Raw genomic sequence first — 50,644 nt, 5'->3', positions numbered from 1 at the left:
GATAAATTATCCTTATGTTATATGCGTATAAAATAAAAGCCGCAAAAGTGCGGTTAAAAATCGAAGAGAATTTTACAATAATTTAGGCAAAAGATCTTCTGTTGCTCATCAAAAAAAGACAAAAAGGTTGCTTGAGATTTTGCCCAAAATCCGTATAATCCCCACGATTTTAGAAGAAACAGAAGATTATTTCGGAATTTTCTCTTTTCTTATTTGACGAAAGCCCAATTTATGATTAAAATTGCGGTCTATTTTTTATAACCCTTGTTGTGTTTTGAATATCAAAACAGTAAACCATTTTGATTTAGGTAGATTACAATGAAACGTACATTTCAACCTTCTGTATTAAAACGTAGCCGTACTCACGGTTTCCGTGCTCGTATGGCAACTAAAAACGGCCGTCAAGTTTTAGCTCGTCGTCGTGCTAAAGGTCGTAAGAGTTTATCTGCATAATCACCGTTTTTAGTGATTAAGCTAAACTTCTCTCGGGAGTTACGATTGTTAACTCCCACTCAATTTAAAAATGTCTTCGAACAACCGTTTCGAGCAAGCACCCCTGAAATTACCATTCTCGCACGCAAAAATAATCTTGAGCACCCACGCTTAGGTTTAACTGTGGCTAAAAAACATCTTAAACGAGCGCATGATCGTAATCGTATCAAACGTTTAGTTCGTGAAAGTTTTCGTTTATCCCAACATAATTTGCCTTCTTGTGACTTTGTCTTTGTAGCGAAACGTGGCATTGGTCAGCTTGATAATAAAACGTTTTTACAAACTTTGGATAAATTATGGGCACGTCACATTCGTTTGGCACAAAAATCCTCATCGCTTTAATTAAGTTTTATCAAGTAGCGATTAGTCCTTTAATTGGGCCGCGTTGTCGTTTTGTACCAACCTGTTCTTGCTATGGTATTGAGGCGTTAAAAACACATGGATTGTTAAAAGGTAGTTGGCTTACGCTAAAACGTGTATTAAAATGTCACCCCTTAAGCGACGGTGGATTCGATCCTGTTCCGCCGAAAAAGATTAATAATAACGATGAGAAAAAATAATGGACTCAAGACGTAGCCTATTAGTGCTTGCACTACTCTTTATTTCTTTCCTTGTTTATCAGCAATGGCAACTTGATAAAAATCCACCGGTTCAACAACAGACCACGGAACAAACAACAACCGCCTCTTCTGATGTACCGGCAAGTTCTTCTTCATCTGCCGAAGTAGTGGCAGACTCACAAACCAAAGGTCACATTATTACATTAGAAAATGATGTATTCCGTTTGAAAGTGGATACATTAGGTGGTGATGTAATCAGTTCTGAATTATTAAAATATGATGCAGAATTAAATTCAAAAGAACCTTTCGTTTTATTAAAAGATACAAACGAGCATGTTTACATTGCACAAAGCGGCTTAATCGGTAAAAACGGGATCGATACAAAAGCAGGTCGCGCGCAATATCAAGTTACGGGTGATAATTTCAAATTAGCAGAAGGTCAAAATGAACTTTCTGTACCACTAACATTTGAAAAAGATGGTGTCACTTATCGTAAAATCTTTGTATTAAAACGCGATAGCTATGATGTAGGTGTTAACTTTGAAATTGTGAACCAAAGTGGTAGCGCAATTGAAGTTGAACCTTATGGCCAATTAAAACATACATTAGTTGAAAGCAGCGGTAACGTGGCAATGCCTACTTATACTGGTGGTGCATATTCTTCTTCTGAAACAAATTACAAAAAATACAGCTTCAGCGATATGAAAGACAAAAATCTTTCTATCGATACCAAAGGAGGTTGGGTTGCTGTTTTACAACACTATTTCGTATCAGCTTGGATCCCAAATCAAGATGTAAATAACCAACTTTATAGTATTACAGATAGCAAAAATAACGTCGCATCTATTGGTTATCGTGGTCCTGTGGTTTCTATTCCAGCGGGTGCAACAGAAACAATTACCAGCTCATTATGGACAGGTCCCAAATTACAAAACAAAATGGCTGAAGTGGCTAACCACTTAGACTTGACTGTAGATTACGGTTGGGCATGGTTTATCGCGAAACCATTATTCTGGTTATTAACTTTTATTCAAAGTATTGTATCTAACTGGGGTGTGGCAATTATTTGTGTCACCTTAGTGGTTAAAGCGATTTTATATCCGCTTACAAAAGCACAATACACTTCTATGGCGAAAATGCGTATGTTGCAACCGAAAATGCAAGAAATGCGCGAACGTTTTGGTGATGATCGCCAACGTATGAGCCAAGAAATGATGAAACTTTACAAAGAAGAAAAAGTAAATCCACTTGGCGGTTGCTTACCATTAATCCTTCAAATGCCAATTTTCATCGCATTATATTGGACGTTTATGGAGGCGGTTGAACTTCGCCATGCACCATTCTTTGGTTGGATTCAAGATTTATCGGCACAAGACCCTTACTACATTCTCCCAATCTTAATGGGCGGATCAATGTTCTTGTTACAAAAAATGTCACCGACACCAGTTGCAGATCCAATGCAACAAAAAGTGATGAATTTCATGCCGTTGATCTTCATGTTCTTCTTCCTCTGGTTCCCGGCAGGTCTCGTACTTTACTGGTTAGTATCTAACTTAATCACTATCGTACAACAACAAATGATCTACCGTGGTTTAGAGAAAAAAGGGTTACATACCCGTAAAAAATAATCACTAACCGCACCTTTGGGTGCGGTTTTTACATATATTTATGATGTTCAATACAAGACTAAAAGTCATTTCGTTATTTATTTTAATTGGGTTAATTATATATCCTACGTTTTCGGATAAGACCCTACTTCCTGGTGCACGTCTTGATGTTTATGTTTCCCTTGTATTAAGCATTCTTCTTTTTTTTGTCGTGATTTATTGGGAAGTGGAAAATGTCCTTTTACAAAGAAAGGCAAAGCCTAAAAGAGCTTCCAATAAAAAGAAACCCAAAGAAAATATTTTTTATCACATACTCATGAAAGTATTGGGGTATATTATTATGTGTAGTGGTTTTTTTTGTTGCTTTTTCTTACTTTCAAACACTTTATTAACGTTCTATGTTTCCATTTGGGGACAAGAAGAAAACTATATAGCCGAGGTTACTTATAAGCGTAAAAACAAATCGATATATAGTATTAATATTTCATCTAATCAATATGGAAATGAAAGATTCACTTCTAAAAAGGTTTATAATTCGGTAGAGAATGGGCAAATACTCCAAATTTATAAAAAAAGAACGAGCTCGCTCTCCTATATTGATGCATCTGAAGTAATGAAACTTAATGCTCTTTCCAATTAATTTTTCCTCAAGATAACCGCAATATTAGAGCGGTCAATTTTTAGTGAGTTTTTATGAAAGAAACAATCGTCGCCCAAGCGACAGCGCCAGGACGTGGCGGTATTGGTATTTTGCGTGTATCCGGCCCAAAAGCGGTTGAAGTAGCACAAGCGGTACTAGGTAAATGTCCTAAACCAAGAATGGCAGATTATTTACCTTTTAAAGATGCTGATGGCACAGTATTAGATCAAGGCATTGCGCTTTATTTTAAATCGCCGAATTCCTTTACCGGTGAAGATGTATTGGAATTGCAAGGTCATGGCGGACAAGTGGTATTAGATTTGTTGCTAAAACGAATCTTACAACTTGATGGTGTTCGTCTTGCGCGTCCAGGTGAATTTTCTGAACAGGCTTTTTTAAACGATAAATTAGATTTAGCCCAAGCTGAAGCCATTGCCGATTTGATTGATGCGACTTCGGAGCAAGCTGCTCGTTCAGCATTAAAATCATTACAAGGTGAATTTTCTAATAAAGTGAATCAGTTAGTGGATTCCGTGATTTATCTTCGTACTTATGTAGAAGCGTCGATTGATTTCCCCTATGAAGAAATTGACTTTTTGGCAGACGGTAAAATCGAAGCAAAATTACGAGAAATTATTGATCAACTTGATTTAGTTCGTAGTGAAGCGAAACAAGGCTCGATTTTGCGTGAAGGGATGAGAGTGGTGATTGCCGGTCGTCCAAATGCAGGTAAATCAAGTTTACTGAATGCTTTAGCGGGCAGAGAGGCCGCCATTGTGACAGATATTGCAGGAACCACTCGTGATGTGTTGCGTGAGCATATTCATATTGATGGCATGCCTTTACATATTATTGATACTGCAGGACTTCGTGAAGCGACAGATGAAGTTGAACGTATCGGAATCTCGCGTGCGTGGACTGAAATTGAGCAAGCCGATCGTATTATCTTAATGTTAGACAGCAGCGATCCTGACAGCCAAAATATTGAAAAAGTACGGTCAGAATTTTTGTCAAAATTACCGAATAATATGCCGGTGACCATTGTTCGTAATAAAGTAGATTTAAGCGGCGAGGCAGTTGGGATAAAAGAAGAAAATGGCACAACGACCGTTTGTTTATCCGCCCAAACACATCAAGGCGTAGATTTATTGCGTGAGCATTTAAAACAGGCAATGGGATTCCAAACAGGGATGGAAGGTGGTTTCTTAGCGCGCCGTCGTCATCTTGATGCCTTAGAAAAAGCGGCCGAACATTTACAAATTGGATTAGTCCAATTAACCGAGTTTCATGCAGGTGAATTATTGGCGGAAGAACTTCGTTTAGTTCAAGCTAACCTGAGTGAAATTACGGGGCAATTTACCTCGGATGATTTGCTCGGTAATATTTTCAGTTCTTTCTGTATTGGAAAATAAACGTTAGTTTATGACTTTTCATATGTTGTGGGTCATTGCTCTTGGTCTCTCGATGGATCCCTTTGCAGTTTCCATCTCTAAAGGCTTAGCAATGCGCGCTTTTCGATGGAAACAAGCATTAGCTATCGCATGCTGTTTTGGGTTATTCCAAGGCATCATGCCTGCAATCGGCTATGTTGTCGGACTGCAATTTAGTCAGATGATTCAAAATTGGGATCATTGGATTGCCTTTGTTTTGCTTGCTCTCATCGGTGTGAATATGATTCGAGAAGGACTTAGCTCGGATGATGAACCCGCTCCCTCATTGATTAGTTTAAAACACTTGCTAACACTTGGTGTGGCAACGAGTATTGATGCGTTAGCCATTGGTGTCTCTTTTGCTTTTCTTTCCGTGGATATTTTATTGGCTGTTTTCATCATAGGTTTAACAACCTTTGTCATCTCTTTTATTGGTGTAAAGAGCGGTCATTTTTTAGGGAAAAAATTCAAAAGCAAAGCAGAGATTTTTGGCGGTTTAGTGTTATTAGTCATGGCTGTGAAAATCCTACACGAACATGGTGTTTTTTAAGTGCGAATTTTCGCCTTTTAGATTATAATCTTACGAACTTTGTCTTTTTTAAAAGGGTAATAATTGAATGTTAATTGAAAAAATGCATGGCGTCGCCCATAGCTTTATCGGGAAAGCGATCTTTGCTTTACTTCCAGTTTCATTTTTAATTGGTGGGATGTCTGGCTATTTGTATGGTGGCAACGAGAGTTTTGCTGCAAAAGTAAATGGTGAAACTATCTCTCAACAAGATTTTTTAAATCGTTACAACCAAGAGTTTGAAGCGCGTGCACAACAAGAAGGCGAGAGTTTCTTAGCGAAAACTGACTCGGTGGAATTTGTGACCGCACTTCGTCAAAATTTAATTCAACGTTTAGTTGATCAAGAATTAATCCGTCAATATGCCAAAGAATTAAAATTAGGTGTAAGTGACGACATGATCAAACGTGCGATTGTAAGCGATCCTAACTTACAATCTAACGGTAAATTTGATAACGCTCGTTATCAACAATTATTGACTCAAAATGGTTTAACGTCAGATACTTATGCGGCTATTTTACGTAATGCATTAACACTTGAACAAATGCAAAACGGTTTGGCTGACAGTGAATTTGTTGTGCCGGCTCAAGTAAAAGATAGTGCACAAACCTTTTTCCAAAAACGTATCGCTCGTCTTGCAACCCTTCCATTAGCTGATGAAGTGGCAAAACAAAAAGTGACAGAAGAAGAAATTAAAGCGTATTACGATGCGAATGCGAAATCACTAGTTCAACCTGAACAGGCGAAAGTGCAATATATTCGCGTTTCAGCGAATGAATTAGGTAAATTACAACCTGTAACTGAAACACAAATTGCGCAATATTATCAAGAAAATAAAGCGCAATTCATTAGCCAAAAATTAGCGCATATCCAATTAGCAACTGAGAAAGAAGCGGATGCGGTTTATCAAGAACTGCAAAAAGGCGCTGATTTTGCTGAGTTAGCAAAAGCGAAATCTGTGGATAAACTTTCTGGTGCACAAGGCGGTGAATTAGGTTGGGTAAAAGACAACGAATTACCGAAAAACTTTGAAGATGCAGCATTATTATTAAATGTTGGTCAATATAGCACACCAGTTAATGTGGATGGGGCTTACCATATTATTTTAGTGCAAGATCGTAAAGAACGTACTTTAGACGAAGTAAAAGAGCAAATCGCGGATATCGTACGTAAAAACTTAGCAGGAAGTCGTTTCCAAGCGGTAGAAAAAGCGGTTCGTGCAAAAGCAGCAGAAAGCAGTGATTCTTTAGCTGCGGTAGCAGAAGCAGCAGGCGTGAAAGTGGAAGAAACAGATTATTTCGGTAAAAATAATGTCCCTGCGGCATTAAATTTCCCAAATGTGACTTCTGCCATTTTTGAATCAGATATTGCAAACGGTGGCGCAAATTCTGAGCCATTAACGGTTGGTGAAAATGAATTTGTTGTGGTGCGTGTCGTGGATCATAAAGCTGAGGGTTTACAAAGCCTTGATGAAGCGAAAGCAACGATTGAGCAATTCTTAAAACGTGAAAAAGCCGATAAAGTATTGGCTGAAAAAGCAGAGCAAGCGGTTAAAGCGCTATCTGCCGATCTAACCAAATTACCTGCAGGTATTAGTTTTGGTGAGCCACAAACCTTTACGTTAGTGGATAATAAAGATCCAGTGCTTTATGAAGGTGTATTTGCCATTGCAAAACCACAAGATGGTAAAGTGGCTTATCAAGTTGCTCGTAACAGCAAAGGTGATGTGGTTGTGGTTGCCCTTGAACGTGTAGAAGAACCTACTTTAAATGAGCAAGAGTTAGCGAAATTTAGCACTCAACTTGTTCGTGTGCGTCAAGGCGAATTGCAAGGACAGTTAATGCAAGCATTACGTGAAAAAGCACAAATCGAGATTAATACCAGCTTTATTAATCAAGATGATTCAGAAGAAGGTGCGGCTCACTAAGCTGATTGAAATGTCATTCATCATCAATTTCTGATGGAAAATAAAAGCAAAGTGCGGTAAATTTTGACCGCACTTTTTTATATAAAACAAGGAGAAGACTATGGCTCAAGAAACTATTTTCAGCAAAATTATTCGCAAAGAAATCCCCGCCAATATTGTTTATCAAGATGAATTAGTGACCGCATTCCGAGATATTTCACCTCAAGCGAAAACCCATATTTTGATTATCCCAAATAAAGTCATTCCAACGGTTAATGATGTGACGGAACAAGATGAAGTTACTTTGGGTCGCTTATTTACTGTCGCGGCTAAAATTGCTAAAGAAGAAGGCATTGCCGAAGACGGTTACCGTTTAATTGTGAACTGTAATAAACATGGTGGACAAGAAGTATTCCATATTCATATGCATCTTGTTGGTGGTGAACCTTTAGGTAGAATGTTGGCGAAATAATGAAAAAGATCCTAATTACAGCAACGGTATTATTTTTAACGGCTTGTTCATCTGCACCAAATATTGTAGGAACCAATAAGCCAATTTTAAATATGGCGGCAAATTTAGCACCGGCTTTAGATGTTGATTTGTCTGATAATACCGCAGCCTTAAAAAATAAAACTACGCAACAACTCAATGTGCTTTACCATCTTTATTGGTATAACACACAAGGTGTAACGCAAGTTTGGCCTAATCAGCAAGAAAGCCAATCAGGCAATATTTTATTGCAACCACAAGAAAAGAAAGTGTTTGAGATACTAAAACCAAGCACAGAAAGTAGCAATTATCGTCTTTACTTACAATAGTTTATGTCCACATTATTAATTGACCTTGAAGGTCATGAGCTCAAACAAGAAGAAGTTGAATTACTGGAACATCCTTTAGTTGCTGGTTTGATTTTATTTACCCGCAATTTTTATGATCGTCAGCAAGTTCAAGCGCTAATTAAATCCATTCGTCAACGAGTGAAAAAGCCTTTATTGGTCACAGTCGATCAAGAAGGTGGTCGCGTGCAACGTTTCCGTGAAGGTTTCACTCAGCTCCCTGCGATGCAGGCTTTTGCGGCATTAGTTGAGGACTCAGCTCAGCAACAGCAAATAGCAAAAGAAGCGGGTTGGCAAATGGCGGCTGAAATGGTGGCGCTAGATATTGATTTGAGTTTTGCTCCGGTGTTGGATTTAGGTCACGAATGTCGTGCGATTGGTGATCGTAGTTTTGGTTGCGATGTAAAAAGTGCGGTCAATTTAGCAGCAGCTTTTATTGATGGTATGCACCAAGCAGGCATGGCAACAACAGGAAAACATTTCCCAGGACACGGCCATGTTTTAGCTGATTCTCATCTTGAAACCCCTTATGATGAGCGAGCAAAAGAAGTGATTTTTAATCATGATATTTTGCCATTTCAGCAATTAATTCAACAGAGTAAGCTTGATGCGATTATGCCGGCTCACGTCATTTATACACAATGTGATAGCCAGCCAGCAAGCGGTTCGAGTTATTGGTTAAAAGAGATTTTGCGTAAACAGTTGGGCTTCCAAGGAGCGATTTTCTCTGATGATTTAGGCATGAAAGGCGCAGGCTTTATGGGCGATTTTGTGGCTCGCAGTGAAAAAGCCTTGAAGGCTGGTTGTGACTTATTATTGCTTTGTAATGAGCGAGAAGGTGTCATTCAAGTGCTTGATAATCTGAAGTTACAGGAAACAACGGGGCATTTCACAGCACGCCAAGCTCGCTTGAAATCTCTCTTTAAACAAAAATCCTTTGATTGGTCAGAACTCACAAAAACTTCGCGTTGGATTGAAAATCATCAAAAACTGACCGCACTTCAACAAGAGTGGCTTGCTTCTAAATGATTGATTGCCATCATTATCAAAAAGGCGATTGCCGTTCTTGTCAATGGCTTGAAATGCCTTATGAACAGCAACTCGCCAAGAAAGAAAAGCATCTAAAACAACAACTTGTCAAATTAGATTGTGATAATTTAATTTGGCATCCGCCTTTTTATTTCTCCGAGTCAGCTTTTCGTAATAAAGCGAAAATGGTTGTAAGTGGCGCGGTGGAACGTCCCATTTTAGGTATTTTACAAGACCCGACTGATCCACAAAGTGCGGTGGATTTATGTGATTGTCCGCTTTATCCGCAACGCTTTGCTGAACTCTTTCCGATTCTAAAAGATTTTATTGGGCGCGCGGGTTTAGTCCCTTATAACGTGGCTAAGCAAAAAGGTGAGCTCAAATATATTCTGCTCACAGAAAGCCAACATACAAAAAAATTGATGTTGCGTTTTGTATTGCGTTCAGAAACTAAATTGCCGTTAATTCAACGTGAATTTGCAGGGTTATTGGAAAAATTACCACAACTTGAAGTGGTGAGTGTGAATATCCAACCTCAACATGCGGCGATCTTAGAAGGTGAGAAAGAAATCTTTTTAACTGAACAGCACACCTTATCAGAAAGCTTTAACGGTATTCCGTTGTTTATTCGCCCTCAAGGTTTCTTCCAAACGAATCCACTTGTAGCACAAGGGCTATATGCAACGGCACAAGATTGGGTACAAGATTTGCCGATTACTAAACTTTGGGACCTCTTTTGTGGTGTAGGTGGTTTTGGACTTCATTGCGCTAAAGCTTTGCAGGATAAACATCAACAAGAAGTGGAATTAACGGGAATTGAAATTTCGCCATCTGCTATTCAAGCGGCGACTCTATCCGCTCAGGTGTTAGGGTTAAACAACGTTAAATTCCAATCATTGGATGCGGCTAATTTTGCTTTAACACAAGATGAAAACATCCCTGATTTGGTGATCGTCAATCCGCCTCGTAGAGGTATCGGAAAGGAACTCGCTGAGTTTCTCAATGAAATGCAACCGCACTTTATTCTTTATTCCAGCTGTAACGCGATTTCCATGGGAAAAGATTTGCAACACCTAACCAATTATAAACTTACTCAAATTCAATTATTTGATATGTTCCCGCATACAGCGCATTATGAAGCACTGATATTATTAAAACGCAATGGTTAACAAAAAAGCTAACAGAAATGTTAGCTTTTTTATTTAGAAATTTAACCGCACTTTTATTTTGCTATAAATCAGGGCAATTAAGAAAAATACGGCCTGTAGCAAAATAATACACGCGCCAGTGGATGCATCAAAATGATAGCTAAGTAGCACGCCTAATAGACTTGCAGTTACAGCGCTGATGATTGCGATAACGAGCATTTTATCGAAGCGATTGGTCAGTGTTAGCGCGGTGATGCCAGGCGCAATTAGCATCGCTACAACCAAAATAACCCCAACGACTTGCATCGTACTCACAATAGTGAGCGCGAGTAATGTGAGCAAGCCATAATGCAATAATTTAGGCGAGAGACCAGCAACACGAGCATGGCTCGGATCAAAGCAATAAAGCAGAAAATCACGACGCTTTAATCCAAGTAAAATAAAAATGATCAAGGCGATGATTGCCGTTTGAATCAGCTCTTGTTGGCTTACACCCAGTACGTTTCCGAATAAGATGTGTGTAAGATGTTGTGAGGTTTGGATTTTAGTGAACAGAACCAAACCAATGGCAAACATTCCCGAAAATACAATTCCCATCGCGGTATCTTCTTTGATTCGACTGTTCTCTTTTAAATAACCTACCCCTAAGGCACAGGCAATACCTGAGATAAAGGCACCAATCACTAATGGAATACCCGCTAGAAAAGCTAAGACAATGCCAGGTAGGACAGCATGAGAAATGGCATCCCCCATCAATGACCATCCTTTCAACACCAAATAGCAAGAGAGTAGTGCACAGATGACGGCAACCACTAATGCCGTGAGTAGCGCATTTTGCATAAAGGAAAATTGAAATGGCTCAACGAAAATGGCGAACATCTCAGTCATAATCCACCACCTTACGTCGTTTTTGACTGATTAATCCGTATTTGGGCGAGAATAGAAAAGCCAATAAAAATAACAAGGTTTGTAATGTTACGATGACACCACCTGTTGCGCCATCCAGATAATAGCTTAAATAGACACCGACGAAACCAGTGATTGCGCCTAATGCTACGGCAATTTTGATAAGAGTTTTGAACTTGTCAGTAAGTAAATAGGCGGTTGCGCCTGGTGTGATTACCATCGCAATCACTAAAATTGCCCCGACAGTTTGTAATGCCGCAACGACACAAGCACTCAAGAGTGTAAAAAAGAGAACTTTGTAAAACAGTGGTGAAAGTCCAACTGTAATTGCTTGCGTTTCATCAAAGAAAATCAGTAACAGATCCTTCCAAAAAATAAGTAATAAGACCAAGCAAATCAACATAATGATGGCTACTTGATAAATATCTTCATCAGCAATCCCGAGGATATTACCGAGAATGATGTTTTGCACATTTATTGAAGTTGGATTCAGAGAAATAATCAACAATCCCAAGGCAAAGAATGTGCTGAAAATAAAGCCGATAACGGCATCTTCTTTGAGTTTAGAAATGGATTTGATCCATAAAATGGAAAGTGCAGCCAAAATTCCGGCAAAAAAAGCACCTAAAGCATAGGGGAGTGAAAAGGCATAAGCTATCGCCACACCCGGAACCACGGAATGAGAGAGCGCGTCGCCAATTAATGACCAACCTTTCAACATTAAATAGGCAGAAAGAAAGGCACAAATGCCACCAACTGCGGCACTTATCCACATGGCTTTTTGCATATATTCATAGGAGAAAGGTTCCAGTAAATATTCAAGCATGGCTTATTCCTTGTCAGACGGAGGCAGACGACAGGATTTTACAGCCGTTGCAGGCGGATCATTTTTGGTTTCACCATAGAAGACAACGGGACGTTCATCATCCGTAAGCACGGTGACAGCACGTTTATCTTCATCATTATGCAGATCTTCACCTAATAATTTGATGTGTCGTAATACACCACCAAAGACTTTTTCCAAATTATGCTGATTAAATGTATTTTCTGTTTTACCGGCAGCTATCACAGTACGGTTAATCATCACCACTTGATCACAGAAATCTGGTACAGAGCCTAAATTATGGGTGGAAACTAAAATCAAATGCCCTTCAGCACGTAACTGACGAAGGAGTTCCACAATGGCATTTTCAGTTTTAACATCCACACCTGTAAAAGGTTCATCAAGCAAGATAATTTTACTTTGTTGTGCTAATGCACGAGCCAAAAATACGCGTTTTTTTTGCCCACCAGAAAGCTCGCCGATTTGCCGTTCAGCTAAATGCTCGATGTTTACTCGTTGCATCGCTTCGAGCACTTTTTGTTTGTCTTCAGCTTTTGGAATGCGTAGGAAATTCATGTAGCCGTAGCGTCCCATCATGACAACATCATAAACGGAGACTGGAAATTGCCAATCGACTTCTTCCGCTTGCGGCACATAGGCAACCAAATTTTGTTTCAATGCTCGATTAATTGGCAAACCACAAAGCGCAATATTGCCTTGCTGTGGCTTGATTAAGCCCATGATGCTTTTGAATAGCGTTGATTTTCCGCTCCCATTTACGCCGACAAGAGCACAGATGGTTCCCCCTTGTAATGCAAAGGCAACATCATAAATTGCAGTGTGCCCGTTGTTGTAACGCACAGTTACATCATTAACGGAAATCGAAGCGGAAAGTGAAAGTGCGGTCATTATTTTTCAAATCCTTTGACTATGGTGGATACAGTGACATTCAGTAAGTCAATATAAGTTGGTACAGGACCGTCAGCGGCAGAAAGAGAATCGACATAAAGCACGCCGCCGTACTTAGCACCGCTTTCTTTCGCTACCTGTTGAGCAGGTTTGGCTGACACGGTACTTTCACTAAATACCACTGGAATGTGATTTTTTTTCACTAAATCGATAAGTTTACGCACTTGTTGAGGCGTACCTTGTTGTTCAGCGTTAATTGGCCATAAATAGCCTTCTTTGAGATCATAATCTTTTGCTAAATAACTAAAGGCGCCTTCACTGGTCACTAACCAACGTTGGTCGGCAGGAATTTTTGAGAGTTTTTCACGTAAAGGTTTATCGAGCTGTTTGATTTTTTCTGCATACGCTGCTGCATTTTTTTGATAAGTATCAGCATTTTGCGGATCGTATTTAACTAATGCATTTTTAATATTTTCGACATAAATCAACGCATTAGATGGCGACATCCAAGCGTGTGGGTTAGGTGCATCTTTATAAGGGCCTTCATAAATAGAAAGTGGCGTGATGCCTTCGGTTACCACAACAGCTGGTTTGTCTTTGATATTTTGGAAGAAACGCTCAAACCAACGCTCTAAATTTAATCCGTTCCATAAAATTAAATCAGCAGATTGAGCTTTTACAATATCTTTAGGGGTCGGTTCATACTCGTGAATTTCTGCACCAGGTTTGGTGATAGATTCCACCGTCGCGGCATCGCCCGCAACATTTTGTGCGATATCCTGAATAACCGTAAATGTGGTCACCACTTTAAATTTCGCTTCGGCTTGTAAAGTAGCTAAACCTAGAGCGATAACAGATAGGCTTTTAAATAAATGCTTCATGAGATCTCCTTAAAAATAATGATTAATTAGCATTCTGCAGAATAATATCATTTTTTATAAGACTTTTAAATGAAAATAATTATCAAATCGATAGGTAATTAAAATTAAAAAGCGGAAAATTTTGTGCAAAATGACCGCTCTTTTTTGAAATGATTAACCACCAACTTGTTGGATTAGGCGATCCATACCCGCTTCATCATAGCCTTCTTCATATTGGGCTTCATCAACGGTAAAGTTGTGCATACTACGTCCTGCGATACAACCGTATTGTTCTAATTTTCCTTTAGTAAAGTTAGTACGAAACGCAGATGAATGGTTATTTAAACTGATCACCCCAATGGTCGCGCGATTACATGGATTTTTATTCACAAAGACTAAATTATAGCCAGATTCGCGAATGTAACCGGTTTTATTAATTGCTGCATCAAACACTTCTTCACGCACTAATTTATTGGTGTTTTTAACAAAAACGCTACGTCCGCCAGCTTGAATGAAAGCACTTGGCATATTAGAGAGGTTTTTGATTTGTGCTTTGTTAAGAGAGTATTTAGCCAGTTTTACGAGATCCATCACACTTGAAATGTTGCTGTCAGATAAACCTGAGCTATCTGAAAAGCGGGTAGAGCGCATACCTAATTCTCTCGCTTTCTCATTCATTTTTTGGATAAATTGCAAACGGCTCATGCCTGCAGAGCGAGAAAGGGCGTGAGCAGCATAGTTATCAGAGTGAACGAGCATCGCTTTTAATAATTCATTACAAGAAATTGGCGTGTATTTTGGTAATTTTGTATGTGTGCCTTTAATGTAATCGTAATCGTCGTCAGTAATCGATGCAGTACAATTTGCGTTTCGATTATTTTCAAGAAACACATTTGCAGTCATTAACTTGGTGACGGAAGCGATAGGTTGAACATGATTCGGTGAGCTACTTTCTAGCACGCGATCATGGGTGAAATCATACACGACATAAGATTGTGCCGTTGCCATTGCTGGCACTAAACACAATACAGAAAGCACTTTTTTTAACATATCTTTTAATATAGCCAACTTAGAGAATAAAACAAAGCTTGTATTCTATCAGTTTTTGTAAGGGTTTGGGATGTGTGAAAGAGAAAAAATTTAAAGTTTTTTAACCGCACTTTTTTCTTTTGTTTTTTTGATTTTTGCGATAGCGATCGCAAAGAAGTGCGGTCAAAATTTTCTTTGTTTTTCAAATCTGCTAGCTTATCCGTCGGTAAATCTGTAAAATCTCGGCTCATTTTTAATATGCGAATTTTTTGTTGCTCAATTCTGAGTAACATCATCGCCGTAATGTGTAATAACGAGGCTTTATGTTAGAACAACCCCTTTCATCCGAAACGAATACCAAAAAGATTAACTTAATGGATTTAACGCGTCAGCAGATGCGTGAGTTTTTTGCTGAATTAGGCGAGAAACCATTTCGTGCGGATCAATTAGTGAAATGGATTTATCATTTTGGCGAAGATAACTTCGACAATATGACCAATATTAATAAAAAATTACGAGAAAAATTAAAAGCGGTCGCTGAAATTAAAGCGCCAGAAGTGGCGGTTGAGCAACGCTCTGCGGATGGCACCATTAAATGGGCGATGCAGGTAGGTGAACAGCAAGTTGAAACGGTCTATATTCCTGAGGCAGATCGCGCAACACTTTGTGTTTCTTCTCAAGTAGGCTGTGCCTTAGCTTGTACCTTTTGTTCGACAGCACAGCAAGGCTTTAACCGTAATTTAACGGTGTCTGAAATTATTGGGCAGGTTTGGCGTGCATCAAAAATTATCGGTAATTTTGGTGTAACGGGTGTTCGTCCGATTACCAATGTGGTGATGATGGGCATGGGTGAACCTTTGTTAAATGTGGCCAATGTTGTACCCGCGATGGAAATTATGCTCGATGATTTCGCATATGGATTGTCTAAACGACGCGTGACGTTATCTACTTCAGGAGTCGTGCCTGCACTCGATATGTTACGTGATAAGATTGATGTAGCATTAGCGATCTCGCTTCACGCACCGAACGATGAATTGCGTGATGAAATTATGCCGATCAATAAAAAATATAACATCAAAATGTTGATGGATTCGGTGCACAGATACTTAGAGGTATCGAATGCTAACCATGGTAAAGTGACTATTGAATATGTGTTATTAGATCATGTGAATGATGGCACAGAGCATGCGCATCAATTAGCTCAAGTGTTAAAAAATACCCCGTGTAAAATTAACTTGATCCCATGGAATCCGTTCCCAGAAGCGCCTTATGGTAAAAGCTCAAATAGCCGTGTCGATCGTTTCCAAAAAACATTAATGGAATACGGTTTTACGGTAATTGTGCGCAAAACTCGTGGTGATGATATTGATGCCGCTTGTGGTCAGTTGGCGGGGGATGTGATCGACCGAACCAAACGTACAGCAATGAAACGTAAGTTTGGTGAAGGTATTGACGTAAAAGCTGTTAACTAAGCTAAATATAGCAATACTTGTAAAGGGAAAATGGCCTAGAGAAGAGTGATAAGATAGAGGAGTGATAAGATGAAATTAATCCCAATTAACATTCTAAGTGCGGTCATTTTTTCTTTTGTTTTTTCTGCTTGTGTTTCTCAGTCTTCTGTTGATTTTAATAAACAACAAGCAGCAAAAGCCCGAGTTGAATTGGCATTAGGCTATCTGCAACAAGAGGATTTTGTTCAAGCAAAACTGAATTTAGATAAAGCCTTTGAACATGATGAACGCTATTATCTTGTGCACTCGGCACTTGCGCATTTTTATCAATTACAAGGCGATACGGAAAAAGCGAAGCAAGCTTATTTACAGTCGATTAAGTTAGACGATAAGCAAGGTGATGTGTATAACAACTTTGGTGCATTTTTATGTGGGCAAGGTGAGTTTGAACAAGCTTATTCACAATTTAATGCGGCACTTGCAGCACCGAATTATTATCATCAAGCTGATACTTACGAAAACATAGCACTTTGTGCTTTTGCTGGAAAACAAACCGACGTTTATCAACAAGCGTTGGATAAATTACGCCAAGTTGATCCTTCTAGAGCAGAAAAGCTCCGCACGCTCAAATAATCATTGCCAAAAGCCCCTTTCGACTTTAAAATTTGGTATTTAGTTTTTTATTTCTATTTCTCTATTTTTATACCTATGAATACAATCGTCGAACAAACTGAAACAACTAAAATCTCCTTTGGGGATAAACTTCGCCAAACACGCGAAGCATTAAATCTTTCTTTAGAAGATGTGGCAAAAGCCATTTCTTTACGTCCAAACATTTTGGCAAAATTAGAAAATAATGAATTTGTCCAAAAAAATATACCTTCAACCTTTTTGAGAGGTTACGTACGTAGTTATGCGAAATTTTTACGTATTCCTGATGCTGAATGGGCTAATTTAACTTTTGGTGAAGCACATAAAAATGATTTAAGTAAAAATACACGTGCGACGCGTTCAGTTAACCAATATTCTTCTCACAGCCGTTGGGTAGGCACACTCACAACAATTATTTTACTCGCTGCTGTTGGAATGACTGGCTTATGGTGGTGGCAAAATTATCAAAAATCAAACGAAGAACGTGATAATTTAGTGCAAACCTACGTTGAAAAAGAAAAAACAGCAGAGCTACCTGCTACTCATTCGAATGAAATTCCAGTAACAGTAAATAGTCAGCCTGCGGTGTCAAGCAATGAAACTACGTCTGTAGCGGAAAAAACAAATAATGTTGCTGAACCCGCTGTTTCAACGACTCAAGAAAATCAAGCTCAACCAGTAAATGCAGAAGTTTCAACAGCTGTAACTTCAGCACCTACCGTTGAACAAGCCCAAGCACCTGTTGTGGAACAAACGTTACCTAACACAGAACCAACAACAGAGAAAACCGTGCCAGATACACAAAGTGCGGTTGAAAACCCCGCTATTTCTGAAGCACCAACTACAGTGAAAGGCGATCTCGTTATTGAGATCACGAAAAATTCAAGCTGGATTAGTGTGAAAGACAAAAACCGTAAAGTATTAGCGCAAAAAGAATATAAACAAGGTGAAACCTTAACCTTTAATGGTGATGAATATGCCTTGATTATCGGTGCGCCAGGTAACGTTCGCATTACTTATAAAGGCGAAGCGTATCCGCTTACAGTTGATGGCCGTGTGGCTAAATTTAAATTACCAAAACCTTAACGAATAATTTACGAAAGAATGTCAGCAGTAAAACCTACTATCAAACGTCGTGAATCGACAAAAATTTATGTGGGCAATGTACCAATCGGTGGTGATGCACCGATTGCCGTACAATCCATGACAAATACTCGCACAACTGATGTTGAAGCGACCGTTGCACAGATTAAATCTTTGGAGCGTGTCGGTGCAGATATTGTGCGTGTTTCTGTACCTACCATGGATGCCGCCGAAGCCTTTAAAATCATTAAACAGCAAGTGAATGTGCCATTAGTGGCGGATATTCATTTTGATTATCGCATTGCGTTAAAAGTGGCTGAATATGGGGTGGATTGCTTACGTATTAATCCAGGCAATATCGGTCGTGAAGATCGTATTCGTGCAGTGGTGGATTGCGCGCGTGATAAAAATATCCCTATCCGTATCGGTGTCAATGCTGGCTCGTTAGAAAAAGATATTCAAGAGAAATTTGGTGAACCAACACCAGAAGCCTTATTAGAATCAGCGTTACGCCACGTTGAGATCTTGGATCGTTTAAACTTCGATCAATTTAAAGTGAGCGTAAAAGCATCAGATGTTTTCCTTGCAGTGGAATCTTACCGTTTACTGGCAAAAGCCATTAAACAGCCGTTGCATTTAGGCATTACGGAGGCTGGTGGCGCGCGTGCGGGTTCAGTGAAATCTGCAATTGGTTTAGGTATGCTGTTAGCGGAAGGTATTGGTGATACCTTACGTGTCTCTTTAGCCGCAGATCCTGTAGAAGAAATTAAAGTTGGTTTTGATATTTTGAAATCATTACGTATTCGTTCTCGCGGGATTAACTTTATTGCTTGTCCAACTTGCTCTCGTCAAGAGTTTGATGTGATCGGCACGGTGAATGCACTGGAACAACGTTTAGAAGATATTATTACCCCAATGGATGTATCTATTATCGGTTGTGTGGTAAATGGCCCGGGTGAAGCATTAGTGTCTGATCTTGGCGTGACCGGTGGTAATAAGAAAAGTGGCTATTATTTAGATGGTGAGCGTCAAAAAGAACGTTTTGATAACGACTCGATTATTGACCAATTAGAAGCAAAAATTCGTGCCAAAGTTGCACAACAAGATCCAAAAAATCGAATTATTTAAGGAAAACTCGTGGCAAAAAATATTCAAGCAATTCGTGGGATGAACGACTGCTCCCCAACTGAATCTCCACTTTGGCAATGGATTGAAGGGCAGGTTCGCCAAATTTTAAGCAGCTACGGCTATTCAGAAGTGCGTATGCCAATCGTGGAAAGTACGCCATTATTTGCTCGTGCAATTGGTGAAGTCACAGATGTTGTCTCAAAAGAAATGTACACATTCTGGGATAATGATGAACAATTAACACTTCGTCCAGAAGGTACGGCAGGATGCGTGCGTGCTGCGATTGAACACGGTTGGATTTACAACAATGAACAACGTTTATGGTATATGGGACCAATGTTCCGCCATGAACGTCCACAAAAAGGTCGTTACCGTCAATTCCACCAAGCAGGTGTCGAAGTATTTGGTATCGCAACCCCTGAAATTGATGCGGAGTTAATTATTTTAACGGCACGTTTGTGGAAAGCGTTAGGTATTGATCAACATGTTTCACTTCAATTAAATTCAATTGGTTCATTAGAAGCACGTGCAAACTATCGTTCTGCATTAGTGGCCTTCTTAGAAAATCACCAAGATTTAATGAGCGAAGAAGAGAAAGAACGTCTTGTAAAAAATCCATTACGTATTTTGGATACTAAAAATCAAGCATTACAAGATGTATTGGACGGTGCGCCAAAATTATTGGATTATTTAGACGATGAAAGTCGCGAGCATTTTGCGCAGTTATGCGGTCTATTAGATGCGGTTGGTATTCAATATGAAATTAATCCAAAATTGGTTCGTGGTTTAGACTATTATAATAAAACCGTATTTGAATGGGTGACATCCGCATTAGGGGCGCAAGGGACCGTATGTGGTGGTGGACGCTATGACGGCTTAGTTGAACAACTTGGTGGCCACGCAACAAGTGGTGTTGGTTTCGCAATGGGCTTAGAGCGTTTAGTGCTACTCGTTCAAGAAGTGAATAAATCGATTCCGGTAAAAAGTGCGGTAGATATTTACGTTGTTTATCAAGGTGAAGGTACAACATTAGCCGCATTCCAGCTCGCGGAAAAACTTCGTTCAGAATTACCGCACTTAAGCACAATGTTGCATTGCAGCGGCGGTAACTTTAAAAAACAATTTAGACGTGCAGATAAGTCTGGTGCGACTCTAGCCCTTGTACTTGGCGAAAGTGAAGTGCAAACTAATCAAGTTGTGGTAAAACACTTACTTGGCACAGCAGAGCAGCAAACCATTGATGTGGCCAATTTAATTGAACACGTGAAAGCCCAATTTTAATTTTAGAAGGATAGGAAAATGGCATATACCATTGAAGAAGAACAAGAACTGAACCAGTTAAAAGAATGGTGGAAAGACAATGGCAAAACCATTATTGCCGCTTTTATTCTTGGTGTAGGCGGGATGTTGGGCTGGCGTTATTGGCAGTCTTATCAAGCCAATCAAATTATGCAAGCGTCTGCTGAATATGATGCCTTAGTTTATACCACAAACAAAGATGCCGCCGCACAACAAGCTAAAGTAGCTGAATTTGTGAAAGCGCATGATAAAACTAGCTATGCGGTATTTAGCTTATTAGATGAAGCAAAAGGTTTTGTTGCAAAACAAGATTACGCCTCTGCAGAAAATAGCTTAAAACAAGCGATTGCTCAATCACAAGATGATATCTTAACTTCTCTTGCAGCGCTTCGTTTGTCTGCAGTGCAATTCCAACAAGGTCAATTTGATGCAGCACTAGCAAGTCTAAATCAAGTGAAAAGCCAAGGCTTTAGTGCACGTAAAGATCTTTTAGCGGGCGATATTCAAGTCGCAAAAGGCGATGTGAATGGTGCTAAAGCAAGCTTTGAGAATGCACAAAAAAGCGGTAACCCGTTAGAAAAACAAATGGCGCAGATGAAATTAAATAATCTGTAATATTTTAATTAGCCCGAATTGCTCGGGCTTTTTATTGGATTTTTGATCTTATGATTCAGAAACCTATTGTGCCGCCACCCGTCATTTTTATTGGGTGTGCACTTATCATGGCATATTTGCCTAATCCTTATCCATTTAAAATCAATGTATTAGCAGTTTATTTGATTATATCGGTTTCTTCTGCCATCGCTTTTTTTAGCCTTTGGCAATTCTATAAAAGTAAAGCAAATATCAATCCAATTCACTTAGAAAAAAGTGATGTGTTTGTGGCAAATGGTATTTATCGTTTTAGCCGTAATCCCATGTATTTAAGCTTAGCGGGTTTGTTAGTGGCATGGGCGGTTTATTTGCAAAGTGCGGTCAGTTTTATCGGTGTTTTTCTTTTTGTTTATCTCATCACACAATGGCAAATTAAACCTGAAGAATATTGGCTAGAGAAGAAGTTTGGTGAGTCTTATTTAGCTTACAAGAAAAAAGTCAGACGCTGGATTTAAGCAATAAAAAAATCGCCTAATAAAGGCGATTTTTTACATTTTGAGAAACGATTATTTAGCTGAACATCCGCAGTTTGCTAATTTTTTAGCTAAACGCTCTGCCACGAAATCCCAGTTCACTACGTTCCAGAATTCTTTGATATAGTCTGGACGACGGTTTTGGAATTTCAAGTAGTAAGCGTGTTCCCAAACATCTAAACCTAATAGTGGGAAACCTTCACAACCTGCGATTTCTTTACCCATTAATGGAGAATCTTGGTTTGCGGTAGAAACAACAGATAATTTACCTTGGTTAATCACTAACCATGCCCAACCTGAACCAAAACGAGTCGCTGCTGCTTTTTCAAATTCAGCTTTGAAGTTTTCTACAGAACCGAAATCACGTTCGATAGCTGCTTTTAAATCACCTTGTAAAGTGGTGCCTTTTTTCAATGATTTCCAGAATAAGCTGTGGTTTGCGTGACCGCCTGCGTTGTTACGTAACGCGGTACGTTTTTCAGCTGGGATTTTATCTAATTGGCTGATTAATTGACCTGCACACATTTCAGAAAATTCAGCAGGTAAAGTTTCTAACACTGCATTTGCATTATTTACATATGCTTGGTGGTGTTTAGAGTGGTGAATTTCCATTGTTTGTGCATCAAAATGTGGTTCTAACGCATCATAAGCGTAGCCTAATTCAGGTAGAGTATAAGACATAATATGTTCCTTTTTTAAATGAAGTTAAGGTAATGTTTTTGATAAAACGACATCAAAAAGTAACTAAATAGTAGCAGAAAATTTGATTTAGATCAGTAAATCTTTTAATTATTTGATTATCTGATGAAAAAGCTAGGAAAATTTAGTTTGTTTTAAATCAATAAATACACCGATCTACGCCTAAATAGTTATGCCTTTTAGTCCTTAAAATCTCGTCAAAATTTCCCCTTGTGGTAGAATACCCGCTGATTTTTCACAAGATTTTATTTTTAAGGCTGAGACTATGTTTCCTGCTCATCAACTTCAATTAGAACAATTGGCGTGCCAACGTGGTGATCGCGTGTTGTTCACTGATCTTTCACTGCAATTTCAAAGTGGTGATTTCGTGCAAATTGAAGGACACAATGGTATCGGTAAAACAAGTTTATTGCGGATTTTAGCAGGCCTTGCACAACCAGTAGAAGGTAAAGTGCGGTGGAATTCAGAAGAGATTACAAAACAACGCGAAGAATACCATCATCAGCTACTTTATCTCGGCCATCATTCAGGCGTGAAGCCTGAATTAACGGCATGGGAAAATTTAAAATTTTATCAGCAGATTAGTCAAAGCCAGCAAGGCACTGATATTTTATGGGATGTGCTTGAAACTGTGGGCTTACTTGGCCGTGAAGATTTGCCAGCAGCCCAACTTTCAGCGGGTCAGCAAAAGCGCATAGCCTTGGCGAGATTATGGATCTCTGAAGCACCACTTTGGATTTTGGATGAACCTTTTACAGCAATAGACAAAAAAGGGGTTGAAGTTTTGACCGCACTTTTTGAAAATCATGCTAAAAAAGGCGGAATGGTGATTTTAACGAGCCATCAAGAAGTACCAAGTAGCCTATTGAAGAAAATCAATCTTGCTGATTATAAATATAACCCTTAGATTTTTATGATATTTTTACAGATTATAAAGCGAGAGCTGAAGATTGCGACCCGTAAGCAAGCGGAAATTTTAAATCCGCTTTGGTTCTTTTTGATCGTCATCACGCTATTTCCATTAGTCATCGGGCCGGATCCTAAATTACTTTCTCGCATCGCACCTGGAGTTGCTTGGGTGGCTGCATTGCTTTCTGCGTTGCTGTCTTTTGAGCGCTTATTCCGAGATGACTTTATTGATGGTTCTTTAGAACAATTGATGCTTACGGCTCAACCTTTAGCATTAACGGCACTTGCAAAAGTCGTTGCACACTGGTTGTTAACGGGGTTGCCGTTGATTCTACTTTCTCCTATTGCCGCTTTATTGCTCTCATTAGAAGTGAATATTTGGTGGGCATTGGTGCTTACACTCTTAGTGGGTACACCGATTTTAAGCTGCATTGGCGCAATTGGCGTGGCATTGACGGTAGGATTGCGTAAAGGTGGCGTATTGCTGAGTTTACTTGTGGTACCATTATTTATTCCGGTTTTAATTTTTGCCTCAGCAATTTTAGATGCCGCCGCGTTAAATCTCCCTTATGGTGGACAGCTTGCTATTTTAGGTGCAATTTTAGCTGGCGCGATAACCTTATCGCCTTTTGCGATTGCCGCGGCACTACGAATTAGTTTAGATAATTAATCACTATTGCGGTGAAAGTGCGGTCAGATTTTTAACTGTTTTTTATTTTTTGGAATTAAGGATCTTTTATGTGGAAGTGGTTACATCCTTACGCAAAACATGAAACCCAATATCATTTATGTGGTAAATTAAGCCCATTTTTTGGTGCGATTGCGGTTTTATTATTGGCTGTTGGTATTGTGTGGGGCTTAGCTTATGCTCCGGCTGATTATCAACAAGGCAATAGTTTCCGAATTATGTATGTGCATGTGCCAGCGGCGATTTGGTCAATGGGCGTGTATGGTTCGATGGCGATTGCAGCGATTATTGCGTTAGTTTGGCAAATTAAAGCCGCTCATCTTTCAATGATCGCCATGGCACCGATCGGTGCAATGTTTACCTTTATTGCCTTGGTAACAGGTGCAATTTGGGGCAAACCAATGTGGGGAACCTGGTGGGTGTGGGATGCGCGTTTAACCGCAGAACTCATTCTTTTCTTCTTATATATCGGTGTATTAGCCCTTTATTCTGCATTTTCTGATCGTGCGGTGGGCGCCAAATCAGCGGGTATCTTGTGTATTGTTGGCGTAGTGAATTTACCAATTATTCACTTTTCCGTAGAGTGGTGGAATACTTTACACCAAGGGGCAAGTATCACGAAGTTTGAAAAACCTTCAATTGCAACGCCGATGTTAATTCCACTGATTTTATGTATTTTGGGATTTTTATTTTTATCCATTTGGTTTACGCTTGTGCGTTACCGCGTTGAATTGCTAAAAGAAGACAGTAAACGTCCATGGGTAAAAGAGTTAGCAAGTAAGCTGAAATAGTTTTTTATTTTTATTTTAGGGAGCGGAAAATGTTTTTCCAAAGTTGGAGTGATTTTATCAATATGGGAGGCTACGGTTTTTATGTGTGGCTTTCCTATGGCATTAGCCTTGTGGCAATGATCATTTTGGCGATACAAAGCGTCAAGGGTCGTAAAGCAGTATTAAAAGAAGTGTTACGCGAGCAACAACGTGAAGCTCGTTTAAACCAAGCAAATAAAGGGAATACGCTATGAATCCAAGACGTAAATCAAGACTCTCGATCATCATCTTTGTGATTTTAGGTATTTCGATTGCGACAGGTTTGGTGCTTTATGCGCTTCGCCAAAATATTGATTTATTTTATACCCCTTCGGAAGTTGTAGAAGGGAAAGACGGAAATCCTGATCAAAAACCTGAAGTTGGGCAACGTATTCGTGTTGGTGGTATGGTGGTTGAAGGCTCTGTTAGTCGAGATCCGAAAAGTCTCAAAGTTCGCTTTGATGTGAATGATATTGGTCCATCAATTACAGTTGAATACGAAGGTATTCTGCCGGATCTTTTCCGTGAGGGACAGGGTATTGTTGCGCAAGGCGTGTTAAAAGAACCAACCTTATTAGAAGCAACAGAAGTGCTTGCTAAACATGATGAAAATTATGTGCCGCCAGAATTAGGTGAGAAAATGCAGAAAATGCATAAACCAATGGGGGCAGAACTAAAAGGCGAGAGTGAAGCCGATCGTCGTTATAAAGAAACCCAGCAAAAATCGCAAGAAGGTCGCTAATGATTGCTGAATTAGGAAATTATGCGCTTGCTTTAAGCCTTGCCGTTTCATTCTTTTTAGCCATTCTCCCATTATGGGGGGCTGAAAAAGGTCATCTTCAACTTATGTCATTGGCTCGTCCAATGACTTATGGTTTATTTTTCAGTTTAACCATTGCGTTTGCAGCATTGTTCTATCTGTTTGCTGTTAATGATTTCAGTGTGCAATATGTGGTGAATAACTCTAACAGCAGCTTGCCGATTTATTATCGTTTATCTGCAGTTTGGGGTTCACATGAGGGTTCATTATTACTTTGGATTTGGTTATTAACACTTTGGGGTGCAGCTGTAGCCTTATTTAGCAAACACTTGCCACAGGAAGCCGTGGCTCGCGTGTTAGGTATTATGGGGATTATTAGCATCGGCTTCTTACTCTTCGTATTATTTACCTCAAATCCATTTACCCGTACATTCCCTGACTTCCCAGTAGATGGCAGAGAACTCAACCCAATGTTGCAAGATGTGGGCTTAATTTTCCATCCTCCATTGCTTTATATGGGATATGTTGGTTTTTCTGTGGCTTTTGCCTTTGCGATCGCCTCATTAATGACAGGAAAATTAGACTCCGCTTGGGCAAGATGGTCTCGCCCTTGGACGATCGCTGCTTGGGTATTTTTAACACTCGGGATCGTGCTCGGTTCTTGGTGGGCATATTATGAGCTCGGCTGGGGCGGCTGGTGGTTCTGGGATCCTGTAGAAAACTCTTCTTTAATGCCTTGGCTTGCGGGAACCGCATTAATCCACTCCTTAGCGGTGACTGAAAAACGTGGCTCTTTTAAAGCTTGGACTGTACTTTTAGCAATCCTTGCTTTCTCACTTTGCTTACTGGGTACGTTCTTAGTTCGTTCCGGTATCTTAGTGTCAGTACACGCCTTTGCTTCAGATCCTACACGTGGTTTATATATTCTTGCTTATTTGGTTGTGGTAATTGGTGGTTCTTTAACCTTGTACGCTTACAAAGGCAACCAAATTCGTTCGCGTGATAATGCGGAACGTTATTCTCGTGAAACCTTATTATTACTAAATAACATCCTATTAATGACCGCACTTTGTGTGGTATTCTTAGGAACGTTATTACCGCTAGTTCATAAACAATTAGGCTTAGGATCTATTTCGATCGGTGCCCCCTTCTTTGATCAAATGTTCCTGATTATTATGACCCCATTTGCCTTATTACTGGGTATTGGACCGTTAGTAAAATGGCGTCGTGACCAGTTCTCTGAAATTCGCACACCGGTTGTTGTGAGTGTGATTGTGATGGCGATTACAGGTTTTGCTTTACCGTATTTCCTACAAAATAAACTCACTGTCAGTGCTGTGCTTGGCACTATGATGTCAGTCATTATTGTGTTACTCAGTCTTTATGAAATGAAGCAACGTGCAACACACCGCGAGTCTTTCTTTAAAGGTATCACTAAACTTTCTCGTTCTCATTGGGGGATGATTTTGGCTCACCTTGGTGTAGCCATGACCGTTTGGGGAATTGCCTTTAGCCAAAACTTCAGTGTAGAACGTGATGTGCGAATGGCCGTGGGTGATACGGTACAGATTGCTAACTATGACTTCAAATTTGCAGGCGTGAGTGACGCAAATGGTCCTAACTATATGGGCGGTAAAGCACAAATTGATATTTCAAAAGCGGGTAAACCAGAAGCAACATTATTCGCTGAAAAACGTTTTTATACCGTCAGTAAAATGCCTATGACTGAAGCAGCAATTAATTGGGGCTTTACTCGCGATCTTTATGTCGCCTTGGGCGAAAAAATAGATGATAACTCATGGGCGCTACGCCTTTACTATAAACCATTTATCCGTTGGATTTGGATTGGAGGATTGTTTATGGCATTAGGTGGCTTGCTCTGTATGTTTGACCGTCGTTATCGTTTTAGTCGATTAGTTAAACAGTCTTAATTGTAATAAGGGGCCTATTGCCCCTAGAAATAGATGTAAAATTGATAGTGTTATGAATAAAAAACTACTTATCCCACTTATTGTTTTTCTTGCCGTGGCGGCAGCTTTTTTAGTTCAGTTAGGACGCAATGCGCAAGGTGATGATCCAAAAGCGTTAGAATCTGCTCTTGTGGGGAAACCTGTGCCACAGAGAACATTAACGGATTTATTGGAAAATAAAACCTACGGTAATGAAATTTTCCAACAAGGTAAACCGATTCTCTTGAATGTGTGGGCGACTTGGTGTCCAACTTGTTATGCAGAGCATCAATATTTGAATCAATTGGCTAAACAAGGCGTAACAATCATTGGTATCGACTATAAAGATGAATCACCAAAAGCTGTAAAATGGCTAAAAGATTTAGGTAATCCTTATAGTCTTGTGCTTAAAGATGAAAAAGGTTCTTTTGCATTAGATTTGGGGGTTTACGGCGCCCCGGAAACATTTATCGTTGATGGTAAAGGCGTGATTCATTATCGCTTAGCGGGGGATGTGAATGAACGTGTTTGGAATGAGACATTGAAGCCTATTTATGACAAATTAGCGGAGAAACCATAATGAGAAAATCATGGATTTTTTTGACCGCACTTTTTATGAGCGTCTCTGCGACTGCCGCAATTGATGCGCTAAATTTTGCTTCGCCAGAGCAAGAAAAGGACTATCATCAATTAACGCAAGAACTGCGTTGTCCACAATGTCAAAATAACAATATTGCCGATTCGAATGCAACCATTGCAGTAGATATGCGTGGTAAAGTGTTTGAGCTGTTACAAGAAGGTAAAAATCGAAATGAAGTGGTGGATTATATGATCCAACGCTATGGCAATTTCGTGACTTATGATCCACCAATGACGATGTCAACAATCGTTCTATGGATTGCCCCAATTTTGTTAGTGTTGATTGGCATTCTATTTGTATTTAAACGTAAATCTAAAAGCCCAAGTGCGGTCAATTCTGACGCGATTTTAGATGATGAAGAGAATGCACGTTTATCGGCTTTACTCAAAGAAAAGGATAAATAATGAATTTTGCATTAAGTATTATTGCGCTCACTTTAGTGGTGGCACTGATTTGTTTTTATCCCTTGCTACGTTCTGTTAAAGCCAAAGAAGATAAAAAACGTGATGAATTAAATAAGGCGTTATATTTTTCTCGTTTGCAAGAGATTGAGCAAGATAATCAACAGGGTTTAGTTGAAAATGTTGAACAACTCAAGCAAGAGCTACAAAAAACATTGTTGGAAGATATTCCTCAACAAGAAACACAAACTATCGATAAAAATGCCAAAAATTACGGTAAGTTGTGGTTTGTTTCTGGTTTGCTCGGTTTAGCCATTATTGCTGGTGCGGCTTATTTCCCTCTGGGATCTTGGAAAGCCGAAGATATGATGGAAAAGACATTGGCAAAATTACCTTATTTCTTTGAACGGATCAAAGAAGAAGACACAAACCCAATGACAGATGCAGAAATGCAGCAATTTTCGACCGCACTTCGTTTGGATTTACAAAAAACACCAAAGGATGCTAAAAAATGGTGGTTGTTAGGTCAGGTAGGGATGAATTTAGGTAATGGAAAATTAGCCTTTGATAGCTATCAACAAGCGAATAAGCTTGAGCCAGATAATTTAACGTATAAGCTTTCCTATGCGCGTATGCTAATGTCTTCTGAAGATCAAACAGATAAACTCAAAGGTAACCAGCTTTTACGTGATGTTATTCGTCAAGATCATTCGAATCCTGAAGCCTTAAGTTTACTTGCTTTCAGTTATTTTGAAGGGGAAGATTATAAAATGGCGGCAGTAACCTGGGCGATGATGCTACGCTTATTGGAGCCAGATGATCCTCGTGTACCAATGCTTGAGAAAAGTATTCGTGCGGCACGTGATGCACTCGCTTTACAGGAAGAAGAAAAAGCGAAGAGTGTCACACCGGAGAAATAATGAAACCCCAATTATTAGGTTTTCACCATATTGCGATCATTGCTTCGAACTATGCACGTTCGAAGCATTTTTATATGGAGATTTTAGGCGCTAAACAGCTAAATGAAACTTATCGGGCAGAAAGGGATAGCTATAAATTAGATTTAAGTTTTCCCGATGGGAGTCAAATAGAGTTGTTTTCTTTTCCAAATCCACCTTCAAGAGTAACCACTCCTGAGGCTTGCGGTTTGCGACATTTAGCATTTAATGTCGAAAATATTGATGAATATGTCGCTTATCTTTTGGAAAATAGCATTGATTGTGAACCAATTAGGGTTGATGAATTAACAGGAATGAAGTACACTTTCTTCAGAGACCCAGATTATTTACCTATTGAATTATACGAAAATAATTATTAACGTAGAAAATCAAATTATTATGAGTCATATTAAGAAAAAAATTGGGATTTACTCTTTTTGTGTTTTAGCATCATCAGTTGTTTTAGCCGAAGGTAGTAGTGTTGTATATGCAACAAAAGCGAAGACACCTGAAAATAATGTTTCAGTTAATGTTTCTGAAAGTAATATTTCTGAAACAGTGAAATATATTGATGGAAAAGGCCAAAGAAGTTTAGATCCTAAGTCTGAAAAAGACATAGAAGAGCTTGCGAATAGTATTGAGTTTGAGGTGTACAAATTTAACGAAGTTGCCGCTTCAAAAACAACGTTTCTTTCACCTGCGGGGATCTGTAGTGGGTTTAAAAGTGATGATGGCGTAGATGTAACAAATTCTAGCAATTATTACATTAAACCTAATGATGCTAGCGAGTATTATGGTAGTGTTTTAGGTGCCACAATTTATAAAAAAGGTGAAACGAAACATTCACAGTATATCCCTGTTTATGCAATCAAAAACGCCAATGTAGCAAAATATATTGAGCAAAATGAAGATCCTAACGTTAGAAAAAAAGCGAATGAGCGGATTAAAGAAGGCAGAGAAACACTTAATAAAGTAGTTTGTGATAAAAGGTAACGTTATGAAAAAATTAATTTCTATTGCAGCATTATCTGTTTTAACAGCTTGTACAGCACCTCAGGAAGCTTCAAGTATTGGTAATGGTGCAGCGATGTATGATATGAATTCCGTACAAGATTACAATGCTCGAGTAACAAGTGGTAATACTGTCACTGCTCGAGAAAAAGCGAAAGTTGCACAAAGAGATAGCGTTCCAAATGAAATGAATGCGAGTGATCATCGTTCTAAACATAGAGGTTATTCTCGCGTTCCTGTAGCAATAATGCCGAGTGTCGGTGTTGGTTATTGCCATCACTGCTGGTAATTAAATGACTAAAAAATTAACCGCACTTGAAAAAGAGCGGTTATTTTTTATCTGTTTATAAGCCTAAAATATATTTCACAAAAGGAATGGTCAGATTTCGTTTAGCTTGCAATGAGGCTTTATCGAGTCGAACTAACGCCTCTTTTAATGTCGCCATATCACGATCTAAACGAGTAAATATAAAATTGGCAGTATCATCAGAAAGCATAATGCCTCGCTGATGGGCATTTTGTTTCAATACAGCGAGTTTTTGTTCATCGCTGAGTGGAATCAATTGATAACTTTCTCCCCATTTTAAACGAGAGGCTAAATCCGGTAATTTAACGGGTAGAGCAGTTGGAGATTGTTCGGCACTGACAACCAATAAAGTTTTGCCATTGGCTTTGATACGATTAAAGAGATCAAATAAGGCTATTTCCCATTCTGAATTTCCAATAACCGCTTGCAAATCATCTAAACAAACCAAATCTTGCTGTTCTAAATGTTCAAAAACAGCTGTGGAGAAATATTGTGATTTGCTCAATGGAACATAAATCGCACTTCGTTGTTGCTGAATATATTCATTACAGAGTGCGCGTAGAAGATGAGTTTTTCCGACGCTTTGGTTTCCCCAAAGGTAGAAGAATTGTTGCTGTAAATCAGTCATATTTTGACGTAAAGAATTGAGCAATAATGCATTATTATCACTATAAAAATTCTCAAGCGTTTCATCATCAATTTGATGAATAGGTAAAGAAAGTTGCTGATTCACGGATTAACGAGTTGATTTAAAATAAAAAAGAAAGGGCTAAATTTTCATTTAACCCTTTTGTTTGGGAAGTTTTATTCTACTTCATTTTTTGCTTTTGGCAAAATCAAGTTCAGTACAATCGCGACGATAGCGCAAAGGCTGATACCTTTTAGGGAAACAGTATCACCGACGTTGACAAACATATTACCGATCCCGAAAGTCATCACCACAGAAATGATGCAAAGGTTGCGAGGTTCAGTTACATCCACTTTACCTTTAATTAAGGTACTCATCCCGACAACGGCAATCGAACCGAATACTAACATCATAATGCCACCCATTACGATGGTTGGGATAGTAGAAAGGAATGCACCTACTTTACCACAGAAGGAAATTGCAATTGCCCATACTGCAGCCCAAGTCATAATATTTGGATTAAAGTTGCGAGTTAGCATTACAGCACCCGTTACTTCAGCATAAGTAGTATTTGGTGGACCACCTACTAATGAAGCCGCAGCTGTTGCGACACCATCGCCCAATAAGGTGCGGTGTAAGCCTGGTTTTTTAAGGAAATCTTTACCTGTTACAGAACTGATTGCCATAATACCGCCAACGTGTTCAACGGCTGGTGCGATAGCAATTGGTAGCATATAAAGAATGGCTTCTAAATTAAATTCTGGTTTGGTTAACTGAGGTAATTCAAACCATTTTGCGTCTAAAACAGGTTGGAAGTTAATTAAACCTAGGAATAAACAAACCACATAGCCTGCAACGATACCAAACATAATTGGAATCAGTTTCATCATACCTTTAGCAAATACCGCAACAGAAAGGGTAGTGACCAAGGTAATCATAGAAACTAATACCGAATGCTCATAGCTATATGCACTGTTTTTACCTAATGCCATATCCACAGCAACGGGTGCAAGTCCCATACCGATAATGATAATTACGGGACCCACAACAACAGGCGGGAATATACGCTCAAGTGCAGCACTACCGCGTAATTTTACTAAGGTTGATAGTGCGAAATAGACGAAGCCTGCACAAGCAAGTCCACCCATTGTGGTTGGGATACCCCAAGTTTGTACACCATATTGAATAGGCGCAATAAAGGCAAAAGAGGAAGCCAAGAAAATAGGGACTTGTTTACCAGTACAAAGTTGGAAAAGCAGTGTACCGATACCCGCGGTAAGAAGAGCAGTATTAGAATTTAATCCGGTGATTAAAGGAACTAATACTAAGGCGCCAAAGGCAACAAATAACATCTGTAAACCGACAAACGCTTGTTTGCCCATGCTTTGCACCTCAACAGGTGCGGTTGTAGTTTGATTACTCATTTAGTTTCAACTCTCGGTTTGAATTAACTGAAAGTGCGGTCGGTTTTAATGCTTTTTTAGCTTTTGTGTTTTCACGCACGGAAAAAAGACGGCTATAAATGCCGTCTTATTAAAAGGGAATTATTTCGTCCCAAAAATCTTATCGCCCGCATCACCCAAGCCAGGGATGATGTAGCCTTGTTCATTTAAGTGATCATCAATAGATGCGCAATAAAGTTCGATATCTGGATGCGCTTTTTCTAATGCTTTGATTCCTTCTGGCGCCGCTACTAATACTAATACTTTGATATGTTGGCAACCTTTTGCTTTTAATAAATCAATGGTGGAGATCATTGAACCACCCGTTGCAAGCATTGGATCCACAACGATAGCTAAACGTTCTTCTAAATCACTCGCGAGTTTTTGGAAATAAGGGACGGGTTCAAGGGTTTCTTCATTACGATAAATCCCGACTACACTGATGCGAGCACTAGGAACATGTTCTAATACACCATCCATCATGCCAAGGCCTGCACGTAAAATTGGTACAACAGTAACTTTTTTACCTTTGATACGGTCGATTTCAACAGGACCGTTCCAACCTTCGATAATCACTTTTTCTGTTTCGAGATCGGCTGTCGCTTCATAGGTGAGTAAGCTGCCCACTTCTGTTGCAAGTTCACGGAATTTTTTAGTATCAATATCAGCTTCGCGCATCACGCCTAATTTATGTTTAACAAGCGGATGTTTTACTTCAACGAGTTTCATCTTTTTTCTCCCTTTAAAAAACAAATCAGAGAATTTTATATCAGAAATATTCAATTGCCTAGTATTTTTATTATGACAGTTGGGTATAAAAACAATTAAAAAATTAACCGCACTTTGATGAAATACATTCTCAACACTGGTCATAAAGCCAATGGCTCTCTTATTCACTCTCTTATAAATATTCACATTATTTTCCCCGCTAAAGGAAATCATTTAATGAAAATAAAAGTGCGGTCAAAAAGATAATGGATTTTTTATAAATAAAAAGCGGCTAATTACTTAGCCGCTTTTGCATGATAATAAACCTAGTTAAGCTGTTTTTTTCGGTTTGAAGAAAATCATCATAAAGATTTGCCAGAAGAAGGCTAGTGCACCGAAGATGAATACCACATCACCACCTAAACGAACCCAACGTAAGGTATCGAATAATGGTTGTTGCATAAATTCTTCACTACGTGCATACCATAAGCCTTCAGAGATACTTGCATAACCTTGAATAATACCGATTGGTAATAAGCTTGATACGATCATTAATACTAAACCGCCATTTAATAACCAGAAGCCCCATTTCATTAACTTATCGTTAAATGGTGTATCTGGACGTAAATAACGAGCAATTAAGAACACGAAACCTAACGCTAAGAAACCATACACACCGAATAATGCGGCGTGAGCGTGAACGGCAGTTGTGTTCAAGCCTTGGATATAGTAAAGCGAAATTGGTGGGTTGATTAAGAAACCAAATACGCCAGCACCTAACATATTCCAGAATGCAACGGCGACGAAGCAGTAAAGAGGCCATTTTAAACGGTCCATCCAAGGTGTTTTTTGTTGCATTGCCCAGTGTTCCCAAGCTTCATGACCTAATAACACTAATGGAACCACTTCAAGTGCAGAGAATGACGCACCTACTGCGATAATTGGTGTAGTTGCACCTGCGAAGTATAGGTGGTGGAACGTACCAGGGATACCACCGATTAAGAATAATGCCGCTTCAGTAATAGTTGCTACAGTCGCAGTACGACGAGAAACTAAACCTAAGCTTACGAAGATGAATGAGAGTGCCGCTACAGAGAATACTTCGAAGAAGCCTTCTACCCATAGGTGAACGACCCACCAACGCCAGTATTCCATCACAGAAATGTGAGTGTGCTCGCCGTAGAATAATGCAGGGCCATAGAATAAGCCGATTGCAATGACAGAAGCGAAGAATAACGCTAATAAGTTTTTGTCTCCCGGTTGTTTAAATGCGTTCACTGTACCGCGAAGCATTAAGACTAACCAGAATAAGATACCAGCGAATTTCACCGCTTGCCAGAAACGACCTAAGTCAATGAATTCATAGCCTTGGTGGCCGAACATGAAGCTCCATTCTTCTGGAAGAATATGTGCAATTGCTAAATAACTTCCGGTGAATGAACCGACGACTAATACCACTAATGCCCAGAATAAAACATCCACGCCCAATTTTTGGAATTTCGGATCTTTACCACCATTGATGATCGGTGCCAGGAATAAACCGCCAGCTAAGAATGCCATTGCAATCCAGAATAATGCCGCTTGAATATGCCATGTACGCACTAATGAATAAGGTAAGTATTGAGAGATATCAATACCATAGAATTCTTGACCTTCAACAGTATAGTGAGCAACAATCGCCCCTAAATTCACTTGCAGTAAGAATAATGCAAGCACCGTAAAGAGATATTTACCTAATGCGCGTTGAGAAGGGGTTAACTGTAGTTTTGTGAGGGGATCAACTTCCGGAATCGGTGGATCTTGTTCATCTTCACGTTTTTTGAATGACCAAATCCATACCACGAAACCAATACCAGCAATGAGGAATACCACACTCGCAATAGACCAAACCACGTTTTCTGGTGTTGGTACATTGTTGATTAACGGCTCATGTGGCCAGTTGTTGGTATAACTTGCATTTGTATTTGGACGTTCTGCAGAGGCAGTCCATGCTGTCCAGAAGAAGAATTTAGTTAAGTCTTTACGTGCTTGTAAGTCAGGAAGGGTATTATCCTTCATCGCAAAGTGTTCACGAGTCACTTTGGTTGCAGGATCATCACCATATAAAGAAATATAGTATTGTGCTGTTTTTTCCATTGCCGCTAAACGGGTGTTTGAAAGCACAACAGTACCGTTTTCAACTTTGCTACCACGATATTCTTTGGTTAAACGCGCTTTTAATAACGTTTGCTGTTCATCATTTAAATCAGCAAAGTTTTTACCAAATTCTTGGTTCGCTGTAATATCCAACCAGTTAGTTAATTCACGGTGAAGCCAATCTGCTGTCCAGTCTGGTGCTTGGTATGCCCCATGACCCCAAACAGATCCCACTTGCATACCACCAGTGGTTTGCCAAGCGGTTTGACCATGTAAAATTTCATCGTGAGTAATCACTTTTTCACCTGATTCTGAAACATATTGTTGCGGAATTGGTGGTGCTTCACGATAAACTTCGAACCCATAGTAACCGAGAATGGAGAATGCTCCAATTAATACGGCGACTAATAGGTACCAGAACTTTTTATACTGTCCCATTTTATCACTCCTAGATGATTAAAAAATATGATGCCATGATGGTTAACTTTCCGAGAATAGCCATCAAGGGCTAGATTTTACTCGAAGTAAAATACCTGAGCAATTATATCGACTATCAAATGATGAAAATATTACCTAAAACTGAGTAATTTAATCGGGTAATAGGAAATGCTAACTAAAAAGATAAAAAAAACGGCCAAAAACCTATTGATTTTTGACCGCACTTTATTTGTAGAGGGGGATTAACGTTTAAACATGCCGCCTAAACCACCGAGGCCACCTAAGCCGCCTCCGCCCATTAAGCCTTGCATGCCGCGCATCATTTTTGCCATTCCACCTTTGCGCATTTTCTTCATCATGCGTTGCATTTCGTCAAATTGTTTCAGCAACTTATTCACATCTTGCACTTGTGTGCCGGAACCTAATGCAATACGACGACGGCGAGATCCTTTGATAATATCTGGATTGGCACGTTCTTTTAAGGTCATGGAATTAATGATGGCTTCCATTTTGATGAACATTTTGTCATCTACTTGATTTTTGACATGATCCGGTAAGTTTTTCGCACCCGGTAATTTTTCAAGCATCGACATCATACCGCCCATTTTTTTCATCTCGCGGAGCTGTTCACGGAAATCATCTAAGGTGAAATCATCACCTTTCTTGAATTTCTGTGCCATTTTTTCCGCTTTTTCACGATCCACTGAGCGTTCCAGATCTTCGATAAGGGAAAGTACATCGCCCATGCCTAAAATACGTGATGCTACGCGATCAGGATGGAATGGCTCTAGGGCTTCTGTTTTTTCACCCACACCAAGGAATTTAATCGGTTTGCCGGTGATTTGGCGAATAGATAAAGCCGCACCGCCACGCGCATCACCGTCCACTTTGGTTAAGATAACCCCGGTAAGTGGCAAGGCTTCATTGAAGGCTTTTGCTGTATTTGCCGCATCTTGACCGGTCATCGCATCTACGGTGAAAAGGGTTTCGATTGGATTTAACGCTGCATGGACTTGCTTGATTTCGTCCATCATTTCTGTATCAACGTGCAAGCGACCTGCCGTATCGACAATTAACACATCGTAGAATTTGAGTTTTGCATCAGCAAGTGCCGCTTTTGCAATCTCTACCGGTTTTTGTTTAACATCAGATGGAAAGAAATCCACACCAACAGATTGTGCTAAGGTCTCAAGCTGTTTGATTGCTGCAGGACGATATACGTCGGCAGAGACTACAAGCACTTTCTTTTTATGACGTTCGCGTAAGAATTTTGCTAATTTACCCACGCTGGTGGTTTTACCCGCACCTTGTAAACCCGCCATTAAAATAACTGCAGGTGGCTGTGTTGCTAGGTTTAAGCTCTCATTGGCTTCACCCATGGCTTTTTCGAGTTCACGTTGAACGATTTTTAAGAACTCTTGGCCTGGCGTTAAGCTTTTATTAACTTCTTCGCCTAACGCACTTTCTTTTACTTTGGCGATAAATTCACGCACAACAGGTAAAGCTACGTCAGCTTCTAATAACGCCATACGCACTTCGCGTAGCGTTTCTTTAATATTATCTTCAGTTAAACGCCCTTTACTGCTAATGTTGCGTAGCGTTTTGGAAAGGCGATCCGATAAATTCTCAAACATTTTAAATCCTGTTTTTTCTTAAAAAATTGCCGTGATTATACCGAAATTTGGGCGTTTTTCATCATTTCAAATAAAATTATGGCGATCTAGAGAAAAGATCCGTTAAAATAAGAATAATTCCTAGTAAAGAGAAAGCATTATGTGGTTTGCCCTTTTTTCGATTATTTTTTACATTCTTAGTTTATTGTTGATCGCCCCATTTTTGATGAACTCATCAGAAGGGAAGTTGAGTCAAAGTAAAATCCCGTTTTTTCTGACCGCACTTACAGCAATTGTTCTGCATGCAGTCAGCACGTTCCCTCTGTTAGAGGATCTTGCCTCAGGGCAAAGTTTTACGCTAATGCAAATCGCTTCCTTAATGAGCGTCATTATTGCGTCATTGGCGACGCTTTCAATGTTTCTCGTTTCGACAATGTGGTTTGTTTTACCGATAGTGTATGCGTTTTCGATCATTAGCCTGATCTTTGCCACATTCTTATCAAGCCACATCATTCAAATGCTTAATCAGAACACGTTGATGTTGTTCCATATCGGCTTGTCGCTCTTTACCTACGCGGTATGTTTTATTGCAACGCTTTATGTGATCCAGTTGGTATGGTTAGATCGCAATTTGAAAAAGCGTAAAATCCAATTTTCGCCAGCAATTCCGCCATTGATGGCAGTAGAACGTCATTTCTTCTGTTTATTTGCGATGGGGGAAGCATTACTGACGCTCACTTTAATTTCTGGTACTTATCATGTGTTGCAAGCCGTGACTCCAGAAAATCTACACAAAGCGATTTTTTCTTTCCTTGCTTGGATTAGTTTTGGTATTGCTTGTTTTGGCCATTGGCGATTAGGATGGCGTGGAAAAAGGATGATTATTTACGCAATTTCGGGTATCATTCTGCTCACGATTGGCTATTTTGGCAGCCGTTTGATTTAATCAAAATCAAAGAACAGGTAAAAAGTGCGGTGAAAATGACCGCACTTTTTGTTGATTAACGAACAAAAGGATTTACCCTTGGACAGTATCCCCCTTAGTACTTTATTTATTACACTCATTATTTGTTTAGTTTTATCAGCCTATTTCTCCGGCTCAGAAACCGGATTACTCTCTCTCAATAAATATCGCCTTCGTTTTATGGCGGAACAAGGCAATAAAGGCGCGCAAAAAGCAGAAAAACTGCTTGAAAAGCCTGATACCTTGTTAAGTTTTATTCTGATCTTTAATAACCTTGTGAATATCAGTGCTTCCGCTATTGCAACCATGATTGGTATGCGTTTATATGGTGATGCGGGGGTAGCAATCGCAACAGGTTTATTAACCTTTGCAATGCTTGTTTTTTCTGAAATTTTCCCTAAAACGGTTGCGGCGATGCACCCAGAGAAAGTGGGATTATTTTCAAGTCACATTTTGTCGCTATTGTTAAAAGTGTTCTATCCATTAGTTTGGTTGATGAATATTTTTACGAAAACCTTAATGCGAATGGTCGGCTTAAAACCTGATTTACAAAAACAAGTGATTAGCCGTGAAGAACTTCGTAGTATTGTATCGGAAGCGGGAGAAGCTACTCCAGATGAACAGCATCCACAAATGTTGCTCTCTATTTTAGATATGGAAACGGTGACTGTCGACGATATCATGGTACCACGTAATGAAATTGCTGGGATTGATATCGATGATGATTGGAAAGCCATTATGCGCCAACTTAATCATGCACCACATAACCGAATTGTGTTGTATAAAGGCAGCCTTGATGAGCAAGTATTAGGGATTTTGCGTGTGCGTGAAGCGTTTCGTTTGTTATTAGAAAAAAATGAATTTACCAAAGAAACCTTATTACGCGCTGTCGATGAAGTGTATTTCATTCCTGAAGGTACCCCGCTTAAAACACAATTAGCGAATTTCCGTACGAAAAAAGAACGTATCGGTTTAGTGGTAGATGAATACGGTGATATCAAAGGGTTAGTCACTCTTGAAGATATTTTAGAAGAAATTGTGGGTGATTTTACAACCACTACAGCACCGACCATTGAACAAGAAGTTGTTCAGCAATCTGATGGTTCAATGATTATTGAAGGTTCGGCGAATCTTCGTGATTTAAATAAAATGTTTGGTTGGGAATTAGATACAGAAGACGCTCGAACCTTTAATGGTTTGATTCTTGAGCATCTTGAAGATATTCCTGATGAAGGAACGGTTTGTGAAATTGATGGCTTGAAAATTACGATTTTGGAAGTCAGCGATAATATGATTAAACAAGCGAAAGTGGAGAAGTTAGCGTCATAAACGCCAAATTTTCTGACCGCACTTTTCGCTTAAAAGGTATGTGATTTTAGTAAGGATTTAGCATGACGGATGAGATTCGTTTAACACAATACAGCCACGGCGCAGGTTGAGGCTGTAAAATTTCGCCTAAGGTGTTAGGGACAATTTTACAGACAGAAATCGAGAAATTTACCGATCCGAATTTATTGGTCGGGAACGAAACAGCGGATGACGCAGCGGTTTATGATCTTGGTAATGGTACTGCAATTATCAGTACGACAGATTTCTTCATGCCGATTGTGGACGATCCTTTTGATTTTGGCCGTATTGCGGCGACCAATGCCATTAGCGATATTTTCGCAATGGGTGGTAAACCAATTATGGCGATTGCTATTTTAGGTTTCCCGATTAATAAATTACCGGCAGAAGTGGCGCAAAAAATAGTTGATGGTGGCCGTTTTGCTTGTCATCAAGCGGGAATTTCCCTTGCTGGAGGACACTCGATTGATGCGCCAGAACCCATTTTTGGTTTAGCTGTAACGGGCGTTATTGCAACCGAACGTGTAAAACGTAATGCCTCAGCAGAAGCAAATTGTAAGCTTTATTTAACCAAACCATTAGGTATCGGCGTGCTGACTACTGCTGAGAAAAAAGGTAAGTTAAAACCAGAACATCAAGGCTTAGCAACGGCAGCCATGTGTCAAATGAACCTGATTGGTAGCCAATTTGCGGAAGTTGATGGTGTAACCGCCATGACGGATGTCACTGGCTTTGGTTTATTAGGACATTTAGCTGAAATCTGTGAAGGCTCAAATCTTAATGCGGTTGTGCATTTTGATAAAATCAAATTATTAGATGGCGTAGCGGATTATATTGCTGAAGGTTGTGTACCAGGTGGAACCAACCGTAACTTTGAAAGCTATGGTCATAAAATTGGTCCTCTTACGGATTATCAAAAGGCGGTACTTTGCGATCCTCAAACTTCAGGTGGCTTGTTGATTGCGGTTAAATCTGAAAGTGAAGCGGAAATCTTAGAGATTGCGGAAAAAGCCGGTATCGAGCTTAGCGAGGTTGGCGTATTGAAACCTCACCAAGAAGGTGTGCTGGTAGAAGTCGAATAAATCCTTTTCATCAAAATAAAAAGTGCGGTGAAATTCACCGCACTTTTTTTATTCTTTATTTTCCTTGTTCTCTTTATTGTTGGAATACATCGAATCAATGATATGATGATAACGTTCCATAATTACTTTTCGGCGTAATTTGAGCGTAGGCGTGATTTCACCAAGTTTGACGCTAAATGCCTGAGAGAGTAGCGTAAATTTCTTCACTTGCTCGAAGTGTGCCAGTTCTTTTTGAAGACTTTCGATACGTTGTTCAAACATTTTGATAATGTCAGAGTGTTTGAGCAATTCCATGCGATCTTGATACTTAATATTTAGTTTTTTCGCATATTCTTCTACGCTATCAAAACAAGGCACGATCAACGCTGAAACATATTTTTTTGCATCAGCAATAATCGCAATTTGTTCGATAAATTTATCTTTGCCGATTTTACCTTCGATATATTGTGGCGCAATATATTTGCCGTTAGAGGTTTTCATCAATTCTTTAATACGGTCGGTAATAAATAAATTACCTTCAGCATCAAACTCACCAGCATCTCCCGTTTTCAGAAAGCCATCTTCCGTAAAGGCTTGGGCCGTTTCTTCTGGCTTTTTATAGTAGCCTTTCATTACCATGCCACCACGCACCAGAATCTCATTATTTTCACCAATTTTAACTTCGGCATTTGGCATCAATTTACCAATAGAATTCGGATTAAAATGATAGTCATCCCAGCAAGAGACGGTAGCTGTGGTTTCTGTCATACCATAACCGAGTTTGATATTAATCCCAATGCTATGGAAGAAAAGGCCAATGCTTGGCTCTAATTTTGCGCCACCGCAAGGCATCATTTTAATGCGTCCGCCTAACAATGATCGTAATTTAGAAAGTACTAGTTTATCGGCCAGTGCATAGCGTTTTTGTAAGAAAAACGGGGCTTTTTTATTTTGAGACAGAAGATCAAAACGTTTTTGCCCCACTGCAATTGCCCAATGGAAAATCATTTGACGAATAAAAGGCGCTTTTTGTACTTTATCAAGCACAGCAGAATAAATTTTTTCATAGAAACGCGGTACTGCACACATAAAAGTTGGACGCACTTCCGTTAATGCTTCACGTACTTGATTGGTGTCTTCGAGATAACAAAGGATTGCTCCGCGATGTAACACATAGGCAACCCAAGCACGCTCAAAAATGTGACTAAATGGTAAAAAAGAAAGTGAAACCTCATCTTGATTAACATCTAATGCAATATCATGGGCTTCAAGTTGATGCGCTAAGTTATTGTAATCGAGCATTACGCCTTTCGGTTCACCTGTTGTGCCTGAGGTGTAGATGATCGTGAATAAATCATCCATCGTTTTATTTGCTAAGCGAGTTTCAAATTCAGTCTGAAATTCGGCTTTACCTAATTGAATTAAATCGTCCCAATGGCAGGAAAGGGTAGTTTCTGTCAGTTGAATTTGTTCTTTCATGGCCACAATTTTTTGTAATTGTGGACACTGATGTGCAATTTCTAACGCTTGGTCATATTGTTCTTGATCACCAACAAACAGAATTTTGACATCGGCATGATTTAAAATAAATTCAGCTTGCTGTGCCGTATTGGTTGCATAAATTGGAACAGTGATAGCTCGGACTTGAAGCGCTGCAATATCAGCGATTGTCCAACGTGACATATTGTGTGCAAAAATCGCAATTTTATCTTGTACTTGAATATTGCAAGCAAGAAAAGCTAATGAAAGCTGATCAAGCTGTTGTTGGAATGAGTTCCACGAAATATCTTTCCACAAGCCATTAATTTTATGGCGAAGTGCGGTTGCATTTTGACGAGTTTTTGCCTGTTGGCGAATTCGATTGACGAAATGACGTTCTAAATTCATATAAGCCTTATTTGAGCGAACAACTGTACGCTAATATAAACGAAATAAATTTAAAATCTAGTGAAATGTTATTATTTTGTGAATATAGAATAAATAATAGACATATTTATTTTTCTATTTTTATCTCCGGATGAGAAATAAAGAATTTAAAAATATTGATTAAGTGAAATGGATTGGAAATAAAAAAACCGCTCTAAAAGAGCGGTTAATTTTTTAGGTATTTTGATTAGCCTTTGTAGTTGTAAACGTGTGCAACTAAGTCTAATACTTTATTTGAGTAACCAGTTTCGTTATCGTACCAAGATACTAATTTAACGAAAGAATCAGTTAATGCGATACCCGCATCAGCATCAAATACAGAAGTTAAAGCACAACCGTTGAAGTCTGTAGAAACTACTGCATCTTCAGTGTAACCTAAAACGCCTTTTAATTCGCCGTTGAAAGTTTTACCTTCAGCTGCATCTTTGATTGCTTGTTTGATTTGTTCGTAAGTTGCTGGTTTTTCTAAGTTTACAGTTAAATCAACTACAGAAACGTTTGGAGTAGGAACACGGAACGCCATACCTGTTAATTTACCGTTTAATGCTGGTAATACTTTACCAACAGCTTTCGCAGCACCGGTAGATGAAGGGATGATGTTTTGTGATGCACCACGACCACCGCGCCAGTCTTTAGCTGATGGACCATCAACAGTTTTTTGAGTCGCTGTGGTTGCGTGAACAGTAGTCATTAAACCATCTTTGATACCGAAAGTTTCGTGAACAACACGTGCTAAAGGTGCTAAACAGTTTGTAGTACAAGAAGCGTTAGACACAATGTCTTGACCTGCGTATGCACCGAAGTTTACACCACGTACGAACATTGGTGTGCTATCTTTAGAAGGACCAGTTAATACGACTTTTTTCGCACCAGCAGTGATGTGTTTGCGTGCTGTTTCATCAGTTAAGAACAAACCTGTTGCTTCAACTGCAACATCAACGCCGATCGCACCCCAGTTAAGGTTTGCAGGATCACGTTCAGAAGTAACACGGATAGTTTTACCGTTTACGACTAAGTTACCGTCTTTAACTTCAACAGTACCGTCAAAACGACCGTGAGTTGAATCGTATTTCAACATGTAAGCCATGTATTCAACGTCGATTAAGTCGTTGATACCTACAACTTCGATGTCATCGCGATGTTGTGCTGCACGGAATACGATACGACCGATACGGCCGAAACCGTTGATACCAATTTTAATAGCCATAAGATTTTCACCTTCTATTTTTTTAAGTTAAACAAAATCGTTGCTCTAACGAGTTCTCATGGATTATAGCATGGGCATTTTGATAAAAAAAAGGGTATATACCACTTTTTTGTGATCTCGATCACTTTTTAACAATTTGGTAAAACAAATGAAAATTTGACCGCACTTTTCATTTTCTTTTTGTATAATAAAAACAAACAACAATAAGAGGTTTCAATTATGTCTCAAGGTAATTTATATATTCTTTCTGCACCGAGTGGGGCGGGCAAGTCATCATTAATTTCCGCGTTATTAGAAAAAAATCAAGGCACGAAAAAAATGGTATCTATTTCACACACAACGCGTTCACCTCGACCAGGTGAAAGTCATGGTGTGCATTATTATTTTGTTTCAGTAGAAGAATTTGAAACCTTAATTGAAAAAGGCCACTTCTTAGAATATGCAAAAGTGTTTGGCGGTAATTATTACGGCACTTCATTGCCAGCGATTGAAGAAAACTTAGCAAAAGGCATTGATGTGTTTTTAGATATTGACTGGCAAGGTGCGCAGCAAATTCGTCAAAAAGTACCGTCTGTAAAAAGTATTTTCATTTTGCCACCGTCATTGCCAGAATTAGAGCGTCGCTTGGTTGGGCGCGGACAGGATAGCAAAGAGGTTATTGCTGAGCGAATGTCAAAAGCAATCAGCGAAATTTCGCATTATGATGAATATGATTACGTTATTGTGAATGATAATTTTGAACAGGCATTGGCAGATTTACAAAGCATTTTGCAGGCAGAACGCTTGACTAAAGCTTATCAACAAACAGAAAATGCAGACTTAATTCATCAGCTACTAGCAAAATAACCTTGAATTGAGTACAATATTTTCCCTTTATAGACATTATTTTTAACATCGGAGTAAAACATGGCTCGAGTGACTGTGCAAGATGCAGTAGAAAAAATTGGTAACCGTTTTGATTTAATTTTAACCGCCGCTCGTCGTGCGAGACAATTAGAGTTACATCAAAGTGAACCGTTAGTGCCGGAAGATAACGATAAACCAACTGTAATCGCATTACGTGAAATCGAAAAAGGGTTAATCAACCAAGAAATCATGGATGCAAAAGAGTATTTAGATGCGGCAGCTTCTCAACGTAACGAAGAAGTGGCAGTAGCGTTAATCGCAGAATAATCTCATTAAAGTGCGGTCAAAATTAAAGTATTTTGATCGCCTAGTCTTTCTCTCTACAAAAAGTCAGGTGTCCTTTGGAATTGTTTGCAGATTTAGATCGAATTATTCAGGGGTATTTGCCCGCCGATAAAATTGAATTAATCAAACGTGCATTCGTCATTGCGCGAGATGCTCACGAAGGACAATTTCGCTCAAGCGGCGAACCTTACATTACTCACCCTGTTGCAGTAGCTTCAATTATTGCGGAAATGCATTTAGACCATGAAGCAATCATGGCTGCATTATTGCATGATGTTATCGAAGATACTCCTTATACCGAATCCCAATTAAAAGATGAATTTGGCGCTAGCGTAGCCGAAATTGTTGACGGCGTATCGAAACTAGATAAATTGAAATTCCGTACCCGCCAAGAAGCACAGGTTGAAAACTTTCGCAAAATGATTTTAGCGATGACTCGAGATATTCGGGTCGTCTTAATCAAACTGGCTGACCGTACCCATAACATGCGAACGTTGGGATCATTGCGTCCAGATAAACGTCGTCGTATCGCAAAAGAAACCCTAGAGATTTACTGTCCATTAGCCCACCGTTTAGGCATCGAGCATATCAAGAATGAATTAGAAGATTTATCTTTTGAAGCAATGCATCCTCGCCGTTATGAAGTACTTAAGAAATTTGTCGAACAGGCGCGCGGTTCTCGTCAAGAATTAATCCAACGTATTTCTAATGATATTTCACAACGTCTTGAGGATGCAGGTATTCCAAGTCGTATTTGGGGACGTGAAAAACATCTCTATAAAATCTATCAAAAAATGCGCATGAAAGATCAGAAATTCCATTCCATTATGGATATTTATGCTTTCCGCGTTATTGTGAATTCGGTTGATGATTGCTATCGCGGGTTGGGGCAAATGCATAGTTTGTATAAGCCCCGCCCAGGTAAAGTGAAAGATTATATTGCCGTGCCACGTGCAAATGGCTACCAAGCACTACAAACCTCGATGATAGGCCCTCACGGTGTACCCGTAGAAGTTCATCTTCAGACTGAAGAAATGGAACAGGTTGCTGAAATGGGCGTTACCGCCCATTGGGTGTATAAAGAAGGTGGTAAAAACGATAGCACCACAGCTCAAGTACGCGCACAACGTTGGTTGCAAAGCTTAGTGGATATTCAACAAAACGTGGGTAACTCCTTTGAGTTTATTGAGAACGTAAAATCTGAGTTTTTCCCGAAAGAAATCTATGTCTTTACGCCGAAAGGTCGTATCGTTGAATTACCAATGGGCGCAACAGCTGTCGATTTTGCTTATGCAGTGCATTCTGATGTGGGAAATCATTGTGTTGCGGCAGTAGTAGAGCATAAACCTTATCCGTTATCACAAGCCTTAGAATCTGGTCAAACCGTTGAGATTGTGACCAGTGAAAATGCTCATCCAAGTGTTAGTTGGCTAAACTTTGTGGTGACGGCTCGCGCAAGAACCCGTATTCGTCATTTCTTAAAATTATTGCGTGCAGATGATGCCGTTCAAACTGGTAAAAAACAGCTAGAAATGGCTCTGAAACCTCATTATCTCTCTGAAGTTTCTGAAGAGAAAATCCAAGCAGTACTGAATGAATTGAATCTCTCAAGCCTCAATGAGCTTTTTGAGGAAATCGGCGTAGGTAATCAAATGTCGAGTGTCATTGCGCATCAATTAATGGATGAAGCTATTGAAATTGATGTGGATGGTGTGTCTGAAAACACACAAAGTACGCTAATGTTAAGCCGAGATGGCGAAATGAAAGCGTCTTTCGCTCAATGTTGTCATCCAATTCCGGGTGATCCGATCGTGGCATTAAGTACTGCGAAGAAAGGTGTGGTTGTACATCATCAAGCTTGTTCTAATTTAACGTCAAGCAATGCCAAAGATTTCACCGTGGCAAAATGGGAAGAGGCTGAAAGTGCGGTTAATTTTGATGCCGAATTACACATTGAAATGCTTAATGAACAAAATGTATTAGGTAGTCTCATGACAGCGGTCGCGACTTGTGAAAGTAATATTCAAAGTATTTGGACGGAAGAATTAGAGAATAATCTGCTATTAGTCATTATCCAAGTTGGCGCGAGAGATATCTATCATTTAGAAAACATTATGCGAAAAATCAAACAAATTACCAGTGTGATTCGTTTGAAGCGCAATATTAATGAAGCATAATGAGTACGCAACTTCTCGATGCCGTTCCTCTAACCACTTTATCTGGTGTTGGCGCGGCAATCTCCGATAAATTAAGCCGTCTTGGAATTCATAATCTCCAAGACTTGCTTTTTCATTTACCTATCCGTTATGAAGATCGCACGAGAATTACACCCATTGCCGATCTTCGTCCTGAACAATATGCCACCATTGAAGGCGTTGTCCAAACCTGTGAAGTCGCGTTTGGGCGCCGTCCTATTTTAACCGTCAGTCTTTCTGATGGAACGAGCAAGATTATGCTCCGTTTTTTCAATTTTAATGCGGGGATGAAAAACAGTTTTCAGATTGGTACGCGCGTCAAAGCGTTTGGTGAAATTAAACGTGGACGCTTTATGGCGGAAATTCATCATCCTGAATATCAAATCATACGAGATAATGCGCCATTGGTTTTAGAGGAAACGCTCACGCCTATCTATTCCACAACGGAAGGTTTAAAACAAAATTCATTACGTAAGCTAACCGATCAAGCATTGGCTTTACTCGGCAAAATCCAATTAACGGAAATTTTACCTAATGAATTTAATCCACATCCTTTTAGCCTAAAGGATGCTATTCGATTTTTGCATCGTCCACCGCCAGATATCTCATTAGATGTTTTGGAGAAAGGGCAACATCCCGCACAGCAAAGACTTATCTTTGAAGAGCTTCTTGCACATAATCTTGCGATGCAAAAAGTGCGGTTGGGTACGCAGCAGTTTTTAGCGTTGCCATTGCATTATCAAACCGATTTGAAGCAACGTTTTCTTGCATCTTTGCCTTTTCAACCAACGAATGCCCAAAATAGAGTCGTGGTGGATATTGAACAGGATTTAGCGAAAGATTATCCAATGATGCGACTTGTTCAGGGCGACGTAGGTTCAGGAAAAACATTGGTAGCAGCATTAGCCGCCTTATTAGCGATTGATAATGGCAAACAAGTGGCTTTAATGGCACCAACGGAAATTTTAGCGGAACAGCATGCCAATAATTTCCGCCGTTGGTTAGAACCTTTTGGTATTGAAGTAGGCTGGTTAGCGGGTAAGGTGAAAGGGAAAGCTCGCCAAACCGAATTGGAAAAGATTAAATCGGGTGCTGTGCAAATGGTGGTGGGCACACATGCTTTATTCCAAGAAGAAGTGGAATTTGCTGATTTAGCCTTGGTGATTATTGATGAACAACATCGTTTTGGGGTGCATCAACGGTTAATGTTGCGAGAAAAAGGTGAAAAAGCAGGATTTTATCCCCATCAACTGATTATGACTGCAACACCAATCCCAAGAACATTAGCGATGACGGTTTATGCTGATCTTGATACGTCGATTATTGACGAATTGCCACCAGGCAGAACGCCGATTACGACAGTGGTTATTTCAGAAGAGCGTCGTGATGAAATCGTTGCTCGAGTCAAAAACGCCTGTATTAATGAAAAACGTCAGGCTTATTGGGTCTGTACTTTAATTGATGAATCTGAAGTATTAGAAACGCAAGCAGCCGAGGCAATTTGGGAAGATTTAACAAAAGCCTTGCCGATGCTTAAAATTGGTCTTGTACATGGACGAATGAAACTGCAAGAAAAACAAGATATTATGGCTGCCTTTAAAAATGCAGAACTTGATTTGCTTGTGGCTACAACCGTGATTGAAGTGGGCGTGGATGTGCCGAATGCCAGTCTTATGATCATTGAAAATGCAGAGCGTTTGGGCTTATCACAACTCCATCAGTTACGTGGACGAGTAGGGCGTGGCAGTACGGCGTCTTTTTGTGTCTTAATGTATAAACCGCCGTTGGGCAAAGTGTCGCAAAAACGTTTACAGGTATTGCGTGATAGCCAAGATGGCTTTGTGATTTCGGAAAAAGATTTAGAAATTCGCGGTCCAGGTGAGGTGTTAGGCACCAAACAGACGGGAATTGCCGAATTTAAAGTGGCGAATTTAATGCGCGATCGTAAAATGATCCCAACAGTTCAATATTATGCTAAGGCATTAATTGTAAAATATCCGGATGTGGCAGAAAGTTTAATCCGCCGTTGGCTAAATAATCGAGAAATTTATTCGAATGCCTAAAGTGCGGTTATTTTGGAAAGAGTTTTATAAATGAATAAATCAACGGTACTTTTCTTTGATTCTGGAATGGGGGGCTTAAGCGTTTATCGCGAAGCGAAAAAGCTGATGCCAGATAACCATTATTTGTATTGCTTTGACAATGCTGGCTTTCCTTATTCAGAAAAATCAGAAGAAACAATTATTCAGCGAACATTGGGTATTTGTAAAAAAATTAATCGGAATTATCCACTTGATGCCATTGTGATTGCTTGTAATACCGCGAGTACGGTGGTGTTACCGCCTTTACGTGAACAATTTTCTATTCCTATTGTGGGCACCGTACCTGCCATTAAGCCGGCGGCAGAAATATCACAAACGAAACATATTGGACTATTGGCGACAAAGGGGACGGTTAAACGCCCTTATGTTAATGAGCTTATCCATCAGTTTGCCTCCCATTGTGTGGTTGAACGGTTAGGCTCAACTAAATTGGTTGAAATCGCAGAGCATAAAATCCAAGGGAAATCGGTTGATTTGATTTCATTGAAAAATGAATTAAGTCCCTGGGCCTCAATAGAGAATTTAGATACGATTTGTTTAGGCTGTACCCATTTCCCTTTAATTAAAGATGAAATTCAAATTTGCTTACCTCAAGCGAAGAATTTTATGGATCCAGGATTCGCTATTGCCAAGCGGTTGCAGTTCTTACTTGATAAATTAGAAGTGCGGTCAAAATTAGAGGTGAAAAATCAGGTTTTTTGTACGCAAGACGTAGAGAATAAACACCAATTAGAACAAGCGTTGGCTCTCTGGGGATTTGATGGAATTACCGTTTTAAAATGATTTTTTCTCGTCACGTTGGTGCGTTTGTAAGCAAATAGCAAAAAAATTTACATTTTTTTACAAAAAGATCTTGCAAAGGCGTCTGAAATGCCTATAATACGCCCCACACAACGACGCGCTGTTGTGAATCTTAAGAAAAACCGGTGCGTCGTTATTTTTTGCTCTTTAACAATATATCAGACAATCTGTGTGGGCACTTGTTGATTGACTTGTTTTAAAAATATTTTTTAATTTTGAAGTCTTAATAGGTGCTAACTAGAAATTCATAATACTTTTTTAAGTAGTGACATTTTATGTCAGCAGTATTGA

General features: G+C 39.4%; 53 protein-coding genes. 39 read left to right on the top strand and 14 right to left on the bottom strand.

Annotated elements, in window-relative coordinates; translation table 11 throughout:
• The first annotated feature begins 318 nt into the window (after nt 1-318).
• The 12 genes from rpmH (at nt 319) to rlmC (ending at nt 10,238) form a co-directional block, all read left to right on the top strand.
• Complete coding sequence (rpmH, locus tag INQ00_RS09710) at nt 319-453, top strand: 50S ribosomal protein L34 (RefSeq protein ID WP_005539760.1); 135 nt, start codon at nt 319-321, stop codon at nt 451-453.
• Nucleotides 454-465: 12 nt separating this feature from the next.
• A complete protein-coding gene (gene rnpA, locus INQ00_RS09705; RefSeq protein WP_049369437.1) occupies nt 466-834 on the top strand; it encodes a ribonuclease P protein component in 369 nt (122 codons plus the stop codon).
• The gene (yidD, locus tag INQ00_RS09700) at nt 789-1,052 is read left to right on the top strand and encodes a membrane protein insertion efficiency factor YidD (protein WP_197546923.1); all 264 of its coding nucleotides are present in this window, start codon (nt 789-791) and stop codon (nt 1,050-1,052) included. The genes rnpA and yidD overlap by 46 nt, the downstream gene beginning before the upstream one ends.
• Complete coding sequence (gene yidC, locus INQ00_RS09695; protein ID WP_197546922.1) at nt 1,052-2,680, top strand: membrane protein insertase YidC; 1,629 nt, start codon at nt 1,052-1,054, stop codon at nt 2,678-2,680. Before yidD ends, yidC begins: the two co-directional genes overlap by 1 nt.
• A gap of 40 nt (nt 2,681-2,720) precedes the next feature.
• A complete protein-coding gene (locus tag INQ00_RS09690) occupies nt 2,721-3,299 on the top strand; it encodes a hypothetical protein (protein ID WP_197546921.1) in 579 nt (192 codons plus the stop codon).
• Between the two features lie 53 nt (nt 3,300-3,352).
• Complete coding sequence (gene mnmE / locus INQ00_RS09685; protein ID WP_197546920.1) at nt 3,353-4,711, top strand: tRNA uridine-5-carboxymethylaminomethyl(34) synthesis GTPase MnmE; 1,359 nt, start codon at nt 3,353-3,355, stop codon at nt 4,709-4,711.
• A 10-nt stretch (nt 4,712-4,721) separates the two neighbouring features.
• Complete coding sequence (locus tag INQ00_RS09680) at nt 4,722-5,279, top strand: manganese efflux pump MntP (RefSeq protein WP_197546919.1); 558 nt, start codon at nt 4,722-4,724, stop codon at nt 5,277-5,279.
• 67 nt (nt 5,280-5,346) lie between these two features.
• Entirely contained in the window at nt 5,347-7,224 is a 1,878-nt protein-coding gene (gene ppiD, locus INQ00_RS09675) for a peptidylprolyl isomerase (protein ID WP_197546918.1), read from the top strand.
• A 100-nt stretch (nt 7,225-7,324) separates the two neighbouring features.
• A complete protein-coding gene (gene hinT / locus INQ00_RS09670) occupies nt 7,325-7,675 on the top strand; it encodes a purine nucleoside phosphoramidase (protein ID WP_005695575.1) in 351 nt (116 codons plus the stop codon).
• Complete coding sequence (locus tag INQ00_RS09665; protein ID WP_049357021.1) at nt 7,675-8,022, top strand: DUF1425 domain-containing protein; 348 nt, start codon at nt 7,675-7,677, stop codon at nt 8,020-8,022. The genes hinT and INQ00_RS09665 overlap by 1 nt, the downstream gene beginning before the upstream one ends.
• 3 nt (nt 8,023-8,025) lie before the next feature.
• Nucleotides 8,026-9,069, top strand: coding sequence for a beta-N-acetylhexosaminidase (gene nagZ, locus INQ00_RS09660; RefSeq protein WP_197546917.1), 1,044 nt, complete (start codon nt 8,026-8,028; stop codon nt 9,067-9,069).
• The gene (gene rlmC, locus INQ00_RS09655; RefSeq protein ID WP_197546916.1) at nt 9,066-10,238 is read left to right on the top strand and encodes a 23S rRNA (uracil(747)-C(5))-methyltransferase RlmC; all 1,173 of its coding nucleotides are present in this window, start codon (nt 9,066-9,068) and stop codon (nt 10,236-10,238) included. The genes nagZ and rlmC overlap by 4 nt, the downstream gene beginning before the upstream one ends.
• Before the next feature lie 33 nt (nt 10,239-10,271).
• Here rlmC and INQ00_RS09650 read toward each other — a convergent pair whose 3' ends face one another.
• The 6 genes from INQ00_RS09650 to INQ00_RS09625 form a co-directional block, all read right to left on the bottom strand.
• Nucleotides 10,272-11,105, bottom strand: a complete 834-nt coding sequence (locus tag INQ00_RS09650; protein WP_232086604.1) for a metal ABC transporter permease — start codon at nt 11,103-11,105, stop codon at nt 10,272-10,274.
• Nucleotides 11,098-11,949, bottom strand: coding sequence for a metal ABC transporter permease (locus tag INQ00_RS09645; RefSeq protein WP_049369424.1), 852 nt, complete (start codon nt 11,947-11,949; stop codon nt 11,098-11,100). Before INQ00_RS09645 ends, INQ00_RS09650 begins: the two co-directional genes overlap by 8 nt.
• Nucleotides 11,950-11,952: 3 nt before the next feature.
• Complete coding sequence (locus INQ00_RS09640) at nt 11,953-12,855, bottom strand: manganese/iron ABC transporter ATP-binding protein (RefSeq protein WP_065243886.1); 903 nt, start codon at nt 12,853-12,855, stop codon at nt 11,953-11,955.
• A complete protein-coding gene (locus tag INQ00_RS09635) occupies nt 12,855-13,736 on the bottom strand; it encodes a metal ABC transporter substrate-binding protein (RefSeq protein ID WP_065243887.1) in 882 nt (293 codons plus the stop codon). Before INQ00_RS09635 ends, INQ00_RS09640 begins: the two co-directional genes overlap by 1 nt.
• A 153-nt stretch (nt 13,737-13,889) precedes the next feature.
• Nucleotides 13,890-14,765 carry a D-alanyl-D-alanine carboxypeptidase family protein gene (locus INQ00_RS09630; RefSeq protein ID WP_049363744.1) on the bottom strand — a complete coding sequence of 292 codons (876 nt, stop codon included), beginning with the start codon at nt 14,763-14,765 and terminating at the stop codon, nt 13,890-13,892.
• Nucleotides 14,766-14,770: 5 nt separating this feature from the next.
• Nucleotides 14,771-15,040: a hypothetical protein gene (locus INQ00_RS09625; protein ID WP_178160845.1), complete on the bottom strand. Its 270-nt coding sequence runs from the start codon at nt 15,038-15,040 to the stop codon at nt 14,771-14,773.
• 27 nt (nt 15,041-15,067) lie between these two features.
• Here INQ00_RS09625 and rlmN point away from each other — a divergent pair, with 27 nt between their 5' ends.
• The 7 genes from rlmN (at nt 15,068) to INQ00_RS09590 (ending at nt 21,465) form a co-directional block, all read left to right on the top strand.
• Nucleotides 15,068-16,216, top strand: coding sequence for a dual-specificity RNA methyltransferase RlmN (rlmN, locus tag INQ00_RS09620; RefSeq protein WP_049363743.1), 1,149 nt, complete (start codon nt 15,068-15,070; stop codon nt 16,214-16,216).
• Nucleotides 16,217-16,285: 69 nt separating this feature from the next.
• The gene (gene pilW, locus INQ00_RS09615; RefSeq protein ID WP_197546915.1) at nt 16,286-16,828 is read left to right on the top strand and encodes a type IV pilus biogenesis/stability protein PilW; all 543 of its coding nucleotides are present in this window, start codon (nt 16,286-16,288) and stop codon (nt 16,826-16,828) included.
• A gap of 75 nt (nt 16,829-16,903) precedes the next feature.
• On the top strand, nt 16,904-17,932 hold the full coding sequence (locus INQ00_RS09610) for a RodZ domain-containing protein (protein WP_197546914.1): 1,029 nt from the start codon (nt 16,904-16,906) through the stop codon (nt 17,930-17,932).
• An 18-nt stretch (nt 17,933-17,950) separates the two neighbouring features.
• The gene (gene ispG / locus INQ00_RS09605; protein WP_197546913.1) at nt 17,951-19,057 is read left to right on the top strand and encodes a flavodoxin-dependent (E)-4-hydroxy-3-methylbut-2-enyl-diphosphate synthase; all 1,107 of its coding nucleotides are present in this window, start codon (nt 17,951-17,953) and stop codon (nt 19,055-19,057) included.
• A 9-nt stretch (nt 19,058-19,066) separates the two neighbouring features.
• Nucleotides 19,067-20,338: a histidine--tRNA ligase gene (hisS, locus tag INQ00_RS09600; RefSeq protein WP_197546912.1), complete on the top strand. Its 1,272-nt coding sequence runs from the start codon at nt 19,067-19,069 to the stop codon at nt 20,336-20,338.
• An 18-nt stretch (nt 20,339-20,356) separates the two neighbouring features.
• The gene (locus INQ00_RS09595; protein WP_178411184.1) at nt 20,357-20,971 is read left to right on the top strand and encodes a YfgM family protein; all 615 of its coding nucleotides are present in this window, start codon (nt 20,357-20,359) and stop codon (nt 20,969-20,971) included.
• A 50-nt stretch (nt 20,972-21,021) separates the two neighbouring features.
• Nucleotides 21,022-21,465: a methyltransferase family protein gene (locus tag INQ00_RS09590; protein ID WP_197546911.1), complete on the top strand. Its 444-nt coding sequence runs from the start codon at nt 21,022-21,024 to the stop codon at nt 21,463-21,465.
• Between the two features lie 51 nt (nt 21,466-21,516).
• On the opposite strand, the gene sodA is transcribed toward INQ00_RS09590, so the two are convergent.
• A complete protein-coding gene (gene sodA, locus INQ00_RS09585) occupies nt 21,517-22,164 on the bottom strand; it encodes a superoxide dismutase [Mn] (RefSeq protein ID WP_049364993.1) in 648 nt (215 codons plus the stop codon).
• A 283-nt stretch (nt 22,165-22,447) separates the two neighbouring features.
• Between sodA and ccmA the strand changes: the two genes are divergently transcribed.
• From ccmA to INQ00_RS09525, 12 genes are all read left to right on the top strand, one after another.
• Nucleotides 22,448-23,089 carry a cytochrome c biogenesis heme-transporting ATPase CcmA gene (ccmA, locus tag INQ00_RS09580; protein ID WP_049364994.1) on the top strand — a complete coding sequence of 214 codons (642 nt, stop codon included), beginning with the start codon at nt 22,448-22,450 and terminating at the stop codon, nt 23,087-23,089.
• A 6-nt stretch (nt 23,090-23,095) separates the two neighbouring features.
• Complete coding sequence (gene ccmB, locus INQ00_RS09575; RefSeq protein WP_049364995.1) at nt 23,096-23,761, top strand: heme exporter protein CcmB; 666 nt, start codon at nt 23,096-23,098, stop codon at nt 23,759-23,761.
• Between the two features lie 68 nt (nt 23,762-23,829).
• Complete coding sequence (locus tag INQ00_RS09570; RefSeq protein WP_049379996.1) at nt 23,830-24,570, top strand: heme ABC transporter permease; 741 nt, start codon at nt 23,830-23,832, stop codon at nt 24,568-24,570.
• A gap of 29 nt (nt 24,571-24,599) precedes the next feature.
• Complete coding sequence (ccmD, locus tag INQ00_RS09565; protein ID WP_005699972.1) at nt 24,600-24,803, top strand: heme exporter protein CcmD; 204 nt, start codon at nt 24,600-24,602, stop codon at nt 24,801-24,803.
• Nucleotides 24,800-25,330 (top strand): cytochrome c maturation protein CcmE, encoded by a 531-nt coding sequence (ccmE, locus tag INQ00_RS09560; RefSeq protein ID WP_049374622.1) that lies wholly within the window; start codon nt 24,800-24,802, stop codon nt 25,328-25,330. The genes ccmD and ccmE overlap by 4 nt, the downstream gene beginning before the upstream one ends.
• A complete protein-coding gene (locus INQ00_RS09555; RefSeq protein WP_197546910.1) occupies nt 25,330-27,279 on the top strand; it encodes a heme lyase CcmF/NrfE family subunit in 1,950 nt (649 codons plus the stop codon). Before ccmE ends, INQ00_RS09555 begins: the two co-directional genes overlap by 1 nt.
• Nucleotides 27,280-27,331: 52 nt before the next feature.
• A complete protein-coding gene (locus INQ00_RS09550) occupies nt 27,332-27,877 on the top strand; it encodes a DsbE family thiol:disulfide interchange protein (RefSeq protein WP_197546909.1) in 546 nt (181 codons plus the stop codon).
• On the top strand, nt 27,877-28,341 hold the full coding sequence (locus INQ00_RS09545) for a cytochrome c-type biogenesis protein (protein WP_197546908.1): 465 nt from the start codon (nt 27,877-27,879) through the stop codon (nt 28,339-28,341). Before INQ00_RS09550 ends, INQ00_RS09545 begins: the two co-directional genes overlap by 1 nt.
• Nucleotides 28,341-29,258 (top strand): c-type cytochrome biogenesis protein CcmI, encoded by a 918-nt coding sequence (gene ccmI / locus INQ00_RS09540; protein ID WP_197546907.1) that lies wholly within the window; start codon nt 28,341-28,343, stop codon nt 29,256-29,258. Before INQ00_RS09545 ends, ccmI begins: the two co-directional genes overlap by 1 nt.
• Nucleotides 29,258-29,656 carry an SMU1112c/YaeR family gloxylase I-like metalloprotein gene (gene gloA2, locus INQ00_RS09535; RefSeq protein WP_197546906.1) on the top strand — a complete coding sequence of 133 codons (399 nt, stop codon included), beginning with the start codon at nt 29,258-29,260 and terminating at the stop codon, nt 29,654-29,656. Before ccmI ends, gloA2 begins: the two co-directional genes overlap by 1 nt.
• A gap of 19 nt (nt 29,657-29,675) precedes the next feature.
• A complete protein-coding gene (locus INQ00_RS09530; protein ID WP_197546905.1) occupies nt 29,676-30,269 on the top strand; it encodes a DUF8095 domain-containing protein in 594 nt (197 codons plus the stop codon).
• A 4-nt stretch (nt 30,270-30,273) separates the two neighbouring features.
• Nucleotides 30,274-30,576 carry a hypothetical protein gene (locus INQ00_RS09525; protein ID WP_197546904.1) on the top strand — a complete coding sequence of 101 codons (303 nt, stop codon included), beginning with the start codon at nt 30,274-30,276 and terminating at the stop codon, nt 30,574-30,576.
• Between the two features lie 55 nt (nt 30,577-30,631).
• Here INQ00_RS09525 and hda read toward each other — a convergent pair whose 3' ends face one another.
• The 5 genes from hda to ffh form a co-directional block, all read right to left on the bottom strand.
• Nucleotides 30,632-31,327 carry a DnaA regulatory inactivator Hda gene (gene hda / locus INQ00_RS09520; RefSeq protein WP_197546903.1) on the bottom strand — a complete coding sequence of 232 codons (696 nt, stop codon included), beginning with the start codon at nt 31,325-31,327 and terminating at the stop codon, nt 30,632-30,634.
• Between the two features lie 71 nt (nt 31,328-31,398).
• Nucleotides 31,399-32,646, bottom strand: coding sequence for a nucleobase:cation symporter-2 family protein (locus tag INQ00_RS09515; RefSeq protein WP_197546902.1), 1,248 nt, complete (start codon nt 32,644-32,646; stop codon nt 31,399-31,401).
• 120 nt (nt 32,647-32,766) lie between these two features.
• On the bottom strand, nt 32,767-33,393 hold the full coding sequence (upp, locus tag INQ00_RS09510) for a uracil phosphoribosyltransferase (protein WP_014063981.1): 627 nt from the start codon (nt 33,391-33,393) through the stop codon (nt 32,767-32,769).
• 309 nt (nt 33,394-33,702) lie between these two features.
• Nucleotides 33,703-35,946: a nitric-oxide reductase large subunit gene (locus INQ00_RS09505; protein ID WP_197546901.1), complete on the bottom strand. Its 2,244-nt coding sequence runs from the start codon at nt 35,944-35,946 to the stop codon at nt 33,703-33,705.
• A gap of 242 nt (nt 35,947-36,188) precedes the next feature.
• Nucleotides 36,189-37,580 (bottom strand): signal recognition particle protein, encoded by a 1,392-nt coding sequence (gene ffh / locus INQ00_RS09500; RefSeq protein WP_197546900.1) that lies wholly within the window; start codon nt 37,578-37,580, stop codon nt 36,189-36,191.
• Nucleotides 37,581-37,719: 139 nt separating this feature from the next.
• Here ffh and INQ00_RS09495 point away from each other — a divergent pair, with 139 nt between their 5' ends.
• The 3 genes from INQ00_RS09495 (at nt 37,720) to selD (ending at nt 40,952) form a co-directional block, all read left to right on the top strand.
• Nucleotides 37,720-38,505, top strand: coding sequence for a cytochrome C assembly family protein (locus tag INQ00_RS09495; RefSeq protein ID WP_197546899.1), 786 nt, complete (start codon nt 37,720-37,722; stop codon nt 38,503-38,505).
• Nucleotides 38,506-38,583: 78 nt separating this feature from the next.
• On the top strand, nt 38,584-39,852 hold the full coding sequence (locus INQ00_RS09490) for an HlyC/CorC family transporter (protein WP_197547531.1): 1,269 nt from the start codon (nt 38,584-38,586) through the stop codon (nt 39,850-39,852).
• 62 nt (nt 39,853-39,914) lie between these two features.
• Complete coding sequence (gene selD, locus INQ00_RS09485; protein WP_197546898.1) at nt 39,915-40,952, top strand: selenide, water dikinase SelD; 1,038 nt, start codon at nt 39,915-39,917, stop codon at nt 40,950-40,952.
• Between the two features lie 48 nt (nt 40,953-41,000).
• Here the strand turns inward: selD and INQ00_RS09480 are convergent, their stop codons facing one another.
• Both INQ00_RS09480 and gap read right to left on the bottom strand, forming a co-directional pair.
• Nucleotides 41,001-42,818 (bottom strand): AMP-dependent synthetase/ligase, encoded by a 1,818-nt coding sequence (locus tag INQ00_RS09480; RefSeq protein ID WP_197546897.1) that lies wholly within the window; start codon nt 42,816-42,818, stop codon nt 41,001-41,003.
• 226 nt (nt 42,819-43,044) lie between these two features.
• Nucleotides 43,045-44,064 (bottom strand): type I glyceraldehyde-3-phosphate dehydrogenase, encoded by a 1,020-nt coding sequence (gene gap / locus INQ00_RS09475; RefSeq protein ID WP_049363694.1) that lies wholly within the window; start codon nt 44,062-44,064, stop codon nt 43,045-43,047.
• A 219-nt stretch (nt 44,065-44,283) separates the two neighbouring features.
• Here gap and gmk point away from each other — a divergent pair, with 219 nt between their 5' ends.
• From gmk to murI, 5 genes are all read left to right on the top strand, one after another.
• Complete coding sequence (gmk, locus tag INQ00_RS09470; protein ID WP_041918290.1) at nt 44,284-44,910, top strand: guanylate kinase; 627 nt, start codon at nt 44,284-44,286, stop codon at nt 44,908-44,910.
• 60 nt (nt 44,911-44,970) lie between these two features.
• On the top strand, nt 44,971-45,237 hold the full coding sequence (gene rpoZ / locus INQ00_RS09465) for a DNA-directed RNA polymerase subunit omega (RefSeq protein WP_005698386.1): 267 nt from the start codon (nt 44,971-44,973) through the stop codon (nt 45,235-45,237).
• Between the two features lie 74 nt (nt 45,238-45,311).
• Complete coding sequence (spoT, locus tag INQ00_RS09460; RefSeq protein ID WP_197546896.1) at nt 45,312-47,432, top strand: bifunctional GTP diphosphokinase/guanosine-3',5'-bis pyrophosphate 3'-pyrophosphohydrolase; 2,121 nt, start codon at nt 45,312-45,314, stop codon at nt 47,430-47,432.
• Nucleotides 47,432-49,513, top strand: coding sequence for an ATP-dependent DNA helicase RecG (recG, locus tag INQ00_RS09455; protein WP_197546895.1), 2,082 nt, complete (start codon nt 47,432-47,434; stop codon nt 49,511-49,513). Before spoT ends, recG begins: the two co-directional genes overlap by 1 nt.
• A gap of 30 nt (nt 49,514-49,543) precedes the next feature.
• The gene (gene murI / locus INQ00_RS09450; protein WP_197546894.1) at nt 49,544-50,335 is read left to right on the top strand and encodes a glutamate racemase; all 792 of its coding nucleotides are present in this window, start codon (nt 49,544-49,546) and stop codon (nt 50,333-50,335) included.
• The last annotated feature ends 309 nt before the right edge of the window (nt 50,336-50,644 follow it).

Origin of the sequence: Haemophilus parainfluenzae (assembly GCF_014931275.1) — a bacterium.
Classification (GTDB): domain Bacteria; phylum Pseudomonadota; class Gammaproteobacteria; order Enterobacterales; family Pasteurellaceae; genus Haemophilus_D.
This window is presented reverse-complemented; position numbering and strand designations above follow the sequence as displayed.

Coding starts and splice junctions, on each gene's coding strand:
- hinT (WP_005695575.1), top strand. CDS start 7,325: ATGGCTCAAGAAACTATTTTCAGCAAAATTATTCGCAAAGAAATCCCC.
- INQ00_RS09495 (WP_197546899.1), top strand. CDS start 37,720: ATGTGGTTTGCCCTTTTTTCGATTATTTTTTACATTCTTAGTTTATTG.
- nagZ (WP_197546917.1), top strand. CDS start 8,026: ATGTCCACATTATTAATTGACCTTGAAGGTCATGAGCTCAAACAAGAA.
- ccmD (WP_005699972.1), top strand. CDS start 24,600: ATGTTTTTCCAAAGTTGGAGTGATTTTATCAATATGGGAGGCTACGGT.
- gmk (WP_041918290.1), top strand. CDS start 44,284: ATGTCTCAAGGTAATTTATATATTCTTTCTGCACCGAGTGGGGCGGGC.
- INQ00_RS09525 (WP_197546904.1), top strand. CDS start 30,274: ATGAAAAAATTAATTTCTATTGCAGCATTATCTGTTTTAACAGCTTGT.
- INQ00_RS09610 (WP_197546914.1), top strand. CDS start 16,904: ATGAATACAATCGTCGAACAAACTGAAACAACTAAAATCTCCTTTGGG.
- INQ00_RS09690 (WP_197546921.1), top strand. CDS start 2,721: ATGATGTTCAATACAAGACTAAAAGTCATTTCGTTATTTATTTTAATT.
- rpoZ (WP_005698386.1), top strand. CDS start 44,971: ATGGCTCGAGTGACTGTGCAAGATGCAGTAGAAAAAATTGGTAACCGT.
- INQ00_RS09555 (WP_197546910.1), top strand. CDS start 25,330: ATGATTGCTGAATTAGGAAATTATGCGCTTGCTTTAAGCCTTGCCGTT.
- upp (WP_014063981.1), bottom strand. CDS start 33,393: ATGAAACTCGTTGAAGTAAAACATCCGCTTGTTAAACATAAATTAGGC.
- INQ00_RS09545 (WP_197546908.1), top strand. CDS start 27,877: ATGAGAAAATCATGGATTTTTTTGACCGCACTTTTTATGAGCGTCTCT.
- gloA2 (WP_197546906.1), top strand. CDS start 29,258: ATGAAACCCCAATTATTAGGTTTTCACCATATTGCGATCATTGCTTCG.
- murI (WP_197546894.1), top strand. CDS start 49,544: ATGAATAAATCAACGGTACTTTTCTTTGATTCTGGAATGGGGGGCTTA.
- INQ00_RS09595 (WP_178411184.1), top strand. CDS start 20,357: ATGGCATATACCATTGAAGAAGAACAAGAACTGAACCAGTTAAAAGAA.
- rpmH (WP_005539760.1), top strand. CDS start 319: ATGAAACGTACATTTCAACCTTCTGTATTAAAACGTAGCCGTACTCAC.
- ccmB (WP_049364995.1), top strand. CDS start 23,096: ATGATATTTTTACAGATTATAAAGCGAGAGCTGAAGATTGCGACCCGT.
- rlmC (WP_197546916.1), top strand. CDS start 9,066: ATGATTGATTGCCATCATTATCAAAAAGGCGATTGCCGTTCTTGTCAA.
- ccmI (WP_197546907.1), top strand. CDS start 28,341: ATGAATTTTGCATTAAGTATTATTGCGCTCACTTTAGTGGTGGCACTG.
- sodA (WP_049364993.1), bottom strand. CDS start 22,164: ATGTCTTATACTCTACCTGAATTAGGCTACGCTTATGATGCGTTAGAA.
- INQ00_RS09515 (WP_197546902.1), bottom strand. CDS start 32,646: ATGAGTAATCAAACTACAACCGCACCTGTTGAGGTGCAAAGCATGGGC.
- ffh (WP_197546900.1), bottom strand. CDS start 37,580: ATGTTTGAGAATTTATCGGATCGCCTTTCCAAAACGCTACGCAACATT.
- INQ00_RS09625 (WP_178160845.1), bottom strand. CDS start 15,040: ATGATGTTACTCAGAATTGAGCAACAAAAAATTCGCATATTAAAAATG.
- INQ00_RS09505 (WP_197546901.1), bottom strand. CDS start 35,946: ATGGGACAGTATAAAAAGTTCTGGTACCTATTAGTCGCCGTATTAATT.
- INQ00_RS09650 (WP_232086604.1), bottom strand. CDS start 11,105: ATGACTGAGATGTTCGCCATTTTCGTTGAGCCATTTCAATTTTCCTTT.
- INQ00_RS09630 (WP_049363744.1), bottom strand. CDS start 14,765: ATGTTAAAAAAAGTGCTTTCTGTATTGTGTTTAGTGCCAGCAATGGCA.
- INQ00_RS09480 (WP_197546897.1), bottom strand. CDS start 42,818: ATGAATTTAGAACGTCATTTCGTCAATCGAATTCGCCAACAGGCAAAA.
- gap (WP_049363694.1), bottom strand. CDS start 44,064: ATGGCTATTAAAATTGGTATCAACGGTTTCGGCCGTATCGGTCGTATC.
- ppiD (WP_197546918.1), top strand. CDS start 5,347: ATGTTAATTGAAAAAATGCATGGCGTCGCCCATAGCTTTATCGGGAAA.
- ispG (WP_197546913.1), top strand. CDS start 17,951: ATGTCAGCAGTAAAACCTACTATCAAACGTCGTGAATCGACAAAAATT.
- mnmE (WP_197546920.1), top strand. CDS start 3,353: ATGAAAGAAACAATCGTCGCCCAAGCGACAGCGCCAGGACGTGGCGGT.
- ccmE (WP_049374622.1), top strand. CDS start 24,800: ATGAATCCAAGACGTAAATCAAGACTCTCGATCATCATCTTTGTGATT.
- INQ00_RS09680 (WP_197546919.1), top strand. CDS start 4,722: ATGACTTTTCATATGTTGTGGGTCATTGCTCTTGGTCTCTCGATGGAT.
- INQ00_RS09640 (WP_065243886.1), bottom strand. CDS start 12,855: ATGACCGCACTTTCACTTTCCGCTTCGATTTCCGTTAATGATGTAACT.
- yidD (WP_197546923.1), top strand. CDS start 789: ATGGGCACGTCACATTCGTTTGGCACAAAAATCCTCATCGCTTTAATT.
- pilW (WP_197546915.1), top strand. CDS start 16,286: ATGAAATTAATCCCAATTAACATTCTAAGTGCGGTCATTTTTTCTTTT.
- INQ00_RS09645 (WP_049369424.1), bottom strand. CDS start 11,949: ATGCTTGAATATTTACTGGAACCTTTCTCCTATGAATATATGCAAAAA.
- rlmN (WP_049363743.1), top strand. CDS start 15,068: ATGTTAGAACAACCCCTTTCATCCGAAACGAATACCAAAAAGATTAAC.
- INQ00_RS09665 (WP_049357021.1), top strand. CDS start 7,675: ATGAAAAAGATCCTAATTACAGCAACGGTATTATTTTTAACGGCTTGT.
- INQ00_RS09570 (WP_049379996.1), top strand. CDS start 23,830: ATGTGGAAGTGGTTACATCCTTACGCAAAACATGAAACCCAATATCAT.
- yidC (WP_197546922.1), top strand. CDS start 1,052: ATGGACTCAAGACGTAGCCTATTAGTGCTTGCACTACTCTTTATTTCT.
- INQ00_RS09635 (WP_065243887.1), bottom strand. CDS start 13,736: ATGAAGCATTTATTTAAAAGCCTATCTGTTATCGCTCTAGGTTTAGCT.
- INQ00_RS09530 (WP_197546905.1), top strand. CDS start 29,676: ATGAGTCATATTAAGAAAAAAATTGGGATTTACTCTTTTTGTGTTTTA.
- recG (WP_197546895.1), top strand. CDS start 47,432: ATGAGTACGCAACTTCTCGATGCCGTTCCTCTAACCACTTTATCTGGT.
- ccmA (WP_049364994.1), top strand. CDS start 22,448: ATGTTTCCTGCTCATCAACTTCAATTAGAACAATTGGCGTGCCAACGT.
- INQ00_RS09550 (WP_197546909.1), top strand. CDS start 27,332: ATGAATAAAAAACTACTTATCCCACTTATTGTTTTTCTTGCCGTGGCG.
- INQ00_RS09590 (WP_197546911.1), top strand. CDS start 21,022: ATGATTCAGAAACCTATTGTGCCGCCACCCGTCATTTTTATTGGGTGT.